This is a genomic window from Micromonospora saelicesensis (assembly GCF_900091575.1).
Classification (GTDB): Bacteria; Actinomycetota; Actinomycetes; order Mycobacteriales; family Micromonosporaceae; genus Micromonospora; species Micromonospora saelicesensis.
Window position 1 is genome coordinate 1,018,082 of the sequence record NZ_FMCR01000001.1, and the last position, 57,671, is coordinate 1,075,752.

General features: G+C 70.7%; 48 protein-coding genes and 2 pseudogenes (2 of these 50 running past the window's edge). 13 read left to right on the top strand and 37 right to left on the bottom strand.

The features are described from left to right. On the top strand, positions 1–304 hold the 3' portion of the coding sequence (locus GA0070561_RS04850) for an HAD family hydrolase (RefSeq protein ID WP_030486293.1). The gene continues 500 nt to the left of window position 1, outside the view; only the last 304 of its 804 coding nucleotides appear in the window; the start codon falls outside the window, past its left edge; the stop codon is at positions 302–304. A 19-nt stretch (positions 305–323) separates the two neighbouring features. On the opposite strand, the gene GA0070561_RS04855 is transcribed toward GA0070561_RS04850, so the two are convergent. Beyond that, on the bottom strand, positions 324–1,070 hold the full coding sequence (locus GA0070561_RS04855) for a Fic family protein (protein ID WP_091395499.1): 747 nt from the start codon (positions 1,068–1,070) through the stop codon (positions 324–326). Positions 1,071–1,383: 313 nt separating this feature from the next. Here GA0070561_RS04855 and acs point away from each other — a divergent pair, with 313 nt between their 5' ends. The 4 genes from acs to GA0070561_RS04875 all read left to right on the top strand — a co-directional run bounded on the left by acs (position 1,384) and on the right by GA0070561_RS04875 (position 10,342). Next, positions 1,384–3,348, top strand: coding sequence for an acetate--CoA ligase (acs, locus tag GA0070561_RS04860; RefSeq protein ID WP_091395502.1), 1,965 nt, complete (start codon positions 1,384–1,386; stop codon positions 3,346–3,348). A 267-nt stretch (positions 3,349–3,615) separates the two neighbouring features. After that, a complete protein-coding gene (locus GA0070561_RS04865; RefSeq protein WP_091397396.1) occupies positions 3,616–6,411 on the top strand; it encodes an immune inhibitor A domain-containing protein in 2,796 nt (931 codons plus the stop codon). Between the two features lie 333 nt (positions 6,412–6,744). After that, positions 6,745–9,198, top strand: coding sequence for an immune inhibitor A domain-containing protein (locus tag GA0070561_RS04870; RefSeq protein ID WP_091395504.1), 2,454 nt, complete (start codon positions 6,745–6,747; stop codon positions 9,196–9,198). A 211-nt stretch (positions 9,199–9,409) separates the two neighbouring features. After that, a complete protein-coding gene (locus GA0070561_RS04875; protein WP_091395507.1) occupies positions 9,410–10,342 on the top strand; it encodes an alpha/beta fold hydrolase in 933 nt (310 codons plus the stop codon). A 4-nt stretch (positions 10,343–10,346) separates the two neighbouring features. On the opposite strand, the gene GA0070561_RS04880 is transcribed toward GA0070561_RS04875, so the two are convergent. Together GA0070561_RS04880 and GA0070561_RS04885 are read right to left on the bottom strand one after the other, a co-directional pair. Beyond that, positions 10,347–10,712, bottom strand: coding sequence for a hypothetical protein (locus GA0070561_RS04880; protein WP_030334177.1), 366 nt, complete (start codon positions 10,710–10,712; stop codon positions 10,347–10,349). After that, on the bottom strand, positions 10,709–13,507 hold the full coding sequence (locus GA0070561_RS04885; protein WP_091397399.1) for an SseB family protein: 2,799 nt from the start codon (positions 13,505–13,507) through the stop codon (positions 10,709–10,711). Before GA0070561_RS04885 ends, GA0070561_RS04880 begins: the two co-directional genes overlap by 4 nt. A 152-nt stretch (positions 13,508–13,659) precedes the next feature. On the opposite strand from GA0070561_RS04885, the gene mycP reads away from it, so the two are divergent. Further along, positions 13,660–14,883 carry a type VII secretion-associated serine protease mycosin gene (mycP, locus tag GA0070561_RS04890; protein ID WP_091395510.1) on the top strand — a complete coding sequence of 408 codons (1,224 nt, stop codon included), beginning with the start codon at positions 13,660–13,662 and terminating at the stop codon, positions 14,881–14,883. 127 nt (positions 14,884–15,010) lie between these two features. Here the strand turns inward: mycP and GA0070561_RS04895 are convergent, their stop codons facing one another. Together GA0070561_RS04895 and GA0070561_RS04900 are read right to left on the bottom strand one after the other, a co-directional pair. Next, complete coding sequence (locus GA0070561_RS04895; RefSeq protein WP_091395513.1) at positions 15,011–15,304, bottom strand: WXG100 family type VII secretion target; 294 nt, start codon at positions 15,302–15,304, stop codon at positions 15,011–15,013. A gap of 21 nt (positions 15,305–15,325) precedes the next feature. Then, positions 15,326–15,646 carry a WXG100 family type VII secretion target gene (locus GA0070561_RS04900; RefSeq protein ID WP_091395516.1) on the bottom strand — a complete coding sequence of 107 codons (321 nt, stop codon included), beginning with the start codon at positions 15,644–15,646 and terminating at the stop codon, positions 15,326–15,328. 290 nt (positions 15,647–15,936) lie between these two features. Between GA0070561_RS04900 and eccE the strand changes: the two genes are divergently transcribed. From eccE to rarD, 4 genes are all read left to right on the top strand, one after another. Continuing rightward, complete coding sequence (eccE, locus tag GA0070561_RS04905; protein ID WP_425255881.1) at positions 15,937–17,898, top strand: type VII secretion protein EccE; 1,962 nt, start codon at positions 15,937–15,939, stop codon at positions 17,896–17,898. A gap of 61 nt (positions 17,899–17,959) precedes the next feature. After that, on the top strand, positions 17,960–18,346 hold the full coding sequence (locus GA0070561_RS04910) for a phage holin family protein (protein WP_091395522.1): 387 nt from the start codon (positions 17,960–17,962) through the stop codon (positions 18,344–18,346). Between the two features lie 128 nt (positions 18,347–18,474). After that, positions 18,475–18,972, top strand: a complete 498-nt coding sequence (locus GA0070561_RS04915; RefSeq protein ID WP_091395525.1) for a GNAT family N-acetyltransferase — start codon at positions 18,475–18,477, stop codon at positions 18,970–18,972. After that, a complete protein-coding gene (gene rarD, locus GA0070561_RS04920; RefSeq protein ID WP_091395528.1) occupies positions 18,969–19,895 on the top strand; it encodes an EamA family transporter RarD in 927 nt (308 codons plus the stop codon). The genes GA0070561_RS04915 and rarD overlap by 4 nt, the downstream gene beginning before the upstream one ends. Positions 19,896–20,013: 118 nt before the next feature. On the opposite strand, the gene GA0070561_RS04925 is transcribed toward rarD, so the two are convergent. Both GA0070561_RS04925 and GA0070561_RS04930 read right to left on the bottom strand, forming a co-directional pair. After that, positions 20,014–20,730 (bottom strand): anti-sigma factor family protein, encoded by a 717-nt coding sequence (locus GA0070561_RS04925; RefSeq protein WP_091395531.1) that lies wholly within the window; start codon positions 20,728–20,730, stop codon positions 20,014–20,016. After that, entirely contained in the window at positions 20,727–21,221 is a 495-nt protein-coding gene (locus GA0070561_RS04930) for a sigma-70 family RNA polymerase sigma factor (RefSeq protein WP_231393341.1), read from the bottom strand. The genes GA0070561_RS04925 and GA0070561_RS04930 overlap by 4 nt, the downstream gene beginning before the upstream one ends. A 249-nt stretch (positions 21,222–21,470) precedes the next feature. Here GA0070561_RS04930 and GA0070561_RS04935 point away from each other — a divergent pair, with 249 nt between their 5' ends. Further along, entirely contained in the window at positions 21,471–23,597 is a 2,127-nt protein-coding gene (locus GA0070561_RS04935; protein ID WP_091395536.1) for a PhoX family protein, read from the top strand. A gap of 102 nt (positions 23,598–23,699) precedes the next feature. On the opposite strand, the gene GA0070561_RS04940 is transcribed toward GA0070561_RS04935, so the two are convergent. Next, the gene (locus tag GA0070561_RS04940) at positions 23,700–24,482 is read right to left on the bottom strand and encodes an IclR family transcriptional regulator (RefSeq protein ID WP_091395539.1); all 783 of its coding nucleotides are present in this window, start codon (positions 24,480–24,482) and stop codon (positions 23,700–23,702) included. Positions 24,483–24,636: 154 nt separating this feature from the next. Here GA0070561_RS04940 and GA0070561_RS04945 point away from each other — a divergent pair, with 154 nt between their 5' ends. Then, on the top strand, positions 24,637–25,866 hold the full coding sequence (locus GA0070561_RS04945; protein WP_091395542.1) for an MFS transporter: 1,230 nt from the start codon (positions 24,637–24,639) through the stop codon (positions 25,864–25,866). Here the strand turns inward: GA0070561_RS04945 and GA0070561_RS04950 are convergent. From GA0070561_RS04950 to paaA, 29 genes and pseudogenes are all read right to left on the bottom strand, one after another. Continuing rightward, positions 25,842–26,927, bottom strand: a complete 1,086-nt coding sequence (locus tag GA0070561_RS04950) for a polyprenyl synthetase family protein (RefSeq protein WP_091395545.1) — start codon at positions 26,925–26,927, stop codon at positions 25,842–25,844. The two genes, GA0070561_RS04945 and GA0070561_RS04950, sit on opposite strands and share 25 nt — an antisense overlap. A 90-nt stretch (positions 26,928–27,017) precedes the next feature. Further along, positions 27,018–28,571 carry an NADH-quinone oxidoreductase subunit NuoN gene (gene nuoN, locus GA0070561_RS04955; RefSeq protein WP_091395547.1) on the bottom strand — a complete coding sequence of 518 codons (1,554 nt, stop codon included), beginning with the start codon at positions 28,569–28,571 and terminating at the stop codon, positions 27,018–27,020. After that, positions 28,568–30,103 (bottom strand): NADH-quinone oxidoreductase subunit M, encoded by a 1,536-nt coding sequence (locus GA0070561_RS04960; RefSeq protein WP_091395550.1) that lies wholly within the window; start codon positions 30,101–30,103, stop codon positions 28,568–28,570. The genes nuoN and GA0070561_RS04960 overlap by 4 nt, the downstream gene beginning before the upstream one ends. Before the next feature lie 64 nt (positions 30,104–30,167). Continuing rightward, a complete protein-coding gene (gene nuoL, locus GA0070561_RS04965; protein WP_091395553.1) occupies positions 30,168–32,093 on the bottom strand; it encodes an NADH-quinone oxidoreductase subunit L in 1,926 nt (641 codons plus the stop codon). A 12-nt stretch (positions 32,094–32,105) separates the two neighbouring features. Continuing rightward, positions 32,106–32,423: an NADH-quinone oxidoreductase subunit NuoK gene (gene nuoK, locus GA0070561_RS04970; RefSeq protein ID WP_091395556.1), complete on the bottom strand. Its 318-nt coding sequence runs from the start codon at positions 32,421–32,423 to the stop codon at positions 32,106–32,108. Continuing rightward, entirely contained in the window at positions 32,423–33,193 is a 771-nt protein-coding gene (locus tag GA0070561_RS04975; protein ID WP_091395559.1) for an NADH-quinone oxidoreductase subunit J, read from the bottom strand. The genes nuoK and GA0070561_RS04975 overlap by 1 nt, the downstream gene beginning before the upstream one ends. Then, positions 33,190–33,831, bottom strand: a complete 642-nt coding sequence (gene nuoI, locus GA0070561_RS04980) for an NADH-quinone oxidoreductase subunit NuoI (RefSeq protein ID WP_091395563.1) — start codon at positions 33,829–33,831, stop codon at positions 33,190–33,192. The genes GA0070561_RS04975 and nuoI overlap by 4 nt, the downstream gene beginning before the upstream one ends. Before the next feature lies 1 nt (position 33,832). Then, positions 33,833–35,185 (bottom strand): NADH-quinone oxidoreductase subunit NuoH, encoded by a 1,353-nt coding sequence (gene nuoH / locus GA0070561_RS04985; RefSeq protein ID WP_091395566.1) that lies wholly within the window; start codon positions 35,183–35,185, stop codon positions 33,833–33,835. Further along, on the bottom strand, positions 35,182–37,689 hold the full coding sequence (locus GA0070561_RS04990; protein ID WP_091395568.1) for an NADH-quinone oxidoreductase subunit G: 2,508 nt from the start codon (positions 37,687–37,689) through the stop codon (positions 35,182–35,184). Before GA0070561_RS04990 ends, nuoH begins: the two co-directional genes overlap by 4 nt. Further along, on the bottom strand, positions 37,689–39,005 hold the full coding sequence (gene nuoF, locus GA0070561_RS04995) for an NADH-quinone oxidoreductase subunit NuoF (RefSeq protein ID WP_091395571.1): 1,317 nt from the start codon (positions 39,003–39,005) through the stop codon (positions 37,689–37,691). Before nuoF ends, GA0070561_RS04990 begins: the two co-directional genes overlap by 1 nt. Next, positions 39,002–40,216 carry an NADH-quinone oxidoreductase subunit NuoE gene (gene nuoE / locus GA0070561_RS34690; protein ID WP_091395574.1) on the bottom strand — a complete coding sequence of 405 codons (1,215 nt, stop codon included), beginning with the start codon at positions 40,214–40,216 and terminating at the stop codon, positions 39,002–39,004. The genes nuoF and nuoE overlap by 4 nt, the downstream gene beginning before the upstream one ends. After that, a complete protein-coding gene (locus GA0070561_RS05005; protein ID WP_091395578.1) occupies positions 40,213–41,538 on the bottom strand; it encodes an NADH-quinone oxidoreductase subunit D in 1,326 nt (441 codons plus the stop codon). The genes nuoE and GA0070561_RS05005 overlap by 4 nt, the downstream gene beginning before the upstream one ends. Next, a complete protein-coding gene (locus GA0070561_RS05010) occupies positions 41,535–42,272 on the bottom strand; it encodes an NADH-quinone oxidoreductase subunit C (RefSeq protein WP_091395581.1) in 738 nt (245 codons plus the stop codon). The genes GA0070561_RS05005 and GA0070561_RS05010 overlap by 4 nt, the downstream gene beginning before the upstream one ends. Continuing rightward, a complete protein-coding gene (locus GA0070561_RS05015; RefSeq protein WP_030486262.1) occupies positions 42,269–42,946 on the bottom strand; it encodes a NuoB/complex I 20 kDa subunit family protein in 678 nt (225 codons plus the stop codon). The genes GA0070561_RS05010 and GA0070561_RS05015 overlap by 4 nt, the downstream gene beginning before the upstream one ends. A gap of 14 nt (positions 42,947–42,960) precedes the next feature. Further along, positions 42,961–43,326, bottom strand: a complete 366-nt coding sequence (locus GA0070561_RS05020) for an NADH-quinone oxidoreductase subunit A (protein ID WP_007454588.1) — start codon at positions 43,324–43,326, stop codon at positions 42,961–42,963. Between the two features lie 135 nt (positions 43,327–43,461). Next, entirely contained in the window at positions 43,462–44,739 is a 1,278-nt protein-coding gene (locus GA0070561_RS05025) for a geranylgeranyl reductase family protein (protein WP_091395584.1), read from the bottom strand. Positions 44,740–44,878: 139 nt separating this feature from the next. Next, entirely contained in the window at positions 44,879–45,103 is a 225-nt protein-coding gene (locus GA0070561_RS05030) for a hypothetical protein (RefSeq protein WP_091395588.1), read from the bottom strand. An 87-nt stretch (positions 45,104–45,190) separates the two neighbouring features. Further along, positions 45,191–45,901 carry a demethylmenaquinone methyltransferase gene (locus tag GA0070561_RS05035; RefSeq protein WP_091395591.1) on the bottom strand — a complete coding sequence of 237 codons (711 nt, stop codon included), beginning with the start codon at positions 45,899–45,901 and terminating at the stop codon, positions 45,191–45,193. 804 nt (positions 45,902–46,705) lie between these two features. Continuing rightward, positions 46,706–47,755, bottom strand: a pseudogene (locus GA0070561_RS34060) (cell wall anchor protein); the annotation flags it as partial. A gap of 201 nt (positions 47,756–47,956) precedes the next feature. Next, on the bottom strand, positions 47,957–49,192 hold the full coding sequence (locus GA0070561_RS05050; RefSeq protein ID WP_141710314.1) for a COG1361 family protein: 1,236 nt from the start codon (positions 49,190–49,192) through the stop codon (positions 47,957–47,959). A gap of 240 nt (positions 49,193–49,432) precedes the next feature. Then, positions 49,433–50,623, bottom strand: a complete 1,191-nt coding sequence (mqnC, locus tag GA0070561_RS05055) for a cyclic dehypoxanthinyl futalosine synthase (RefSeq protein ID WP_091395598.1) — start codon at positions 50,621–50,623, stop codon at positions 49,433–49,435. A 356-nt stretch (positions 50,624–50,979) separates the two neighbouring features. Continuing rightward, a complete protein-coding gene (locus tag GA0070561_RS05060; protein WP_141710315.1) occupies positions 50,980–52,125 on the bottom strand; it encodes a hypothetical protein in 1,146 nt (381 codons plus the stop codon). Continuing rightward, on the bottom strand, positions 52,122–52,694 hold the full coding sequence (locus GA0070561_RS05065; RefSeq protein WP_091395605.1) for an RNA polymerase sigma factor: 573 nt from the start codon (positions 52,692–52,694) through the stop codon (positions 52,122–52,124). Before GA0070561_RS05065 ends, GA0070561_RS05060 begins: the two co-directional genes overlap by 4 nt. A gap of 199 nt (positions 52,695–52,893) precedes the next feature. After that, positions 52,894–53,013 (bottom strand): annotated as a pseudogene (locus GA0070561_RS32935) (IS5/IS1182 family transposase); the annotation flags it as partial. A gap of 163 nt (positions 53,014–53,176) precedes the next feature. Continuing rightward, complete coding sequence (paaE, locus tag GA0070561_RS05070) at positions 53,177–54,286, bottom strand: 1,2-phenylacetyl-CoA epoxidase subunit PaaE (protein WP_091395609.1); 1,110 nt, start codon at positions 54,284–54,286, stop codon at positions 53,177–53,179. Further along, entirely contained in the window at positions 54,283–54,777 is a 495-nt protein-coding gene (gene paaD / locus GA0070561_RS05075) for a 1,2-phenylacetyl-CoA epoxidase subunit PaaD (protein WP_091397402.1), read from the bottom strand. Before paaD ends, paaE begins: the two co-directional genes overlap by 4 nt. Before the next feature lie 23 nt (positions 54,778–54,800). Beyond that, positions 54,801–55,526, bottom strand: a complete 726-nt coding sequence (gene paaC / locus GA0070561_RS05080) for a 1,2-phenylacetyl-CoA epoxidase subunit PaaC (protein ID WP_091395612.1) — start codon at positions 55,524–55,526, stop codon at positions 54,801–54,803. A gap of 124 nt (positions 55,527–55,650) precedes the next feature. After that, positions 55,651–55,935, bottom strand: coding sequence for a 1,2-phenylacetyl-CoA epoxidase subunit PaaB (gene paaB / locus GA0070561_RS05085; protein WP_091395615.1), 285 nt, complete (start codon positions 55,933–55,935; stop codon positions 55,651–55,653). Continuing rightward, on the bottom strand, positions 55,932–57,008 hold the full coding sequence (paaA, locus tag GA0070561_RS05090; protein WP_091395619.1) for a 1,2-phenylacetyl-CoA epoxidase subunit PaaA: 1,077 nt from the start codon (positions 57,006–57,008) through the stop codon (positions 55,932–55,934). The genes paaB and paaA overlap by 4 nt, the downstream gene beginning before the upstream one ends. 371 nt (positions 57,009–57,379) lie before the next feature. On the opposite strand from paaA, the gene GA0070561_RS05095 reads away from it, so the two are divergent. After that, a protein-coding gene (locus tag GA0070561_RS05095) for a serine hydrolase (RefSeq protein WP_091395622.1) crosses the window boundary here: on the top strand, positions 57,380–57,671 show its 5' portion. 698 nt of this gene lie beyond the right edge of the window; the window shows 292 of its 990 coding nt (coding positions 1–292); it begins with the start codon at positions 57,380–57,382; its stop codon lies beyond the right edge, outside the window.

Consider the following 57,671-nt stretch of genomic DNA (forward strand, 5'->3'; position numbering starts at 1 on the left):
CGCCGCCCGGGACTACGACCTGGCTGATTCGTACGCCTACTCCGACTCGTACAGCGATCGCCCTTTGCTGGAGTGCGTCGGCCACCCGAGCGTGGTCAACCCGGACCGGCAGCTACGCAAGCTGGCCTCGGAGAACGCGTGGCCGGTGCTGGAGTTCCGGCACCCGATCCCGCTGGGCCGGCGGCTGCGGGAACGGCCGGCGGTCCCGGTGGCCGCGGCGGCCCTTGGGGTCGGGGTGGGCGTGGCCATCGGCATCGCCTGGTACGGCCGGCACCGTCGCACCCGAGCCGCCACCACCGCCTGACTCCACCCGGCCAACCCGCTCAGGCGGCGGCGAGGATCTCGTCTCCGATGGCGGTGAGTTGATCGGTGCCGACCTCGACGGCGGCCATGTAGTGGCGTAGCCAGGAGCGCAGCCCGTCCGGGGTGCCGGTGGCGAAGGCACCGGCCGCGCCGACGTACTCGGGCTCCCGCTCGCGGTGCCCGACGTCGACGGGGAGCAGGCCACGCGGGTCGAGGCCACTGGCGAGCAGCACCAGCCGGGCGGCCCCGCGGGCCACCACGCCGGACGGCCCGGCGAACGGGCGCAGGTTCAGCAACTCCCCGTGTACGACAGCGGCGAGCACCAGCGGGGAGACCTTCGTGCCGCCGGCGACGAGGCCGGCCAGCCCGTCCAGCCGGGTGGCGACCACCGGGTCGGCGACCGGGCGGCCCAGCTCGGCCTCCGACACCAGGTCCCGGGCGGCGAGCACGTGCAGTTTCGCGAGCGCCTGGCGGGGCGCCTTCGGCCACAGCTCGCTCAGGCCCGGCAGCGCTCCGGCGACCCGCAACGCCCCCTGGAGCACCGGGTCGGTGACGGTGCCGGCCCGGACCGCCTCACGCTCATGCCCGGCCCCCTCAAGGGCCGCGCTGGCCACCGCGGAGCGGAGGCTGACCTCGGCGGCGACCTGTCCACCGTGCCGGCGCAGCGCCCGGTGCCCGAGCGCCTGGTCGAACCGCGCGCGGGCCTGCTCGACGGCGGCGGCGATGTCGGCGAGCGCGAGCAACGGGGCGAGCGGATCGGTGGTCACCCCGCCACGCTAACGACCCGGCCCGGCGCGGCAAGCCGGACCCGCCCGCAACGCGACACGGACCACCCGCCCGGCGCGGCACCTCACCCGGAAAGGTCACCACGGGTTCATTGAAGTTGGGGTGTCCGCCTGCCCGGGACACCGCGATTTCCATGAATCTGTTGATCAAGGCACTCCGCGCAAGGACGGGCCGCCGGGCGCGCGGCGGGGGCCACTCGGCGCGACGCAGCGGGCAGCCGTGGCCGGTCGCAGGCCCCGCGACTACCCTCGTGCCATCGAGACCCAGGTCACCCCGAGGATGAGGAGTCACGGCATGAGCGAGGCATTGGCCAATCTGCTGAACGAGACGCGCCAGTTCCCCCCGCCGGCCGAACTCGCCGCGCACGCCAACGTCACCATCGACGCGTACGCCGAGGCCGAAGCCGACCGGCTGGCCTTCTGGGCGAAGCAGGCCGATCGGCTGGCCTGGTCGAAGAAGTGGGATGAGGTGCTCGACTGGTCGAACCCGCCGTTCGCGAAGTGGTTCGTGGGTGGGCAGCTCAACGTCGCGTACAACTGCCTGGACCGGCACGTCGAGGCGGGCCGGGGCGACAAGGTGGCGATCCACTGGGAGGGCGAGCCGGGCGACACCCGCACCATCACGTACGCGGACCTGCACGAGCTGACCTGCCGGGCGGCGAACGCGCTCACCGACCTGGGGGTGACCGCTGGCGACCGGGTGGCGATCTACCTGCCGATGATCCCGGAGGCGGCGGTGGCCATGTTGGCGTGCGCCCGGATCGGCGCCGCGCACAGTGTGGTCTTCGGTGGCTTCTCCGCCGACTCGTTGAGCAACCGGATCCAGGACGCCAGCGCCAAGGTGGTCATCACCGCGGATGGTGGTTACCGGCGGGGCAAGCCGTCGGCGCTGAAACCCACTGTGGACGAGGCGGTGGCGAACTCCCCGTCGGTGGAGCACGTGCTCGTGGTCCGCCGCACCGGCGAGGACGTGGCATGGTCGGAGAAGGACCACTGGTGGCACGAGACGGTGGAGACCGCGTCCGCCGAGCACACCGCGCAGCCGTTCGACGCCGAGCACCCGCTGTTCATCCTCTACACCAGCGGCACCACGGCCCGCCCGAAGGGCATCCTGCACACCACCGGCGGTTACCTCACCCAGGCGTCGTACACGACGCACGCGGTGTTCGACCTGAAGCCGGAGACGGACGTCTACTGGTGCACGGCCGACATCGGCTGGGTGACCGGGCACTCCTACATCGTGTACGGCCCGCTCTCCAACGGCGCCACCCAGGTGATGTACGAGGGCACCCCGGACACGCCGCACAAGGGCCGGTTCTGGGAGATCATCGACAAGTACGGGGTGAGCATCCTCTACACCGCTCCCACCCTGATCCGGACGATGATGAAGTGGGGCGACGACATCCCGGCGGGCTTCGACCTGTCCTCGCTGCGCCTGTTGGGCAGCGTCGGCGAGCCGATCAACCCGGAGGCCTGGATGTGGTACCGGAAGCACATCGGCCGGGGCGAACTGCCGGTGGTGGACACCTGGTGGCAGACCGAGACCGGCGCCATCATGATCTCGCCGTTGCCCGGGGTGACGGCGGCCAAGCCGGGTTCGGCGATGACGCCGCTGCCGGGCATCGTGGCCGACGTGGTGGACGACCAGGGCCAGTCGGTGCCGAACGGTGGTGGCGGCTACCTGGTGCTGCGCGAGCCGTGGCCGTCGATGCTGCGCACCATCTGGGGTGACGACGACCGGTTCATCGACACGTACTGGTCGCGTTTCCAGGGCATGTACTTCGCCGGCGACGGTGCGAAGAAGGACGACGACGGGCACATCTGGCTGCTCGGCCGGGTGGACGACGTGATGCTGGTGTCCGGGCACAACATCTCGACGACCGAGGTGGAGTCGGCGTTGGTGTCGCACCCGTCGGTGGCCGAGGCTGCGGTCGTCGGCGCGACCGACCCGACCACCGGTCAGGCTATCGTCGCGTTCGCCATTCCGCGGGGCAGCACCGACATCGCCGGTGAGGCGGGCGAGCAGCTCATCGCCGACCTGCGCAACCACGTGTCGAAGACGCTCGGCCCGATCGCCAAGCCGCGACAGATCATGCTGGTGCCGGAGCTGCCGAAGACCCGCTCCGGCAAGATCATGCGCCGGTTGCTGCGGGACGTGGCGGAGAACCGGTCCCTGGGCGACGTGACCACGTTGCAGGACTCCTCGGTGATGGACCTGATCTCCTCGGGGATGAGCGGTACGAAGTCCGACGAGGACTGACGGTAGGCGTACTCATTGGAGGGTGGCGGTCCGCGCGGACCGCCACCCTCCGTCATGTCTTACGGGTTCGGTTCGTGCCGCCTCGCCACTGTCACATCGGTCGGTCGGGGGAGTCGAGAGAAGCTGAACGGGCACAGGCGTAGATCACCTCTGTCCTTTCGGCCGGTTGTGCTTTAGGTTCACGCAGGTTGGAAGAGTTCGACACACATCACATCGATGGTCGGTCACGCCAACGTCCTCCTCCCCATGCCCGAGAAACGGAGCGGCATGAACCACAAACCGCAGTCCAGGGCGCGGCGACGACTACTCGTCGCGCTGCCCGCCATCGCCCTCGCGGCCACATCACTGACCGTGAGTGGCAGCGCGGCGGCCCAGTCGCCGTCCGGCACCCCTCTGGCGGTGATCGGGGCCGACGAGCACTACATCAACTACGCCGAGCCCGAGGTGCAGCCGGACACCACCGGCCGTGAGGTGAAGGGCAAGGGTGGCATCTACACCCCTGCCGCTGAGTCCGCGCGCGCGTTCGACCAGAAGCACGCCCGGGGCAACCCGGTGACCGCACGGCAGCTGGCCAAGGACGAGGCCAAGTCGCTGAAGACGGGTCAGAACCCCCGCAAGTTCAAGAAGGCCCCGACCACCCAGACGGCGAAGCTGCTGACGCTGCTGGTGGAGTTCAACGACAAGGCCAACGACGACTTCACTGGCGTCATGGTCCCCAAGACGGTGTTCGAGGACCGCACCTGCGTCCCCGGCACGGTCCAGAACGGCCCGAAGCACAACAAGATCCCAGACCCGGCGCGGCTGCCCCACGAGGACAACAACTCGATGTGGGTGCCGGACTTCTCGCCGCAGCACTACAACAAGATGCTCTACAGCAAGAAGGGCATCACCGAGCGGGTCCGCACGGACCTGAAGGGCCCGGACGGCAAGAAGGGCATCGACCTGTCCGGTCGCACCATGCACAACATGTACCTGGAGATGTCCAAGAACGCGTACACGGTCGACGGGCAGGCCAGCCCGTGGATCACCGTGCCGCACTCGGAGGGCTGGTACGCGGCCAACCGCTGCTTCCAGGACGAGACCGGCGCGTGGGTTCCCGGCCGTGAGCAGTCGATGAACGGCCACCCGGACAACCCGGCCGGCGCGGGCCGCCTGGCGACCGACGCGATCGACGCGCTCGTCGCCAAGGACCCGAACTTCCCGTGGGCCGACTACGACATCGAGGACCAGGCCGACCGCGACGGTGACGGCAACGTCTTCGAGCCGGACGGCGTGATCGACCACCTCGTGCTGGTGCACGCCGGTCAGGGCAAGTCCCGCGGCGGCGGCGCCGAGGGCGTGTACGCCGTGTGGGCGCACTCCTCCACGGTCGCCGGTGGTTACACCATCCCGGGCACCAACCTGAAGGCGTCGAACTACATCGTGCAGCCGGAGGACGCCGGCGTCGGCGTCTTCGCTCACGAGTTCGGCCACGACCTGGGTCTGCCGGACCTCTACGACACGTCCGGCAACGCCGACTCCGACGTGGACTTCTGGGACCTGATGGCCTCGGGCTCGCACTCTGGTGAGATCTTCCAGGCGCTGCCGACGCACATGGGCATCTGGGACAAGTGGGTGCTCGGTTGGGCCGACCCGCTGACCATCCGCCCCGGGTCGAACCCGCGCGAGGTGAAGCTCGGCCAGACGTCGCGCACCCCGATCGACTCCGAGGACGGCATCAAGGTCGACCTGCCGGACAAGGTGACGACGCTGGCCACCCCGCACAGCGGCACCAAGATGTGGCACAGCAACAACGACCAGGAGTGGGCCGACGTCAAGCTCAGCCGCTCGGTCGACGTGCCGGCGGCGGCCGACTCGAAGTTCTGGATGTGGAACAACTACATCATCGAGGAGGACTGGGACTACGGCTTCGTCGAGCTCTCGACCGACGGCGGTACGACCTGGACCGAGCAGAAGGTGTACGACGAGGGCGGCACGGTGGTCACCACGCCGGACGGCTACCCGGACCCGAACGGCCGCATGAACGACTTCGGCGGCAAGAAGTACGGCCTGACCGGCAGCACCGACGGCTGGCGGCACGACTACGTCGACCTGTCGGCGTACGCCGGCACGACGGTCCAGGTGCGGCTGCGCCTGGCCACCGACGAGGCGTTCGAGGAGCGCAACTGGTTCGTCGACGACTTCTCGGTCACCGGCGGCGGCGCCACCACCTGGAGTGACGACGTCGAGGGCGGCGCCAACGGCTGGACGGCCACCGGCGGCACCTTCGTCGACACCACCGGTGGGGGCTGGAAGGTCTCCAGCGGCACCGAGGTGCACGCCCAGTACTACCTGGCGGAGTGGCGCAACTTCGACGGCTTCGACAAGGGCCTGCAGTACGCCTACGACACCATCTACTCGCACGAGGCGTGGAAGGTCGACCGGATCTCCTACAACGCTCCGGGCATGCTGGTCTGGTACCGGGACACCGCGCTCGGCGACGTCAACCACGTCACCGGGCAGATGACCGCGCTGCCCAGCTACGGCGCGAAGGGTGGGTTGCTCATCGTCGACTCGCACTTCGACCCGTTGCGGCGCACCGGTGAGGCGGCCGTGAAGGACCCGTCGGTGACGGACAACCTGCCGAGCCGCCCGCAGTCGTCGAACGCGGCCTTCACGTTGCAGCGGACGTACCCGTTCACCGAGTGCCTGGAGGCGGCGGACGAGCCGTACAGCGCGTACTGCACGAAGTTCAAGGGGCTGCCGCCGGTGAAGGCGTTCACCGACGCCAAGGGCTGGTACCCGGGCATCGAGATGCGCGATGGCGCTGCCTACGCCCGGGACAACGACGCGTCGGTGGTCCTGCCGTCGCGCGACAACGCGCCGTACACCACCCGGGTCACCAACCCGGACGGCAGCCCGGCGCCGGAGTTCTACGGCGTGACCCTGGGCGGTGGCGCGATCGTGCTGGGCACCGGAAACCCCGGCGACCAGGGCGTGAACTACGGCGTCTCGCTGACGATCAAGAAGGCTGCCGGGGACAACTCGTCGGCCATGATCTACGTGACCCCGGCCAAGAAGTAACGGTTTCACGGTTCGAGAACTGACTGTGGGGCCGGTGGCGGAGACGCTGCCGGCCCCACTGTCGTATGTGCGCTCAGCTTGATCGAAAAATGTCGTTGTATACGTTCGGGTCCGGGGCCTCGCTGGTCAGCGCGGCTGATGAACCGGCGGGGTGTGACGGTGAAAAGCATTCCCAACAAAATCTTGCAACAAATCGACGCGTTCGTCTTCCCACCCGTCCCGCCAGTAACTATGTTCACCAATGGTCCCACTAGTGGGATCGATCTCCCACCGGCCCGTACCCCCGTTGGGCCGGTTCCCTCAAACCGGAGGTACCACGTGCGCAAAGTCGCAGTGGGTCTGCTCGGGCTCTCACTGACGGCGACAGGCCTGGCTTTCGGCCCGTCCGCCTCGGCGGCGCCTCAGCCCAAACTGCCGGCCGCAGCACCGGCCGCTGCCGAACCACAGGCGCTGAAGGATGAACTCCCCGACAAGCTCGAGGAGAAGCGCCGCGCACTGCGTGAGCAGGGGCTCAGCGACGTGCTGAGCGGTCGGAGCAAGCCGATCGAGCGCAACGGAAGCACTGTCGTCAAGGTCGGCGAGGTCGGCAAGGCCGCCGGAGCGGGCGCCAACGCCCGCAGCACCGCTGGCGCGAAGCAGACCAAGGACCAGTACGTCGAGCTCAAGCGCGAGCGGACCGACAAGATCTTCGTGATCCTGGCCGAGTTCGGGGACGAGCGGCACCCGTCCTACCCGGACAAGGACATGAACCCGAACATCGCCGGACCGACGACGTTCCAGGGTCCGCTGCACAACAAGATCCCCGAGCCCAACCGGGCCGTGGACAACTCCACCATCTGGCAGCCGGACTTCAGCCCGGAGCACTTCCGCCAGCTCTACTTCGGCACCAACCCGGGCGACGAGTCGCTCAAGCAGTACTACGAGGCCCAGTCCTCGGGTCGCTACACCGTCGACGGTGAGGTGACCGACTGGGTCAAGGTCCGGTACAACGAGGCCCGCTACGGTCGCTCCGACGACCCGATCCCGGACCCGGAGCCCGGCCAGGAGCCGGACCCGCAGGACGACCGGGCCGTCTGCGCCGACAACGTCTGCCCGAACACCTGGAACCTGATCGCCGACGCCGCCAACCAGTGGGTCGCCGACCAGAAGGCCAAGGGTCGGACGGACGCCCAGATCGCCACCGAGATGAAGTCCTTCGACCAGTGGGACCGGTTCGACTTCGACGGCGACGGCGACTTCAACGAGTCGGACGGCTACATCGACCACTTCCAGATCGTCCACTCCGGCGGCGACCAGGCCGACGGTGACCCGCAGCAGGGTGAGGACGCGATCTGGAGCCACCGCTGGTCGGCGTTCAACAGCTCGCCCGTCGGCCCGCCGAACTTCCCGATCGGCGGCACCCAGATCGGCAACACCGGCGTCTGGATCCGCGACTACACGATCCAGCCGGAAAACGGTGGCCGCAGCGTCTTCTACCACGAGTACGGCCACGACCTGGGCCTGCCGGACGACTACGGCCCGGCGGACAACAGCAACGAGCACTGGACCCTGATGGCCCAGAGCCGGCTCGGCGCCAAGAACGACGTCGGCATCGGCGACCGGGGCGGCGACCTCGGCGCCTGGAACAAGCTCCAGCTCGGCTGGCTCGACTACGAGGTGATCGTGGCGGGACAGAAGCGCTCGCTGGAGCTCGGCCCGCAGGAGTACAACTCGGACAAGGCTCAGGCCGCCGTGGTCGTGCTCCCGCAACGGGAGTACACGTTCAACTACGGCGCGCCTTTCGAGGGCGCCAAGCAGTACTTCTCCGGCAATGAGGACAACCTCGACAGCAAGATGATGAGGACGTTCGACCTCACCGGCAAGTCCGCAGCGGCGATGTCGCTCAAGGGCAAGTACAGCATCGAGGCCGGCTACGACTACCTCTACTTCGAGGCGTCCACCGACGGCGGTAAGACCTGGATCGACCTGGACGGCACCGCCAACGGCACGCCGATCGGCGTCGACGGCGCCGGGCGTCCGGCCCTCGCCGGCACCAGCAAGGGCGCCTGGGCGGACATCAACATCCCGCTGACCTCGGTCGCCGGCAAGGTGGCCCAGGTTCGCCTGCACTACGTCACCGACGGTGGCGTCTCCGAGGGCGGCTTCTTCGGTGACGCGATCACCGTGACCGCCGACGGTCAGACCGTGCTCAGTGACGGCGCCGAGACCGACGCGGGTTGGTCGTTGGAGAAGTTCCAGGTGGTCGGGGCGACCTACACCCGGCTGTTCGACAACTTCTACATCGCCGGCAACCGGTCGTACGTCTCGTACGACAAGTACCTGAAGACCGGCCCGTACTTCTTCGGCTACGCGAACACCCGCCCGGACTGGGTGGACCACTACGCGTACCAGGAGGGCCTGCTCATCTCGTACTGGAACACCCGCTGGTCGGACAACAACACCGCCCCGGTGTCGGCGTCCAACCCGGGTGGTCACCCGGGTGAGGGTCGCAACCTGTACATCGACGCGCACCCGCGCCCGATCTACAACCTGACCGGGGCCCCGTGGCGGGCCCGCGTCCAGGTGTACGACGCACCGTTCAGCCTGAACAAGGCGGACTCGTTCACCCTGCACCTCAACAGCCAGCCGCAGTACATCCGTGGCCAGGCCGCTGAGCCGCTGTTCGACGACACCAAGAAGTACTTCTACGAGGAGCTGCCGAACCACGGCGTCAAGCTCCCCGCGACCGGTGTCAAGATCAAGGTTCTGGAGCAGGACGGCACCTCGATGAAGATCCGGGTCAGCTGACCACTGATCCCGCACCAACCAGCGACGCCCGGGCAGGTCATCTGCCCGGGCGTCGCCCTTTGTGCGCCACCTCCCGGATGTTCCGGACCGAGCTTCTCCACTGACAGCCGACCCGGTGCCCCTGGTCCCGGTCCGGGGCAACCCGGGGCTTTCCCCTGTTCACCGCGACCGCCAGGGTCGCCTGCGGCAACCGGGTCATAGGCTGTCTGCCATGACCGACCAGCGCGGCGGGGCCGTCGACGAGTCCTGTGTCCTCACCGAGGGGCCGTGGACGCACCGTTTCGTCGGCGCCAACGGCAGCCGGTTCCACGTGGTCGAGGGCGGCACCGGGCCGATGGTGCTCTTCCTGCACGGCTTCCCGGAGCACTGGTGGGCCTGGCACCGGATGCTGCCGGCGATCGCCGACGCCGGCTTCCGGGCGGTCGCCGTCGACCTGCGCGGCTACGGCGCCAGCGACAAGCCACCCCGGGGGTACGACGGCTACACCCTCGCCGCCGACATCGCCGGGCTGATCCGCGCGCTCGGTGAACGGTCCGCGACGATCGTCGGCAGCGGCCTCGGCGGCATGGTGGCCTGGACGGTGGCCTCGTTCCACCCGTCCCTGGTTCGCCGGCTCGTCGTGCTGGGGGCACCGCACCCGCTGCGACTGCGCGCCGCCATCTTCGCCGACCCGCGCGGGCAGTTCACCGCCTCCACCCCGGCGTTGAAGTTCCAGCTACCCCGCTACGAGCACGTCCTGACCCGCGATGGCGCAGCGGCCGTCGGCGAGATCATGCGCCGCTGGGGCGGCCCACAGTGGGTGGCCGGGCCGGACTTCGAGGCGTACGCCGAGCGGTGCCGGGAGGCGATGTGCATCCCGCAGGCCGCGTTCTGCGCGCTGGAGGGTTACCGCTGGGCGTTCCGCTCGCTGCTGCGACTGCACGGCTACCGGTTCGTCCGCCTGATGCAGAAGCCGCTGTCCACTCCGACCCTGCAACTGCACGGCGCCCTGGACACCGCATCCCTGCCCCGCACCGCGCTGGGTTCCGGCCGGTACGTCGTCGCCCCGTACGAGTGGCGACTGCTCGACGGGGTAGGGCACTTCCCGCACCTGGAGGCACCGGAGCTGGTGCTCGGCGAAATCCTGCGGTGGGCGAAGACCTGACCGGTCAGACCCGCTGCTCCCGCAGGTCGGTGACCTCGGCGGCCGGCGCCCAACCCTGGTAGACGCCGAAGTCGAAGACCTCCAGCCGCATCGCCTCGGCCACCGGCCAGCGACCACCGGTGTACTCCACCCGCAGCCAGGCGTCGTGCTCGCCGAGCACGATGAACGGCTGCCCCTTCCAGGTGCAGGTGGTCCGCACGTACGCCAGATCCTCGATCTCGCTCGCCGGCAGCACCCGGACGTAGCGGCCCGCGCGGACCTCCTCGAAGCCCTCGCCCGGCTCGGGCTGGTAGAGGCGGATGTCGTCGCCGTCCGGGCTGGCCTGGTATTCCCGGCCCTGCCAACGGGCCACGTAACCGTCGCGCATCACGCCTCCCCGACCCGTCGCCAGGTGACCGAGTCGGTGTCCAGCTCGGCGACCACCCGCTCGCTGCCGTCCGCGCCGATGCGCCAGAGTTGGGCGCCGTGCGGCAACCGTGCGCTGTCCACCTTGAACTCCGCCACCACGTCGCTGCTCTCACCCGGGGCGAAGCCGTTGCCCCGGAACGGCGGACGTTCGATGACCCAGCCCTCCATGGCCCGCATCGCCGGCTCGTTCTGACCGCCGTACGGGATGCGGTAGAGGCTCGGCCGGTGCGCCGGCCAGCGCAGCACGTAGATCTCCTCGGCGTCCGGGGCGAACGGCGAGCCGGGGTAGCTGAGGCCCAGCGCCCCGTGCAGCTGGGCCGGTGTGGTCAGGTGGGACAGTTCACCGGCCCGGTGCACGAACCCGGACACCCGGTCGTACCCACGCTCCAGGTAGTACGCGAGCTGGCTGGGGGCGATCGCCTTCTGCATGACCGTCGGCCGGGTCGGGTCGACCGCCGCGGGGGCGTACCGGGGACGGGCGGCGGGTTCGGCCACGGCCGGCGCTTCCACCTGGTCCACTTCCAGGTCGTCCCCGAGCCCCACCTCGGCGGCCCAGTTGGCCAACGCGACGATCTGCTCGCCGGGCAACTTGGCACCCACCGGCGTGCCCGGGTTGACGGCGAACGACCAGTCCTCGTCGGGCCAGCGCCTGATCAGTTGGGCGAACTTCACCCGGACCGTGTCGACGTCCCCCTCGACATGGTCGGCGAGGCGCTCCGACGACGTGTAGACCACCACGTACGTCTCACCGTCGAGCTGCCCGGTACGCCAGACGAAGCCGGGATCCCCGGGGCGGCTTCCGCGCACCGAGTCCGGTGCCGCCGGCAGTAGCACCCGGGCCAGCAGCAGGGTGGACAGGAACGTGTCGGTGCTGCCCGAGCCGGCGGCGCTGAGCAGGTCCTCCTCGACCGTGTTGGCCGGCTCGAACTCGATCGGCGGTGGCTCGTCGGCCGGCGGGTGCGGCACGTCGTCCGCGATCACGCTCGCGCCGCTGCCCTCGCCGGCGACCTGGTCCGTACCGGCCGGGCCGGCCGCCGAAACAGCACCGTCGGCGCGGTCGTCACGCAGCGGGGGGTCGACGCGGCCGTCGATTCGTGGGTCGCCCAGGCCACCGCCGCCGGCGCCGACCTCGGTCGGAATCACGGGATGCGGGGCGGACGGGCTCGGGGCGGGCTGACCGGCGCTGAACGATGCGGGCCCGGATGGGCTGGAACCGAAGGACGACGGACCGAACAGGCCCGGATCGGAGGGCGTCGAGCCGAACGGCGGCGGGGCGGCCTCGGCGGGGCTGGGCCGCCGGGGCGCGTCGACCGGCGCGCTGCTCTCGACCGGGTCGGTGAGGTCGCGGGACTCGATGATGGTGCCCTCGATGACGATGGGCGTGAAGCCGCGGCGCGGCGCGGGCGGCCCGGAGACCGGTTCCGCGACGGACACCGGTAGCTCCTCCGCCGGCTCGAACCGGCCCGGCCGGTCCTGGGGAATCGCCTGCGTCTCCTCCGCCGACGGCCGCCCAGGCGCGCCGGCCAGGGGAGGCTCACCGGTCATCCGGAACGCGCGGGTGGGCTCCTCGGCCAGCGGGTTGTGCCGGCGTGGCGGCAGCGGCTGGGTGATCTCCTCGCCGGATGGCGGCGCGTCCATCCCGCGGGACGCGCCGAGGCCGCCCTCCGGCCGTCGTATCGGCTGGGTGGCTGCCGGGTCCGCCGCCATCGGAAAGGCCCGCGTCGCAGTCTCGTCGGCCGGCGCGTCGGCCGGTCGGCGGCGAGGGAAGGGCTGGCTGCCTCGCCCGAACCGGGTCGGAGGGGCCGCCCGGTCACCGGGGCGTCCACCGCTCGGGGCCGGGTCGCGGGCCGGGGTGGGGTCGAAGAAGGAACGCCGAGGCGCGGCCTGGGGGCCACCGTTGCCGCTACCCGGGGCGGGGCCGTCGACGTCGCCCGGCCGGGTCGCTGCCGGCCAGCCCACGCCCGGCCCGGCCTGGTCGGTGGTGGGGCCGGCGGTCGCCAACGGGGTGAAACGGGACGGCCGGCCGGTGCGGGGCAGCGCTCCGTTGCCCGGCGCGGGCCGGGGCGGCTCGGTCGGGTGCCGCTGACCGGCGGCGGGCAGGTCCTCCCCGCCCCCTCGGCGCGGCGGCTCAGCGGGGACGGGTGGCCGGGGCGCCGGACCCGGCACCGGCGGGGCACCCACCCGGGGGGCCGGGCTCCGCGCGGGCCTTCGGGGTGCGAGCGGAGCATTCTCGGGCCCGGACGAGGCCGCCCCCGTCACCGGAGGCGGTCCAGCGGCTGGCGCGGCGTCCCGCGGCGGCATGCCGGGCCGGGTGCGGGCCAACGTCTCGGCCCGCTCCAGGCGAGCGCGGGCACCCATGGCACGGCCGGGCAGTCGCACGTCGCCTCGGGAGAGCTGCGACACGAACCAGGCCGGCAGGTAACCCTCGACCGGCAGACCCGGATTGACGGCGAGCCACCACTCGTGGTTGGGCCAGCTGGCCGCGAGATCGGCGAAGGGGATGCGTCGGTTGCCGCCGGCGTGATCGCCGAGGCAGGCCTGCAGGGCGGCGGCGGAGGTGAAGGCCAGGACGTGGGTCCGGCCGCCGGTGGTCCAGGTGCCCCATCCGGCGGGTGGCTGGCCGGGCTGCGTCGGCGCGGAGACCGGCAGCAGCACATCGGTGCGGGACAGGAGCCGGAAGTAGAGCTCCTGGTCGTTGGCGCGCAGCGCGTCGCGCATCGCCACCTCGGCCTCCGTGGCCGGCTCCCATGCGGTCACGGCCACCTCCCCTTCCGAGAACAGGCCACAGGTATCGCGTACAACCTACAAGGTGGTACCAAGATCACAATGGCAGGCCGGCGGCGGCCTGCCAGGGCGCGGAGGAGGGGATAACATCCCGTTCCGGAGCCGACACGATACGGAGGGTGTCGATGTCCCGATCGATCACGCGCCCGGTCCTCGCAGGTCTGGCCGTCAGCCTGTTGACCGTACCGGCCCTTCCGACCGTCGCCGCCACCGCCGGGCTCCGGGCGGCACCAGCCTGCGCGACAGCACTCGCCCCCGTCCGGCCGGTCGCGGCCAAGCCCTGGCCACAGCAACGGTACGACCCCGCACGGCTCGCGCCGCTGGCCACCGGCGCCGGGGTGACCGTCGCGGTGGTCGACTCCGGGGTCGACCGGGTGCACCCGCAGCTGGCTGGGCGGGTGCTGGCCGGCGCCGACCTGCTCGACCCCGGCGGGGACGGCGGTCGGGACTGCGCCGGGCACGGCACCGGTGTGGCGAGCATCATCGTCGCGGCACCCCGCTCCGACGTCGCCTTCCGCGGCCTGGCACCGGGTGCCCGGATCCTGCCGGTGCGGGTGAGTGAGCAGCAGGTGGTGCAGGGGCGGGAGTCGGGGCGCACGGTCAGCGCCGACGAGTTCGCCCGGGCCATCCGGTGGGCCGTCGACCATGACGCCGACGTGGTGAACCTGTCCGTGGTGCTGTACGCGGACGACCCGGAGGTCCGTTCGGCCGTGCGGTACGCGGTCGACCGGGATGTGGTGCTGGTGGCCGCCGCCGGCAACCTGCACGGCAGCGGGGACCCCAGACCGTTCCCCGCCGGCTACGACGGGGTGCTCGGCGTGGGCGCGATCGGGGCGGACGGCGGGCGGGCGACGTTCTCGCAGACCGGCCCGTACGTCGACCTCGTGGCCCCGGGCAGCGAGGTGCTGACCGCCGCACCCGGTGCCGGCCATCATCGGGTCGAGGGCACCAGTTACGCGGCGCCCTTCGTGGCTGCCACCGCCGCGTTGCTGCGGGAATACCGGCCGGAGCTGACCGCCGCCCAGGTGGCGGAGCGGATCATCGCCACCGCCGATCCAGCTCCGGGCGCGGGCCGGGGCGGCGCGTACGGCGCTGGAGTGTTGAACCCCTACCGGGCGGTCACCGAGACCAGCGGCGGCGGTGCGGGTGGCGCTCGGCCGGTCGCCGCGCTCGCCGATGATCGGGCCGACCCGGCGCAGCTCGCCCACCAGGCCCGCCGGGCCGCCGCACGGGACCGAGCCCTGCTGGTCGGCGCGGTGGCCGGCATCACGGCGGTCACCGTGGCGCTGCTCGCCCTGGTGGTGCCCCGGGGCGCCCGTCGACGCTGGCGCCCGGCCGACCCGGCCTGAGCCCGCCCACGCACGATCTGGGCCCGCCCGCACACGGCCTGAGCCCGCCCGCGCACGGTCCTGACCGCCGACCGGCTGCGGGCGGGGCGCTGACCCGGACACGGTCAGCGCTCCCGGCCCACGTCGCTCACTGGAACAGCCCGGTGTTCTTCTTCTCGGTGTCCAGGTAGTCGGTGGCGGAGTCGTTCACCGCCAACCTGATGTCACGCAGCATCCCCTGCAGGTCCTGCGAGGCCGAACGCCACTTCGCCTGCCGCTGCTCGTAGGCCTGCCGGGCCTCGCCCGTCCAGCTCGCCACCAGCGGGGCGGCGTCGCGTTCGAGTTGGCCGAGCTGCGCGTCGAGGGTGTTCAACGCCTTCTGAATGTCAGCGCCGGCCTGCTGCAGCGCGGCGAAGTTGACGACCAGCACACCATGGTCCATCGGATTCCCTCCCCAGCGGGATCAGAGCGGCAGTTGGATGCCGCCGCGGTTGGTGCCGGCCACCCGGCTGGCCACCTCGTCGTCGGACGCGTGGTACTGCCGACCGGCGGTGCGGATCGCACCGGCGGTTTCGCGCAGCGCGCGGTGCAGCGCCGCCTGGTCCTGTGACCACTGCTGCTTGACCTGCTCGAACGACCGCCCACCAGCGCCACGCCAAGCCTGCTGCAACACCTCCAGCTCGGCCAGCAGGCCGGTCAGCATGGACTGCAACGACTGGTCCACCTGCTCGAACTTCGCGGCAGTCTGCTGCATCACCGCTGCTTCTGCCTTGGTTTGGGACATCCGGACGTCACCTCGTCTCTCGGATCGCACCTGGCCGTCGACGCGCCCACCCCGGGGCGACGCGTCGTCGCTTGGCCCGGTCGTCGAGCACTGAGACACGGGTCAGCGACTGACTTCGTGGCTGACGGTAGCGACCTCGTAGCGGTTCTGCTACCCCACCGGCTTCCCCTGTGGACAACCGAGGCGGCCATCGGTCGCTTACGATGTGCCGCAGCCACGTCGCGGCGCGTGACGGGCCGCCGCAGGGCGGCCGGCCGCCCGACCCGGTCCCCACTGGTCGAGGAGGCACGGTGCCGGCGATCACCACCGGAGGGCCGCACCCGCCGATCCCGGTCGGCTCCGAGGCAGCTGCCTCCCCACGGGTGGGCGGGCCGGGCCGGCCCACCGACCGCGGCCCGCTGTCGGTCGATCAACGCACCCCCCGTCGCCGGTCGCCGGTGGCCCGCTGGGTCGCACACGGCCGTCGTGCGGCTGCCGGAGCGCGAGCCGGCCAACTGGTCACCGCACAGGTCGCGGCGGCGCTCGTGCTCGTCGCCCTCGGCCGACCCGCGCCGGTCGTCGCGGCGGCCGTACTGGTGGCCGTGCTGCTGGTGGCGGCCGCCTGGGTGCCGGTGCGGGGGCGGTGGCTGTTCGAGTGGCTGGGCACCGCCATCGGGCACCTCACCCGCCGGCGGGCGTTGACCGGGCCGGCCGACGCAGCCGAACTGCTCGACCTGGTCGCCCCGGGCACGGTGGTCCGCTCGACCGAGTTGACCGGCGGGCCGGCGGCCGTCCTGGAGGACACCACCGGCATGGTCGCGCTCCTGGAACTCGGCGACCCCGGCGACCTGCTGGGCGACGTGTCCCAGGCGATCCCCGCCCCGGCCGCGTTGCTCCCCCCGACCGGGCCGGACCAGCCCCCGCTGCTGGTCCAACTGCTGCTCGCCGGTGCGCCGGCGCCGGTGCCGAGCGCAGGTGGCACGGTCGGCACGTCGTACCGGCAGCTCACCGACGGACGGCTCGCCGGGCGCGAGCGGGCGGTGGTGGCGGTCCGGGTGCTGCGGGTGAACGGTTGGTCCGAGGAGGACCTGCGCCGGGTACTCGCCGGCACGGTTCGTCGGATCGTCCGCCGGCTCGGGCCGTTGGCCGCGCGGCCGCTCGGGGTGCCGGCGGCGCTGCGCGTCCTGGGCGAGTTGGCCCACCACGACGGCGAACCGGTCCGCGAATCCTGGCCGGCGATCCGGTCCGGCGCTCTCGTCCAGGCCACCTTCCGTCTGCTCCACCGGCCCGACGCCGGCACCGCGGCTGGACGCCGGCTGGTGCCCCGCCTGCTCGCGCTGCCGGCGACGGCCACGACAGTGTCGATCTGCTCCGGCCCGTCGCCGACGGTGTCGACGTCGTCGGGTCCGCCGGCGGCCGGCGGAGTGCCGACCGAGCTGACCGTACGCCTGGCCGCCGGGACGGCCGCCGAGTTGGCGGCGGCCACCGAGGCGCTGGTCCGCCTGGTCACCGACCTGGGCGGCAAGCTGCGACGACTCGACGGCGCCCACCTGAGCGGGCTGGCCGCCACGCTGCCGCTGGCGCTGACGACACCCGGGGCGCAGCCCCGCCCACCGGCGCCCGGAGCGCGACCCGGCCCGGCGGTCGACGACTGGGAGCTGTCAGTGGGCGACGCGGGAATGATGGTCGGCACCAACCGGCACGGCCGAGCCGTCACCGTGCGACTGTTCCGGCCGGAGAGCACCCGCGTGCTGCTGGTCGGCGGGGTGCGAGCAGCCCAGTTGGTGGCCCTGCGCGCCCTGGCACTCGGCGCCCTGGTGGTGGTGCAGACCGCCCGGCCACGCGCCTGGGAGCCGTTCATCAGAGGGGTTGGCGCGCCGGGCGGCACGATCCCGTTGCTCCCTCCCGGTCGGGCGGTCGCCGACGGGGTGGGCACCGCGCTGCGTCCGTTGCTGCTGATCGTCGACGCCGGGCCGGTGGCGGCCGAGGCCGCGCCGGGCCCGCCGTGGCGGGCCACCCTGGTGGTACGCGACGAGCTGACCCCGGCCGACGTGGACGCGTTGAGCCGCGCCGATCTGGCGTTGCTCCAGCCACTGACCTCCGCCGAGGCCACTCTGGCCGGAGCCGCGCTGGGGCTGGGCGGCTCGGCCGAGTGGCTGACCCGGATCCGGGAGGACATGGTGGCCGTGGTCAACCGTCGGGCGCTGCGCTGGGCACTGCTCTCCCCCACTCCGATCGAGGCGCAACTGATCGGACCGCCGACGCGCGGCTGATCCACCGGGACGGCCAGCCGGCGGGTTACGTCGGTGCGGTGTCCGTGGCACGATCCCCGCCATGGGTTTTCTGAAAGGTCTGCTGATTCGGCTGGCCAGCACAGCTCTGGCTTTCTGGCTGGCCACGCTCCTCATCCCGGGCATCTCCCTGGATTCGAACTCGGCCACCGAGACGGTGACCACGCTGCTCCTGGTGGCGGTGATCTTCGGCGTGGTCAACGCGGTTCTCCAGCCGATCATCAAGACCGTCGGTTGTGGCTTCTACCTGCTGACCCTGGGACTCATCGCCCTGGTGGTGAACGGGCTGCTCTTCCTGCTCACCAGCTGGATCGCCGACCAGGCCGGGCTGCCGTTCTCGGTGGACGGTTTCTGGCCGGCAGCCGTGCTCGGCGCCCTCTTCGTGAGCATCGTGACCTGGATCCTCGGCGCCGTCCTCGACCGGGACTGACCGCGGACCAGCCAGCACCGACCCGGTCCGTCCGGGGCTCCGACCTCGGCCGGGGCCCCGGTCGGCCGATGACCAGAGTTCGGGAATTTGGCGGCCGGACCGCCCATCCCGGCGGTTAGCGTCGCGGCATGTTCTCGCTGACCTGTTCCGACGGCCACCTGCTCAGCACCGATCCGGCGCGGATCGACCTGGACCTGGTGCACCACTGGTTGTCCACGGACGCGTACTGGGCGCTCGGACGAGACCGGGAGACCACCGAGCGGTCGTTCGCCGGCTCACTGCCGTTCGGCATCTACCGGCCGGAGGACGGCCGCCAGGTCGCGGTGGCCCGGGTCGTCACGGACGGCGCCACCTTCGCCTGGCTCTGCGACGTGTACGTCGACCGCGCCGCCCGGGGTCGCGGGCTGGGCGGGTGGCTGGCCCGCGCGGTCCGCGACCACCTGGACGAGCTGGGCGTACGCCGGATCCTGCTCTGCACCAACGACGCCCACCAGGTGTACGCGGGGGTGGGCTTCACCCCGCTGGACGCGCCGCAACGATGGATGCAGCTGGACCGGCGACCCCCGGTGACCCCGATCACCGGAAAGGAACAAAGCAGCACTACGCCCCTTACGGTGGAAGCGTGACGCCACTCCGTCTGGGATACCTCTACGGCCTCGGCGCGTACCTGCTCTGGGGTTTCTTTCCGCTCTACCTGAAGCTGCTGCGACCCGCCGGCCCGCTGGAGATCCTGGCCCACCGGATCGTCTGGTCGGTGCTCTTCGTGGCCCTGCTGCTGGCGGCGCTGCGCAACGTCGGCTTCCTGCGGGCGCTGCTGCGCCGCCCCTGGGCGGTGGCGGGGATCGTCGCCGCCGCCGCGCTGATCGCTGTCAACTGGGGCACCTACATCTACGGGGTCAACTCCGACCGGGTGGTGGAGACCGCTCTCGGCTATTTCATCAACCCGCTGGTAGTGGTGCTGCTCGGTGTGACGGTGCTGCGGGAGCGGCTACGCCCGGCGCAGTGGGTGGCGCTGGGGATCGGCGCGTCGGCGGTCGCGGTGCTCACCGTGGACTACGGCCGGCTGCCCTGGCTGGCGTTGACCCTGGCGTTCAGCTTCGCCGGCTACGGCCTGGTGAAGAAGCGGCTCGGGCTGCCGGCGGCGGAAGGGCTCTTCGTCGAGTCGGCGGTGCTGGCGTTGCCGGCGCTGGGGTACCTGGGCTGGCTGACGGCGAAGGCCGACCTGACCTTCGGGCACGTATCGGCCGGGCACACCGCACTGCTGGTGCTGGCCGGCGCGGCCACGGCGATTCCGCTGCTGCTGTTCGCCGGGGCGGCCAACCGACTGCCCCTGAGCAGCCTCGGCATGGTCCAGTACCTGGCGCCGATCCTTCAGCTCGGCTGCGGGGTGCTGATCTTCCACGAGCCGATGCCGCCGGCCCGGCTGGCCGGCTTCGCGCTGGTCTGGCTGGCGCTGATCGTCTTCACCGCCGACGCCGTCCGAACCTCCCGCCGCACCCGCCACCCCCACCAACCGACCAACGTCCCCACCCCCCTCCCCACCCCCTGACCCCCTGACCCCCTGACCCCCTGACCCCGCGATCTTGCAGTTTCGGTCGTCGATATGCCTGCCATGCCCCTTATGGAAGGGCAGAAAGTGCAAGATCGCGGAGGGCCGGGGGGGTGGGTTAGGGGACGGCGTAGGTCAGGAGGGGCGTGCCGTCGGCTTTCTGCAGCTCCACGCTTACCAGTTCGGCGTCGGTGAACCTCGTCGCGCCGGTGAAGCTGAGGTCGTCGCCGGGAGCCGCCAGCCAGGAGCCGATCTGCTCGGTGGCGCCGTTCGGACCACGCGCCACCAGCCGGAACGGGTACGCCTTGCCGTAGCTCGTCCGCGCGTCGTACCCGCAACGCATGGTCACCTCGGTGCCCCACTTGGTGCCGGTCAGCCCGAGGTCGGCGTGCACCGGCCCGGCGGCAGCCACCGGTCGCATGGCCACCATCGACACCTGCGGTGCCGGGTTGCCCTGCGCGCCGGGCGGCCGGGACTGGTCGACCGGTCGAGGCAGCGCCACGGCGGTGCCCACACCGACCAGCAGCGCCAGCCCGGCGGCGGCCAGTGTGGTCAGTGCGTACCGTCGCCGGTCCGCGGCGCGTTCCCGACGACGGCGCTGGCGGGCCTCGTCGAGCAGCGCGGGCACCCGGGGCGGGGCCGGCGGCGGCAGGATCTGCTCCAAGCCCGCCGGGTCGAGGCGCCCGAGCAACCCGGGCAGGACGGCGATCTCGGCGACCGCCTCCCGACACGAGGCGCAGCCGCCCAGGTGCCGCTCGTAGGCCGCCCGTTCGGCGGGGGCCAGGGCGCCCAGCACGTACGCGCCGTCGTCGTACGCGAACTCGCACCGGGTCATCCCGTCACCCCCATCTCGGCCAGGACCAACCGTAGAGACCGCAGCGCGTAGTGGGTGCGGGATTTCACGGTCCCTGGCGGTACGCCCAGGCGGGACGCCGCCTCGGCCACCGACCGCCCCTGGTAGAAGCACTCGACCAGCACCTCCCGGTGGGTCGGGCTGAGCCGGTTCAGCGCCTCGGCGACGGTCCACGCCTCCACCGCCCGTTCGGCCTCGTCGATCGCCTCGGGCGGTTCGGGCAGATCGTCGGTGAACACCTCGCCGACCCGGGTGGACCGCCGCCGCCAGGCGTCGATGGCCAGGTTGCGGGCGGTGGTGAACAGCCAGGACCGCACCGATCCGCGCGTCGGGTCGAGTGACTCCGGATGTCGCCAGGCCCGCAGCAGCGTCTCCTGCACCAGGTCCTCGGCCCGCTGCCGGTCCCCGTTGACCAGCCGCAGGGCATGGGCGTACAGCGCCTCCGCGTGCTCGTCGTGCAGCGCGCGCAGCAGTTGGGCGTCGTGGTCGCTGATGGCGGTCTCCTCGCTTCCGGCGCGCGGTCCGGCGGTGCGTTCGCTCGGGAATACGTGCGGTCACGCCGATCGGTTCAGCACGAGGTCAGACCGGTTGCGTGCCGGTTGCCACCGACGAAGGTGTTCATGCCTGGTTCACATCGCGGCTGACGAGCGCTCACCACGTCCTCCTAGCGTCCGGCTGGTACGCCGCCTGTCGTGCCACCGACTTCTCTGGAGGCCTCCCCCATGAGCGACCGTCCCCGGCTGCTCCCCCTGTTGAACGGCACCCGTCATGGCACCCGTGATGCCATGACCTGTCTGTACCGCTGCGGAAACGCGTGTGACCACCCGGTCCCGAACACCTCCGACAACGCGTACTTCGGTGACGTGGTGAACGCCGAGGTGTCGCGGCGTGGCGTGGTCCGGGCCGGCGCGGTCGGCGCGCTGGTGCTCGGCTTCGGCGGCGCGGCAGCCGGCGCGCTCGCCGGGGCGGCCCCGGCCATGGCGGCCCCGACCGCCCCGGATGTTCCGGAGAACGTCGGGTTCGGTCGTCCCAGCACCGGTGTCGGCAGCGGCGCGCTGACCTTCAAGCCGATCCCACCGAACAAGCTGGACACCCTGGTCGTACCGAACGGGTACGACCACGCCGTGGTGATCAAGTGGGGTGACCCGGTGCTGCCGGGCGCGCCGGAGTTCGACCTGCACCACCAGACCGCCGCCGCGCAGTCCAGGCAGTTCGGTTACAACAACGACTTCGTGGGCGTGCTGCCGCTGGACAAGCAGGGCAAGCGGGCGCTGCTCGTGGTCAACCACGAGTACACCAACGAGGACCTGATGTTCCCGGGCTTCCCCGGCCTGGACGGCCTCTCCGTGGAGCAGCTGCGCACCGCCATGGCCGCGCACGGCATGTCAGTGGTGGAGCTTGAGCGGGTCGCGGGAACCGGGCAGTGGAAGCCGGTCGGCAAGGGCCCGCGGCCGTACAACCGGCGGGTCACCGCACTGAGCACCAAGTTCGACCTGACCGGCCCGGCCGCCGGCTCGGCCTGGTTGAAGACCGCCGCCGACCCCAGGGGCCGCACTGTCGTCGGCACGCTGAACAACTGCGCCGGTGGCGTGACCCCGTGGGGCACTGTGCTCTCCGGCGAGGAGAACTTCAACCAGTACTTCGTGGGGGCCGACGCGGTCCCGGCCGAGCTGAAGCCGAAGCTGGACCGGTACGGCATCAGCACCGCCGCCCGCTACCCCAGCGGCAGCCGCAAGTGGGAGCGCGCGGACGAGCGCTTCGACCTGGCGAAGCACCCCAACGAGGCACACCGGTTCGGCTGGGTCGTCGAGATCGACCCGTTCGACCCGGAGAGCCGCCCTCGCAAGCACACCGCGATGGGCCGGTTCAAGCACGAGGGCGCCAACGTGATCGTCGCGAAGGACGGCCACGTGGTCGCGTACATGGGCGACGACGAGCGGTTCGACTACCTCTACAAGTTCGTCTCGGACAAGAAGTTCATGAAGGGCAACTCCTGGGCTGCCCGCAAGCACAACCTGACCCTGCTGGAGTCCGGCACGCTCTACGTGGCGAAGCTCGACCAGACCAGCGCCGCCGAGATCGACGGCTCGGGCAAGCTGCCTGCCGACGGCGCGTTCAACGGTCGGGGTCGCTGGATCAGGCTGGTCAGCGGCAACCGGTCGTTCGTCGACGGGATGACCGCCGCGGACGTGCTCACCTTCACCCGGCTCGCCGGTGACAAGGTCGGCGCGACCAAGATGGACCGCCCCGAGGACGTCGAGCCGAGCCTGCTCACCGGCAAGGTGTACGTGGCGCTGACCAACAACACCAACCGGGGCGTCGGCAGCAACCCGAAGGCGGACGAGGCCAACCCGCGCAACGCCAACAAGCACGGGCAGATCCTGGAGCTGGTCGAGGACCGCAACGACAACACCTCGGAGACCTTCGGCTGGTCGCTGCCGATCGTCTGCGGCGACCCGACCGACCCGTCGACCTTCTTCGCCGGGTACGACAAGGCCAAGGTCTCTCCGATCTCCTGCCCGGACAACGTCGCCTTCGACGCCACCGGCAATCTCTGGATCTCCACCGACGGCAATGCGCTGGGCAGCAATGACGGCCTGTTCGCCACCGCCGTGGAGGGACCGGAGCGGGGTCACCTCAAGCAGTTCCTGACCGTGCCGCTCGGCGCGGAGACCTGCGGCCCGTTCATCACCGGCGACAACCGCTCGGTCTTCGTCGCCGTGCAGCACCCGGGCGAGATCACCGGGGCCTCGGTGGAGAACCCGGCCTCGAACTGGCCGGACGGTGACTACGCCAAGCCGGGCGTGGTGGTCACCTGGCGCCTCGACGGCGGCCCGGTGGGCAGCTGACGTCGCACCCGCGGCCGAGCGGCCGCTGACGTTGCTCCGGCGGTCCGGCGCTGGACCGCCCCGAGAGGCCCTCTCCCAGCCCGGGAGAGGGCCTCTCGGCGGTCAGTTGTCGGTGGCGATGCCGTCGGCGACGCCGCGGGCCACGGTGAGCAGCTTGGCGCGTACCACCCGGGCGGAGGTCATCATCTCGCTGGCCGGCAACGCGCAGGCCAGCACGACGCGGCGTTCCATGTCCTTGTCCGGCGCGACAAGCACCGCGGCGCAGGCCACCCCCTGGCGGAACTGCCCCATCTCCAGTTGCATGCCGCGCCGGTCACCCGCGGCCAGATCGGCCTCGAAACTCTCGGTGGTGGTCAGCGTGGCGGTGGTGAACGGGCGCATGCCGTACTCGCGCAGATAGCGGTAGCGCTGATCGGTCGTGAGGGTGGCGAGCAGCGACTTGCCGAGTGCTGTCGCGTGCGCCCCCTCGTCGAAGCCGGGGACCAGATCCTCCAGGTAGGGCGAGCGGTGCCCCTCGGCGACCGCGGTGAGGGCCACCTGACCGCCGACGAACCGACCGAGGTAGTGGCTGTAGCCGGTGTCCAGGGCGGCCCGCCGCAGCGTCTCACCGACCGCCGGCGGGCCCCGGAACGCCGTCACCAGCTCCCGGTACCGGTCGGCCACCTCCAACCCCACGATGTACGTGCCGTCCTCGCGACGGATCACGTAGCCCTCGTAGGCGAGGGTGCGGACCAGGTGGTAGGTGGTGGCCACGGTCAGCTCACAGCGCCGGGCGATCTGCTTGACGGTCAGGCCCTTCGGGGCGCGACCGACCGACTCCAGCACCCGTAGCGCTCGGGACACGCTGCGAATCAGGTCCGAAGGTTCTGCCAAGGGGTCGCGCACAACCACCTCCGCCGCCGGGGACTTACACCATATGAAAAACAGGCCCGGTGCGAAATGCCTGTTCGGGTCGAGGATGCCAGATCACCATCCACAGCTTGTGCCCCGCCGGTCACCAGGAGTGCGGTGAGCGGGGCTCACGTAGGTTTGCCGAACGATGACCGACACCTCCAATACCCCCGATCCGGCCGTTGCCCAACCCCGCCCGGTGCGGGCCAGCGCCGGCGCAGTCGTCACCACAGTGGCCTGCGTACTCCCCGTCTTCCTGCTCGGTGGTCTCGCCGTGCAGATGGGCACGGACCTCGGCTTCTCGCCGGCCGGCCTGGGCCTGGCCGTCTCCGTCTACTTCGGGGTCAGCGCACTGGCCTCGGTGCCCTCCGGGCGGTTGGTCGAGCGGTACGGGCCGGCAGTGGTGGCCCGCTGCGGCATCCTGCTGGCCGCCGGCTCGATGCTGGCCGTGGCCGCCTTCGCCCGGTCGTACCCGGTGCTGGTCGGCCTGCTGGCGCTCAGCGCCGCCGCGAACGCGCTCGGCCAGTTGGCCAGCAACGCCGCGCTGGCCCAGCACGTGCCGGCCCGGCGGCAGGGGCTGTCGTTCGGTGTCAAGCAGGCCGCCATCCCGGTCTCCACCCTGCTGGCCGGGGTGGCGGTGCCCACCATCGCGCTCACCGCCGGCTGGCGCTGGGCGTTCGTGGCCGCCGCCGTGGCCGCGCTGACGACGCTGGCCGCCGTACCCCGGCAGTTGCCCGGCCCGGCCCGGCGGCCCGGCGCCGGGCGCGCCGGGCGGGCGACGGCGGCGCTGGTGGTGATCGGCGCGGCGGCGACGTTGGCCTCGGGCGCGGCCAACTCGTTGGGCACCTTCCTGGTGGACTCCGCCGCGGCCCGGGGGCTGTCGCCGGGCCTCGCCGGCCTCACCCTGACCCTGGGTAGCGCGGTCTGCGTGGCGGCTCGGGTGGGCGCCGGCTGGTTGGCCGACCGCCGCGAGACCGGCCACGTCGCCCTCATCGCCGCGATGCTGCTCGTCGGCGCGGTCGGGCTGGGCCTGCTGGCGTTGACCGGCTCGGTGCCGTTGGTGGTCGGCGTGGTGCTCGGCTTCGGCCTGGGCTGGGCCTGGCCCGGCCTGATGAACTTCGCGGTGGTCCGACTCCACCCGCAGTCACCGGCCGCCGCCACCTCGATCACACAGACCGGGGTGTACGCGGGCGGCTGTCTCGGCCCGCTGAGCCTGGGCCCACTCGCCGCCCACCTCGGTTACCCGGCGATGTGGACCATCGCGGCCGTGGCGATGCTGCTCGCCGCCGCCCTCATGCTCGTCGGCAGCCGACTGGTGACCCGCGCCGCCGCCGCAGCGGGCCGGGACGTGGATCAGCTGGTGCGGTCGGCGATGTAGTCGCAGAGCGACTCGAGCGCGCTGCGGGACGGGCCGGGCGGCAGCGGGGCGAGCTGCGCGCGGGCCTCCTCGGCGTAGCTGCGCACGGTCTCCCGGGCCCGCTTGAGCGCCGGGCTCTCCCGGAGCAGCCCCAACGCCTCGGCGTGCAGCGCGTCGTCGGTCAACGGGCCGGTCGCCAGGATCTCCCGCAGCCGCACCGACGACGCGTCGGAGTCGTCCGCCTCGCGGGCGTAGAGCACCGGCAGCGTCGGGACACCCTCGCGCAGGTCCGTGCCGGGCGTCTTGCCCGACTGCACCGACTCGGAGGCGATGTCCAGCAGGTCGTCGGAGAGTTGGAAGGCGACGCCGATCGTCTCGCCGTACCCGGCGAGGGCCTCCACGTGCTCCGGGGCGGCACCACCGAACATGCCGCCGAACCGGGCGGACGTGGCGATCAGCGAGCCGGTCTTCTCGGCGATCACGTGCAGGTAGTGGGCCACCGGGTCGTCGTCGGCGCGCGGCCCGACCGTCTCCGCGATCTGGCCGTGCACCAGCCGGGCGAAGGTGCGCGCCTGCAACCGGACCGCCTCGGGGCCCAGGTCGGCGGCGATGTCCGCCGCGCGGGCGAAGAGGTAGTCGCCGACCAGGATGGCGACCGAGTTGGTCCACCGGGAATTCGCGCTCGGCGCGCCTCGACGGACGGCGGCCTCGTCCATCACGTCGTCGTGGTAGAGGGTGGCGAGGTGCGTGAGCTCCATCACCACGGCGGCCGGGACAACCTGCGCACCGGTCGGGTCACCGAACTGGGCGCCGAGCGCCACCAGCAACGGCCGGAACCGCTTCCCGCCGGCCTCGACGAGGTGCCGGGCGGCCTCGGTGACGAACGGGTCGGCGCTGGCCACGCTGGCCCGCAACTCGACCTCGACCGTGTCCAGAAGACCCAGCACGGACGCCTCGACACGAGGATCGGCGAGGTTGAGGCCAAGCGCGCCGAACTGACTCGTGCTCGCCCGACCCCGACGACCGCCGGAGCCGGAGGCACCTGAACGCTCGCCCGCCGGTTTCACCACGCTATCAACCATGCCACACCCGTTCGACCTGCTCCGGCCCGGGGATACGCACCGGGGGCCGGCACGTGAACACGCGCCGACCCCCGGTGATCGATCCTTCGGTCATCGAACGAATTCGGCGGCTCCGGCAGCCAGATCGAGCAGCGGCGCCGGGGCGACGCCCAACACCAGGGTCGCCAGCACGCCGATCATCAGCGCTGCGGAGGTGAGCCCACCGGGCACCATGACGGTCGGGGTGGACTCGCCCGGCTCGGAGAGCCACATCATCACCACGACCCGCAGGTACGGGAACGCGAGGATCATGCTGGTCAGCACACCGGCGATCACCAGCCAGGCCTGGCCACCCTCCAGCGCCGGCCCGAAGATGGCGAACTTGCTGGTGAAGCCGCTGGTCAGCGGGATACCGGCGAAGGCCAGCAGGATGAACGTGAACAGCGCGGCGAAGAACGGCGACCGCCGGCCCAGCCCGGCCCAGCGGGACAGGTGGGTGGCCTCGCCGTCGTCGTCCCGTACCAGCGTCACCACGGCGAACGCGGCCAGCACCGAGAAGCCGTACGCGACCAGGTAGAACATCGTGCCGGCCAGCCCGTCGCGGCTCGGTGCCAACACACCGACCAGCAGGTAGCCGGCGTTGGCGATCGAGGAGTACGCGAGCAGCCGCTTGATGTCGGTCTGGGTGACCGCGAGCACCGCACCCACCAGCATGGTCAGCACCGCCACCGCGCCGAGGACCGGCGTGAAGTCCCAGTTGGCGTCGGCGAACGCGACCTGGAAGACGCGCAGCAGGGCACCGAACGCGGCGACCTTGGTGCAGGCCGCCATGAACCCGGTGACCGGGGTCGGAGCGCCCTGGTAGACGTCCGGGGTCCAGACGTGGAACGGGGCCGCCGCGGCCTTGAAGAGCAGACCGATGGCGAGCAGCGCCATGCCAGCGAAGAGCAGCACCGGGCTGGCCGGCGACTCGCCCACCGCCGCGTGGATGGTGGCGAAGTCGACGCCGGCCGAGCGGCCCGGGATGCCGGCGGTGAAGCCGTAGATCAGGGCCACGCCGAACAGGAAGAACGCCGAGGCGTAGGCGCCGAGCAGGAAGTACTTCATCGCCGCCTCCTGGCTCAGCAGGCGCCGGCGACGGGCCAGCGCGCAGAGCAGGTAGAGCGGCAGGGAGAAGACCTCGAGTGCGATGAACATGGTCAGCAGGTCGTTCGCCGCCACGAAGATCAGCATGCCGCCGATCGCGAACGTGGTCAGCGGGTAGACCTCGGTGAGACCGTTGCGCCCCTCGGCCTGCCGCCGGTCGTCGGCCGACTCCGCGGTCACCGCGGCCTGGGCGACGAACGCCCCGCCCCGCTCGACCGAGCGGTCACCGATCAGCAGCAGCGCCATCGCCGCCAGCACCAGGATCGCGCCCTGGAGGAAGAGCGTCGGCCCGTCGATCGCGAGCGCCTGGCCCGCGGTGATGATCCGCTCATCGGCGCTGAGGACCACCATGGTCAGTGCCGCGAGCACCGCGAGCAGCGCCAGCGTCAACTGCACGACGTGCCGCCAGCGACGAGGCACCAGGGCCTCGACCAGCACGCCGAGCAACGCCGTGCCCAGCATGATCAGGATCGGAGAGATCGCCGCGTAGTCGATCGACGGCAGCTTCAACTCGGTCACTTTGCCGCCTCCTGGACGGTGCCGCCCACGGACGGCGCCGGGTCGGTTCTGCCGATGTCGTCCATGGTCGCCTGGACGGCGGGGTTGATCACGTCAGTGACCGGCTTGGGGAAGAAGCCGAGCAGCACGATCAGCGCGATCAGCGGGGCGACCACGACCTTCTCGCGCAGGTTGAGGTCCCGGCGCATGCCGTCGACCTCGGTCAGCGCCGGGTTGAGGGTGCCCTGGGTGGTGCGCTGCACCATCCACAGCACGTACGCGGCGGCCAGGATGATGCCGAGCGTGGCGATGACCGCGACCGGCTTGTTCACAGTGAAGGTGCCGATCAGCACCAGGAACTCGGAGATGAACGGCGCCGTGCCGGGCAGCGCGAGCGAGGCGAGACCGGCAAAGAAGAGCACACCGGCGAGCACCGGGACGAGCTTGCCGGCGCCACCGAAGTCGCTGATCAGCGACGAACCACGCCGGGAGATCAGCATGCCCACCACCAGGAAGAGCAGGCCGGTGGCCAGCCCGTGGTTGAGCATGTAGAGCACCGCGCCGGTGCCAGCCTGGGTGGTGAAGGCGAAGATGCCCACGCCGATGAAGCCGAAGTGCGCGATCGAGGTGTACGACACCAGCCGCTTGAGGTCGTTCTGGCCGACCGCCAGCAGCGCGGCGTAGACGATGCCGATCACGCCCAGGGCCAGCGCCCACGGTGCGAACCACTTCGACGCCTCGGGGAACAGCGGCAGGCAGTAGCGCAGGATGCCGAAGGTGCCGACCTTGTCCAGCACGCCGACGAGCAACGCCGCCGCGCCCGCCGGGGCGGCGCCACCGGCATCGGGCAACCAGGTGTGGAACGGGAAGAACGGCGCCTTGATGGCGAACGCGAGGAAGAAGCCGAGGAACAGCCACCGCTCGGTGCCGGTGCTGATGTCGACCTGCGAGAGCGCCTGCCAGTCGAAGGTCTTTCCGCCGACCACCCACAGGCCGATCACCGCGGCCAGCATGAACAGACCGCCGACGAGCGAGTAGAGGAAGAACTTCACCGCCGCGTACTGCCGCTGGTGACCGCCGTAGCTGCCGATGAGGAAGTACATCGGCACCAGCATGACCTCGAAGAACACGTAGAACAGGAAGACGTCGGCGGCCGCGAAGACGCCGATCATCGTGCACTCGAGGACCAGCAGCAGTGCGAAGTAGACGGGCACCGACCGCTTCGACGACTCGGCGTCGTGCCACGACGCCAGGATCACCAGCGGCACCAGCACCGCGATCAGCATCAGCATCACCAGCGCGATGCCGTCGGCGGCGAAGGTGAAGCTGACCCCCCAGTTCGGAATCCAGGAGTACGACTCGCGGAACTGGAACCGGTCACCGCCGGCGTTGAAGCTGACCCACATCACCACCGAGAGCACCAGCACGAGCAGCGACCAGGCGAACGCCACCTGCTTGGCCAGCTCCGGGCGGTGGCGCGGCAGGAAGGCCACCACCAGGGCGCCCACCAGCGGCGCCACGGTGAGCACCGAGAGGAACGGGAAGTTGGACATTATGCGGCCTTACCTCCGTCGTCACTGCGTGGTCCGCCGGCGGGGGCGGCAGGAAAGAGGTCGATCACGCCAACCACCCCGCCTGCACCGCCAGGAACGCCGCCATCACCAGCAGCGCGCCGGCCAGGATCGAGGTGGCGTACGAGCGGACAAAGCCGGTCTGCATCCGACGGAGGCGACCCGAGCCCCCGCCGACCGCGGCGGCGAGCCCGTTGACGAGCCCGTCGATGCCCCGGTTGTCGAGGTACACCAGCGCCCGGGTGAGGAAGATGCCCGGCTTCTCGAAGACCGCCTCGTTGACCGTGTCGGTGTAGAGGTTGCGCCGGGCGGCGGTGACCAGCACCCCGGCCGGCTGCGGTGCGGTGGCCGTGCCGGCCCGGAACAGGAACCAGGCGAGCCCGGCACCGAGCACGGTGACCAGCAGCGACAGGATGGTGATCACGGTGTGCGAGAGGACAGCCGCGTGCTCCGCGTGCTCGCCGCCCAGCCCGGCGGTCTCCGTCAGCCAGTCCGGAACGGACGTGGCGAGCAGGAAGCCGGCGCCGACCGACCCGACCGCCAGCAGGATCAGCGGGATGGTCATCAGCTTCGGCGACTCGTGCGGGTGCTCGATGTCCTCGGTCCACCGCTGCGGCCCGTGGAACGTGAGCACGAACAGCCGCGTCATGTAGAACGCGGTGAGCCCAGCGCCGAGCAGTGCCGCACCGCCGAAGAGCCAGGCGGTCCAGTCCTCCCGCTCGAAGGCGGCCACGATGATCGGCTCCTTGGAGAAGAAGCCGGAGAAGGGAAACATGCCGATGATGGCCAGCCAGCCCATCATGAAGGTCAACCAGGTGATCTTCATGTACTTGGACAGCCCACCGAAGCGGCGGATGTCGACCTGGTCCTTCATTCCGTGCATGACCGAGCCGGCGCCCAGGAACATGTTGGCCTTGAAGAAGCCGTGCGCCAGCAGGTGCACGATGGCCAGCGCGTACGCCGCGCCGCCGAGGCCGACGCCGAGGAACATGTAGCCGATCTGGCTCACCGTCGACCAGGCGAGCACCCGCTTGATGTCGTCCTTGGCCGCACCGATGATGCAGCCGATCAGCAGGGTGAGCGCGCCGACGCTGACCACCACGAGTTGCAGCGTCGAGTTGGCCGAGAAGATCGGGTTGGACCGGGCGATCAGGTAGACGCCCGCGGTGACCATGGTGGCGGCGTGGATGAGCGCCGACACCGGGGTCGGACCCTCCATCGCGTCCGGCAACCACGCCTGGAGCGGGAACTGGCCGGACTTACCGGCCGCCCCGAGCAGCAGCAACAGGCCGAGGACCAGCACTGTGGTGCCGGTCAGCGCGCCGACACCGTTGAACACCTCGTCGTACTGGGTGGTGCCCAGGGTGGCGAACATGATGAAGATGCCGATGGCCAGGCCGGCGTCGCCGACCCGGTTCATCAGGAACGCCTTCTTGCCGGCGGTGGCCGCGCTCGGCCGCTCGGTCCAGAAGGAGATCAGCAGGTACGACGCCAGACCGACGCCCTCCCAGCCGAAGTACAGCATCACGTAGTTGTTGCCGAGCACCAGCAGCAGCATCGCCGCGACGAACAGGTTGAAGTACGCGAAGAACCGACGACGGCCCGCGTCGTGCGACATGTACTCCACCGCGTACAGGTGGATCAGGAAGCCCACCCCGGTGATCAGCAGTACGAAGACCGCGGCCAGCGGGTCGAAGAGCAGGCCGAAGTCGACGCGCAGATCACCGACAGCGATGAAGTCCCAGAGGCTCAGCTCGACCGACTTGTTCTCCAGGCCACGCAGCTGGAAGAAGAAGCTCAGGCCGAGCACGAACGCGGCGCCGATGGCGGCGACGCCCAACCAGTGCCCCCAGCGGTCGGCCCGGCGGCCGAGCAGCAGCAGGATGGCCGCGCTGACCAGCGGGATCGCCACCAGCAGCCAGACGCCCCCAAGCAGCCCCGTGGCCTGGGCGTATTCCACAGTCTCTTCCACCGGTGGACCCCTCTAGTACTTGAGCAGGTTGGCGTCGTCGACACTCGCCGAGCGTCGCGTCCGGAAGATGGACATGATGATCGCGAGCCCGACCACGACCTCGGCCGCCGCCACCACCATCACGAAGAACGCCATGATCTGGCCGTTGAGGTCACCGTTGATCCGGCTGAAGGTGACCAGCGTCAGGTTGGCCGCGTTGAGCATCAGCTCCACGCACATGAACAGCACGATCGCGTTGCGCCGGACCAGCACCCCGGCGGCGCCGATGGTGAACAGCACCGCGGCGAGCACGAGGTAGTAGGTCGGCTCGACCGAGAAGAACGATTCCATTACTTGTCCGTCCCCTTCAGCGAGGTCTCCTCGGCGGTCAGCTCGCGCTGCGGAAGAATCGCCGGGGTGCTGCGGTCGGTCAGGCGGCCGTCGGGCAGCCGGGCCGGGGTGGCCACCGAGGAGGAGGTCGCGAAGACGCCGGGGCCCGGTTTCGGGCCGGGGTAGTTGCCCGGGGCGAAGCGTGCCTTCATTGTCGACACCTGGTCGATCTTGTCCTGCTTACGCCGCTCGACGTGGGCCAGCACCATGGCACCGACCGCCGCGGTGATCAGCAGCGCCGAGGTCAGCTCGAACGCGAAGACGTACTTGGTGAACAGCAGCCGGGCGATGCCCTGCACGTTCCCCTCGGCGTTGACCTGCTCGAGACCGGCCGTGCTGGTCCGGTCCAGTGCCTGGTAGAGCCCCGTGCCGACCAGGCCGGCGAAGCCCAGGCCGAGCACGATCGCGGCGACCCGCTGGCCGCGCAGCGTCTCGATCAGCGAGTCCGTGGAGTCCCGACCGACCAGCATCAGCACGAAGAGGAAGAGCATCATGATCGCGCCGGTGTAGACGATGATCTGCACCATGCCGATGAACGGACCGGCCTGGAGGACGTAGAACACGCCCAGGCAGAGCATGGTCAGCACCAGCCACAGCGCCGAGTGCACGGCGTTGCGCGCGGCCACCATCCCGATCCCGCCGATCAGCGCGAGCGGGGCGAGGATCCAGAAGGTGACCGCCTCGCCGGTGGAGACCGAACCCGCCGCGGCGAGCACCGTAGACGTGGTCATGCTTCCTCTCCCTTGCCGGCCGCCACGCGCTGGGCGGCCTGCTCGGCGCCCGGGAACGTCACGCCGGGGTGCTCCTCGACCTTGTAGCGGCCAGGGCCCATCGGGGACGTTTCCGCACCGGCGGAGGTGCCCGGGTTGTCCAGCGCGCCGACGTAGTAGTCCTTCTCGCTGTCACCCAGCCGCATCGGGTGCGGAGGCTGCTCCATGCCCTCCAGCAACGGCGCGAGCAACTGCTCCTTGGTGAAGATCAGGTCCTGCCGGTTGTCCCGGGCCAACTCGTACTCGTTGCTCATGGTGAGCGACCGGGTCGGGCAGGCCTCGATGCACAGCCCGCAGAAGATGCAGCGGGCGTAGTTGATCTGGTAGATGCTGGCGTACCGCTCACCCGGCGAGAAGCGCTGCTCGTCGGTGTTGTCGCCACCCTCGACGTAGATCGCGTCCGCCGGGCAGGCCCAGGCGCACAGCTCGCAGCCGATGCACTTCTCCAGGCCGTCCGGGTGCCGGTTGAGGATGTGCCGCCCGTGGTAGCGCGGCGCCGACACCGGCGGCTTGAACGGGTAGTCGGTCGTAACGACCTTCCTGAACATGTGCGAGAAGGTGACACCGAATCCCTTGAACGTTCCGGTGATCGCGCCCACGTCACACCTCCCTGGAGTCCGAGCCGGCAACGATGTTGGCCGGCTCCCGCTCGGCGACCACGCGCGTGATGCGCGGGCTCGGTGGTACCTGAAGATCCATCGGTGGCAGCGGGAAGCTCCCGTGCGGCCGGTTGTCGACCTGTTCCTGCGTCGTCGGCTTCGGCTTCGGGCGCCGGCTGGGCCAGAAGATCGTGGCGAGCAGCAGGATGCCGGCCGGGATGCCGACGGCGATCACCTTGCCGCGGGTGTCCCAGTCCTCGATGGAGCGCAGGCCCGACAGGACCAGGATCCAGACCAGGTTGATCGGCAGGAGCACCTTCCAACCGAGCCGCATGAACTGGTCGTACCGCAGCCGGGGCAGCGTGCCACGCAACCACACGAAGACGAAGACCAGGGCGATCACCTTGCCGAAGAACCAGAGCATCGGCCACCAACCGGAGTTGGCGCCCTCCCAGATGGTGATCGGCCAGGGCGCACGCCATCCGCCCAGGAACAGCGTGGTGGTGACCGCGGACATCGTCACCATCGCGACGTACTCGCTGAGCATGAAGAGCGCGAACTTCAGCGAGCTGTACTCGGTCATGAAGCCGGCGACCAGCTCGGACTCGGCCTCGGGCAGGTCGAACGGCGCCCGGTTGGTCTCACCCACAGTGGCGATGAAGAAGATGATGAAGCTCGGCAGCAGCAGGATCGCGTACCAGCCCGGTGCCGGGATGGTCTGGCCGAAGACGGTCAGCTGCGTGCCGTCGCCCTGAGCGGCGACGATCCCGCTGGTGCTCATCGTGCCGGCGGTCATAAAGACCGCCACGATGCTGAGCCCCATGGCGACCTCGTAGGAGATCATCTGGGCGCTCGACCGGAGACCACCCAGCAGCGGGTACGTCGAGCCGGAGGCCCAGCCACCCAGCACGATGCCGTAGACGCCCATCGAGGAGCAGGCGAGCAGCAGCAGCACCGCCACCGGCACATCGGTGACCTGCAACGGCGTGTGGTGACCGAAGATGCTCACCATCGGGCCGAACGGCACCACCGACAGGGCGGTGACCGCGCAGATCACCGAGATGGTCGGGGCGAAGAAGTAGACGACCTTGTCGGCCGCCTTCGGCAGGATGTCCTCCTTGAAGGCCATCTTCAGGCCGTCGGCGAGGGTCTGCAGCAGGCCGAACGGGCCGACCTGGTTGGGGCCGGGCCGCACCTGCATGTAACCGACCACGCGCCGTTCGAACCAGACGCCGAGCAGGGTGGCCAGCAGACCGAAGGCGAACGCGAAGACAATCTTGCCGAGAACCAGCCACCAGGGATCCCGGCCGAAGTCGGCCAGCGTCGGATCCTGGGCCAGGTAGATCGGACTCACTGGTTACCCCCGGAGTTGAGGAGCGGACCCGGGAGACCGGTCTCGTCGGCCGCCACGCGTCCGGCCGGGATGGCCGTACTCGGTGCGGGGACGGAGATCCGGACGACCGCGCCGGACGTCGCCCCGAGGCTGCGCCGCACGGTCGAGCCGGGTGAGTTGGTCGGCAGCCAGACCACGCCGTCCGGCATCTCGGTGAGTTCCGCCGGCAGGGTCAGCGCCCCTCGGTCGGTGCCGACCGTGACCGCGTCACCGTCGACCACACCGAGCGCCTCGGCGGTGCCCTTACCCAGCCGGACCACCGGCGGACGGGCGGTCCCGGCGAGGTTCTCGTCGCCCTCGGTCAGGGTGCCGAGGTCCACCAGCTGGTGCCAGGTGGCCAGCACGGCCTCCCCGGCGTTCGGCTGCGGCACCCGGCCCGGTGCGACCGACGGCGCGGCCGGCCGGGACATCCGCGTCGCCGGCAGCGTGCCCAGCTCGCGGCGCACGCTCAGCACGTCGGCCGTGCCGAGGCGTACGTCGAGCAGCGCGGCCAGCGCGTCGAGCACCCGGCCGTCGGTCATCGCGGCGGTGTTCAGCACCGCCTCGAACGGGCGCAGCCGGCCCTCCCAGTCCAGGAAGCTTCCGGCCTTCTCGGCCACCGGGGCGACCGGCAGCACCACGTTCGCCCGCCGGGTCACCGCGCTGGCGCGCAGCTCGAGGCTGACCAGGAACGGCACCGCGTCCAGGGCGGACTCGGCCAGTCGCGGGTCGGCCAGGTCGGCCGGGTCGACACCGCCGACGACCAGTGCGCCGAGCTGCCCGTTGGCGGCCGCGGTCAGGATGCCGTCGGTGTCCCGCCCGGCCTGGCTCGGGATCACCCCGGCCGGGATGTCCCACGCCTCACCCAGCTCGGCCCGGGCGGCCGGCTCGGTGACCAGGCGTCCACCGGGGAGCAGGTTGGGCAGGCAGCCCGCGTCGACCGCGCCGCGGTCACCCGCGCGCCGCGGCACCCAGGCCAGCTTCGCGCCGGTACGCCGGGCCACGTCGGCCGCGGCGGAGAGTCCACCCGGCACGGTGGCCAGTCGCTCGCCGACGATCAGGATCGCGCCCGGTGCGCTCAGCGCCTCGCTGACAGTGGCGTGCTCGGCGAGCACGCTGGCCTCCTCGCCCGGCACCACCCGGGCCAGCTTGGCACCGAGCTTCTCCAGGCCGCGGGTGGCGAAGGGTGCCAGCGCGTACACCGTCAGGGTCTTCTTCAGGTACGCCTTGCGCAGCCGAAGGAAGAGGATCGGGCACTCCTCCTCGGGCTCCAGGCCCACCAGCACCACCGCCGGCGCGTTCTCCACGTCGGTGTAGGTGACGTCGGTGACCCCGGCGACCGAGCTGGCCAGGAAGTCGGCCTCCTCGCGGGAGACCGGGCGGGCCCGGAAGTCGATGTCGTTGGTGTTCAACGCGACCCGGGCGAACTTGGCGTAGGCGTACGCGTCCTCGACGGTCAGCCGACCGCCGGTGAGCACCGCAGTGCCCTGCCCGCTCTCCCGAGCGATGTGCAGCCCCTCGGCGGCGACGGTGAGCGCCTCACTCCAGGACGCCTCGCGCAGCTCACCGGTGTGCTCGTCGCGGACCAGCGGAGTGGTCAGCCGGTCGGCGGCACGGGTGTACTGGAAGCCCCAGCGACCCTTGTCGCAGTTCCACTCCTCGTTCACCGCCGGCTCGTCGCCGGCCAGCCGGCGCAGCACCTTGCCACGCCGCCAGTCGGTGCGCTGCCCACAGCCGGCCGAGCAGTGCTCGCAGACGCTCGGGCTGGAGACCAGGTCGAACGGGCGGGCGCGGAAACGGTACTGGGCACCGGTCAGCGCACCCACCGGGCAGATCTGGACGGTGTTGCCGGAGAAGTAGGAGTTGAACGGGACATCCCCGGCGTCGCCCTCCTCGCCGTAGGCGTCGTCCCGGTAGATGTTGATTTCCTCGGCGGACGACCGGCCCATCAGGTCGATGAACTTGTCGCCGGCGATCTCCTCGGAGAACCGGGTGCACCGCTGGCAGAGCACGCAACGCTCGCGGTCCAGCAGCACCTGGCTGCTGATCGCCATCGGCTTCTCGTACTCCCGCTTGTGCTCGTGGAAGCGCGAGTCGGTGCGGCCGGTGGACATCGCCTGGTTCTGGAGCGGGCACTCGCCGCCCTTGTCACACATCGGGCAGTCCAGCGGGTGGTTGAGCAGCAGCAGCTCCATCACCCCCTCCTGCGCCTTCTTGGCCACCGGGGAGGTGATCTGGGTACGCACGACCATGCCGTCGGCGACGGTCTGGGTGCAGGAGGCCACCGGCTTGCGCTGGCCCTCCACCTCGACCAGGCACTGCCGGCACGCGCCGGCCGGGGCCAGCAGCGGGTGGTCGCAGAACCGGGGGATCTCGGTGCCCATCTGCTCGGCGACCCGGATCAGCAGCGTCCCCTTGGGGGCGGTGACCTCGACGCCGTCGATGGTGAGGGTGACGGTCTCGGTCTGCTTGGCTACGTCGGTCATCAGTGCGCCCCTACCAGGGTCTTCTCCGACAGCTTGGGTGCGGTCCGACCCTCGATGTAGTCGAGGTAGTCCTGCTTGAAGTACTGCAGCGAGGAGGTCACCGAGCTGGTCGCGCCGTCACCCAGACCGCAGAACGAGCGGCCGAGGATGTTGTCGCAGGTGTCCAGCAGGGTGTCCAGGTCTTCGTGGGTGCCCTGGCCGGCGAGGATCCGCCGGTAGACCCGGACCATCCAGTAGTTGCCCTCACGGCACGGGGTGCACTTGCCGCACGACTCGTGGTGGTAGAACTCCAGCCACCGGTACGTCGCGTAGACCGGGCAGTCCTGGTCGGAGAAGATCTGGGTGGCCGTGGTGCCGAGGATCGAGCCGGCCGCCGCCACCCCCTCGAAGTCCAGTGGCACGTCCAGGTGCTCGGCGGCGAGCAGCGGGGTGGACGAGCCGCCCGGGGTCCAGAACCGCAGGTTGTGGCCGGGCTGCATGCCACCGGCCAGTTCCAGCAGCTCGCGCAGCGTGACACCCATCGAGCACTCGTACTGGCCCGGGTTGGCGACCCGGCCGGAGAGCGAGTAGATCATCGGCCCGGAGGACTTCTCGGTGCCCATGCTCTTCCACCAGTCGGCCCCACCGAGCACGATCGGCGGCACGCTGGCGATGGTGCCGACGTTGTTCACCACCGTCGGGCTCGCGTACAGGCCGTGGGTGGCCGGGAACGGCGGGCGCAGCCGGGGCTGACCCCGGAACCCCTCCAGCGAGTCCAGCAGCGCCGTCTCCTCGCCGCAGATGTACGCCCCGGCGCCGGAGTGCACCACCAGCTCCAGGTCGTAGCCACTGCGCAGGATGTTCCGGCCCAGGTAACCCTTGTCGTACGCCTCCTGGACCGCGTTGCGCAGCCGACGCGCGGCGTGCACCGCCTCGCCCCGGATGTAGATGTAGGCGCGGGCGGCCCGGATCGCGTACGACGCGATGATGACGCCCTCGACCAGCGCGTGCGGGTCGTGGGTCATCAGCGGCAGGTCCTTGCAGGTGCCCGGCTCGCCCTCGTCGGCGTTGACCACCAGGTAGTGCGGCTTACCGTCGCCCTGGGGGATGAAGCCCCACTTGAGGCCGGTGGGGAAGCCGGCGCCGCCTCGGCCCCGCAGCCCGGAGTCCTTGATCAGCTGGATCAGGTCGTCCGGGTGGGCCTTGAGCGCCTTGCGCAGCGCGGCGTAGCCGTCCAGCTGCTCGTACGTGCCGATCTGCCAGGCGTCCGGCGACAGCCAGCGCTTGGTCAGCACCGGCGTCAGCTTGGCCAGCGTCTCCGGGCGGGGAGTGGTCACTTCTGGGCCCCCGTTTCGTTCGCGTCCGCCGGTCCGGCGCCGTCGGCGTCCGTCCCAGCCTTCGCTTCGGTGAGGTTGCGCTCCTGCGCCCCGGCCTCGTCGCCGGCGGGCTTGCCGTCGCCGGCCGGCGCGTTGGCCGCCACGCCGGCGGCCTCGGCCGCCCGCGCGTCGCCAGCCTGGGGCGCGGTACCGGTGCGGTCCGCCGGGACCTTCGTGCCGGGGGCGTCCGACGCTGCCGAGTTCACGTCCGGCACTGTCGCGTCCGGCTGCCGGGTCTCGGCGGTACGCACCTGCGGCGACTTGTCGTCCGGTGCCTTGACGTCCCGGGTGGTGCTGCCACTGGCCTCTGCCGGCTTCGCCGGCCCGGTGGCGTCTGCCGGCTTCGCCGGCCCGGCGACCCCGGCCGCCCCGGTCGGAGCGGACGCCCCGTCGCCACCCTTGACCGGCGCCGCGCTGGCCTCGACGGGCGCCGGCTTGGCGGCCTCCGCCTTCGCCTTCGCCTCGGCGGCGGCCTTGTCGGCCTCGGCCTTGCTGCGGATCGGGGTGTTCGGGTCGAAGCCCGGCACCGAGACGCCGTGCTGCTGGGCCAGCCGCAGCCCGCGCAGGGTGGGCTCGCCCGGCCCGCCGTCGGCGACCGCACCGTCGCGCTCGTCGGCGAAACCGGCGAGCTGCACCGCCATCTCCTTGAGCGTGCAGAGCCGCGCACCCCGGGTCGGCATCGGCCGACCGCCGGCCCGCAGCTCGTCGACCACACCGACAGCGGTGGAGGCGTCCACGCCGTCGAAGAAGTCGTAGTTGACGGTCATCACCGGGCCGTAGTCGCACGCCGCCAGGCACTCGGCGTGCTCCAGCGTGATCGTGCCGTCCGCTGTGGTCTCGTCGTGCCCGACGCCCAGGTGCTCGGCGAGGGTGTCGTAGACCTCCTGGCCGCCGAGCACGTTGCACATGGTGTTGGTGCAGACGCTGACCAGGAAGTCACCGGTCGGCTTGCGCTTGTACATCGTGTAGAAGGTCGCCACCGCGCCGACCTGGGCCTTGTTCAGCCCCAGCACCTCGGCGCAGAACGCGACCCCGGCCGGGGAGACGTACCCCTCTTCGGCCTGCACCAGGTGCAGCAACGGCAGCAACGCCGAGCGGGACCGGTCCGCCGGGTAACGGGCGATGATCTCACGCGCCCGCTCCCGGGTCTCGTCAGTGAAAGTCGTCGTCATCGGTCACACCCACCCATCACCGGGTCCAACGAGGCGCCGCCGGCGATCACGTCGGCGATCAGACCGCCCTCGGCCATCGCCGGGAGGGCCTGCAGGTTGACGAAGCTCGGCTCCCGGTAGTGCACCCGGTAGGGCCGGGTGCCACCGTCGGAGACCGCGTGGACGCCCAGCTCGCCGCGGGGCGCCTCGATGGCGACGTACACCTGGCCGGGCGGGACCCGGAAGCCCTCGGTCACCAGCTTGAAGTGGTGGATCAGCGACTCCATCGACTGACCCATGATCTTCGCGACGTGCTCCAGCGAGTTGCCCATGCCGTCCACACCGATGGCGAGCTGCGCCGGCCAGGCGATCTTGCGGTCGGCGACCATCACCGGGCCCGGACGGAGCCGGTCCAGCGCCTGCTCGACCAGCTTCATCGACTCCCGGATCTCGGCGAGCCGGACCTGGTAGCGACCCCACACGTCGCCGTCGGGGTGGGTCGGCACGTCGAACTCGTACGTCTCGTAGCCGCAGTACGGCATGGTCTTGCGCAGGTCCCAGGCGAGGCCGGCGGAGCGCAGCACCGGGCCGGTGATGCCGAGGGCCACGCAGCCGGTGACGTCCAGCACCGCGACGTTCTTCGTCCGCTCGGTCCAGATCGGCTGGCCGGAGAGAAGGTCCTCGTACTCCTTGAGCTTCTTCGGCATCATCTTGAGGAACTCGCGGATCTTGACGATCGCCTCGTCCGGCACGTCCTGCGCCACACCGCCCGGCCGCACGTACGCGTGGTTCATCCGCAGGCCGGTGATGGTCTCGAAGATGTCGAGGATGTACTCCCGCTCGCGGAAGCCGTACAGCATGATCGAGATCGCGCCCAGCTCCATGCCGGTGGTGGCCAACCAGACCAGGTGCGACGAGATCCGGTTGAGCTCCATCATCAGCACGCGGATCGTGGTGGCCCGCTCGGTGATGTCGTCGGTGATGCCGAGCAGCTTCTCGACCGCGAGGGCGTACGCCGTCTCGTTGAAGATCGGGGCGAGGTAGTCCATCCGGGTCACGAACGTCGAACCCTGGACCCAGTTGCGGTATTCGAGGTTCTTCTCGATGCCGGTGTGCAGGTAGCCGACGACCGAGCGGGCCTCGCGGACCGTCTCGCCCTCCAGCTCCAGGATCAGCCGCAGCACCCCGTGCGTGGACGGGTGCTGCGGACCCATGTTGACGACGATCCGCTCATCGTTGATCGGGTCGGTGCCCGAGACGATCGTGTCCCAGTCCCCACCGGTGACGGTGAAGACCCGACCCTCGTCGGTCTCGCGCTCGCTGGCGTAGTTCGACGTCGTCACTGGTACGACCTCCGCTCGTTCGGCGGCTGGATCTCCGCGCCCTTGTACTCGACGGGCACACCGCCGAGCGGGTAGTCCTTGCGCTGCGGGTGGCCCTCCCAGTCGTCCGGCATGAGGATCCGGGTCAGGTTGGGGTGGCCGTCGAAGACGATGCCGAACATGTCGTACGCCTCGCGCTCCTGCCAGTCCGCTGTCGGGTAGATGGCGGTCACGCTGGGCAGGTGCGGGGCTTCGACGGAGACCGCGGCCTCCAGCCGGACCCGCCGCCGGTACGTCATCGAGGTGAGCAGGTAGACCACGTGCAACCGGCGCTCGTCGGCGCCCAGGTAGTCCGCACCGGACACCGAGGAGCACAGCTCGAACCGCAGCGCCAGGTCGTCCCGCATCACCTGGCAGACCTCGGCGATCCGCTCCGGGCGTACGTGCAGGGTCAGCTCACCCCGGTCGACCACGACCTTCTCGATGGCGTCGTTGAAGGCCGGGTACGCCTCCTCCAGCGCGTCGCGGACCTCGTCGAAGTAGCCCCCGTACGGCCGGGACGCCTCCTCGATGGGCTGGCGCTGGCGGACCAGGCCGCCGTAGCCGGACACGTCGCCGGTGCCCTGGTTGCCGAACATCCCGCGACCCGCTGGGCTGGCCGGCGGGTACTCAGCCGGGGCGGTGCTGCTGGCGCCGACCGGCGTCACCGGGACCGGCACTCCGCCGTCGTTTGGCTTGTCGGTGGGTGACGTCATTTCGGGCCTGCCTGCGGGTGGAGGTGGTTCTGAGCGTTCATCCAGTTCTCGATGCGCAGCTGCTCCTCGCGGCCCTCGCGGACCGCCCGGGTCCACTCGGCGCGCCGGGCCTTGTCGCTGCGGTACGAGGAGGGCATCGAGCCGTAGGGCACGACCGGAACGTCGCCGCGCTCCTGGCGGGCAGCCAGCATCTTGCGGCCGTTGGGGCCCAGCGGCTCATACATGATCTTCTCGCGGAGCTTGAGGATCGCGTCGATGAGCATCTCCGGCCGGGGCGGGCAGCCGGGCAGGTACATGTCGACCGGCACCACGTGGTCGACGCCCTGCACGATCGCGTAGTTGTTGAACATGCCGCCGCTGCTGGCGCAGACGCCCATCGAGAGCACCCAGCGCGGCTCGGCCATCTGGTCGTAGATCTGGCGCAGCACCGGAGCCATCTTCTGACTCACCCGGCCGGCCACGATCATCAGGTCGGCCTGCCGGGGCGACGCCCGGAAGACCTCCATGCCCCAGCGGCCCATGTCGTAGTGCGGACCACCGGCGGCCATCATCTCGATGGCGCAGCAGGCCAGGCCGAAGGTGGCGCCCCACACGGACGACTTCCGAGACCAGTTGACCAGCTTCTCCACCGAGGTGAGCAGGACGCCGGCGGGAAGCTTCTCCTCGATGCCCATCTGACGTTCCTTCCTCAGTCCCAGTCCAGGCCGCCGCGCCGCCACACGTAGGCGTACGCAACGAAGACCGCGACGATGAACAGGACCATCTCCACGAAGCCGAAGATCGGCAGAGCGTCGAACGAGACCGCCCAGGGGTAGAGGAAGATGATCTCGATGTCGAAGACGATGAAGAGCATCGCCGTCAGGTAGAACTTGATCGGGAACCGCCCGCCGCCGACCGGCTGCGGGCTGGGCTCGATGCCGCACTCGTAAGCCTCGAGTTTGGCCTTGTTGTAGCGACGGGGACCGGCGAAGCGGGCGGCGCCAACGGAAAACAGCGAGAACGCCGCGGCGAGGGCGAACAGCCCGATGATCGGTGCGTAAGGCGAGAGCGACATCGTTTTCTCCTGCTCGTCCTTCCCTGCCCTCGGTGCTTGACGAAAATCACACTATTCACGTCCCTCGCAGTGGCAGTCGGCGGGGGTCGATCTTTGTCGGCATCGGCGCCGTGACCAGCGCCGATGCCGTCCTACTTATACGGCTGGGGCGGCCTTCGTCATCGCGTTGATGACCCGGTCCATCGCGTCCCCGCCGCGCGGGTCGGTCAGGTTGGCCAACAGCTTGAGCACGAAACGCATCAGCGTCGGGTGCGGCATGCCGTGTTTGGTGGCGATCCGCATGATCTCGGGGCGGCCGATCAGTTTCACGAAGATCCCGCCCAGCCGGTAGTAGCCGCCGAGCCGGGCCTTCAGCTCGTTCGGGTACGCCAGCAGCGCGCGCTCGCGTTCCGGGCCCGCTGGCCGGGCGAGGGCCTGGAGCATGACCTCCGCGGCCAGTTCGCCGGACTCCATCGCGTACGCGATGCCCTCGCCGTTGAACGGGTTGACCATGCCGCCCGAGTCGCCGACCAGCAGCACGCCCCGGGTGTAGTGCGGCACCCTGTTGAAGCCCATCGGCAGCGCGGCACCGAGGATCGGGCCGTCGGCGTTGGTCTCGTCGGTCATCCCCCAGTCTTCCGGGGTGTTGGCGAGCCAGTCGGTGAGCAGCCGGCGGTAGTTGGTCTTGCCGAACGCCGAGGACGAGTTGAGCACGCCGAGCCCGACGTTGACCCGCCCGTCACCGAGGCCGAAGATCCAGCCGTACCCGGGCAGCAGGTTGTCGCCGCTGTCCTTGCTGCGCAGCTCCAGCCAGGACTCCAGGTAGTTGTCCTCGTGCTTGGCCGGCGAGCGGTAGTAGCGGCGGACGGCCACGCCGATCGGCCGGTCCTCCCGCTTGGCCAGCCCGAGCGCAAGCGGGAACCGGCCCGAGACGCCGTCGGCCGCGACGACCAGCGGCGCGTGGAAGGTGGTGGGCTCCTTGCCCGGCCCGACCTCCGCCTCGACGCCGGTGACGCGGCCATCGCCGTCGAGCACCGGGCCCAGCACGTTGACGCTGGTCCGCAGTTTCGCGCCGGCGGCCACCGCCCGCTGGGCGAGCAGGTCGTCGAAGTCCAGGCGCGTGCGCACCAGACCGTAGTTGGGGAAGCTGGCCAGCTCCGGCCAGTCCAGTTCGAGGCGCACCCCGCCGCCGATGACCCGCAGGCCGCGGTTGTGCAGCCAGCCCGCCTCGGGCGAGGTGTCCACACCCATCCGGATGAGCTGGCGCACCGCGCGCGGGGTCAACCCGTCGCCGCAGACCTTCTCCCGGGGGAACTCGGTCTTCTCCAACAACAGCACCCGTACGCCGTGCCGGGCCAGGTGGTACGCAGTCGCTGACCCACCGGGACCGGCGCCCACGACAATGACGTCGGCGTCGTGTTCCACCGCGGTCATTCGCGCCTCCTCCCGCACGCTCGTGAAATGCTTCACAAGCCAGACGGGACGAGTGTATGACCGGCGTCATACCAGCGCAGGATCAGGGGTACCTAACTCGCCGATGTGACAGCTAACCACCGTCCACAGCGGTCAGGTGTCAGGCCGGACTGGAGGCGTCGAGGCCCGCGTCGACCCGAATTGTCTCCGGTAAATGCTCGCGGAGCGCCCCACCCGCTGCCCGGTCCAGTGCCGCCAACACCTCGGCGACCACCTGCCGGACCTCCACCGGGTCGGCCCCGGCCAACTCGCGCAACTGGGAGATGAGTTCGGCCGCGTCGTCGTCGGTGGCGGCCACCGGGTCCGCCGGGTCTGCTCCGGTCATGCGATCGAGCGTACGGGGCAAAGTGGACTAAAGTCCGACATTAACGGAACTTGAATAATGTCCGTACCGGGTGGTGCGGAACGTTCGCTACTCGCGGATCCCCCGGTGCAGGGCCACCACGCCACCGGTCAGGTTGCGCCACGCCACGCGCCCCCACCCGGCCGCGGCCACCCGGCCGGCCAGCGCGGACTGCGCCGGCCAGGCCCGGACCGACTCGGCGAGATAGACGTACGCCTCGGGGTTGCTCGACACCGTGCGGGCCACCGCCGGCAGCGACCGCATCAGGTACGACAGGTAGACCGTCCGGAAGACCGGGTTGACCGGGGTGCTGAACTCGCAGACCACCAGCCGGCCGCCCGGCCGGGTCACCCGGGCCAGCTCACGCAACGCCGCGTCGGTGTCGTTGACGTTGCGAAGCGCAAAGGAGATGGTCACCGCGTCGAAGCTGGCGTCGGCGAACGGCAGCCGCAGCGCGTCTCCCGCCAGCAGCGGCACCTCGGGTCGGGCCCGCTTGCCGGTGTGCAGCATGCCGAGTGACAGGTCGACCCCGACCGCGTACGCCCCGGACTGGGCCAGCTCGCGCGTCGAGACACCGGTGCCCGCGCCCACGTCCAGCACCCGCTCGCCCGGCCGCAGCCCGAGCGCCGCTCGGGTGGACCGGCGCCAGGAGCGATCCTGGCCCAGCGAGATCACCGTGTTGGTCAGGTCGTAACGCTCTGCCACGCCGTCGAACATCGCGGCGACCTCGTGCGGCTGCTTGTCCAGACTGGCGCGCTGGCCCTGCGGGGTACGGCTCACCCCCTCACTCTGCCAGCCGCCCGCCAACCGACGTGCGCTGGGTGGGGCCGCACGCACCCCGTACGCGAAGGGGCGGGGTGGTCGCCCACCCCGCCCTCGCGTCGTGCCCGCGTCATGACACCTCGGTCAGAACGCCTGTCGCCATCGCACCCGTCACGGTCGCGCCTCGCCTGCGCGCCGCTGGTCAGGGCACCGGTGTCAGTCGGTCGACTTCTCGTCGGTCGGCGAGACCAGGACCACCTTGCGGCGACGGGTGAGCACCAGCAGCGCCCCACCGACCAGCAGGATGATCACGCCGATGCCACCGATCAGGCCGACCTGCACACCGGTCACCGGCAGGCCGCCACCGCCCGGGCCACCACCGGCGGAACCACCACCGGTACCCGGCGAGACGGTCGTACCCGGCGTCGTCGTACCGCTCGGGATCGGCGTCGGAGTGGCCGTGGCGGTCGGGGTGACCGTCGCGGTCGGGTTGACCGTCGGCGTCGCGGTCGGGATGACCGTCGCGGTCGGCGTGACCGTCGGCGTCTCCGTTGCGGTCGTGGTCGGGGTCGGCGTAACCGTGGGCGTCTCCGTCGGAGTGATCGTCGGGGTCGGCGTCTCCGTCGGCGTAGGCGTCTCCGTCGGAGTGACCGTCGGCGTCGGGGTCGGCGTCTCCGTCGGCGTAGGCGTCTCCGTCGGAGTGACCGTCGGGGTCGGCGTAGGCGTCTCCGTCGGGGTTGGCGTCTCCGTCGGAGTGACCGTCGGCGTCGGCGTCGGCGACTCGGTCGGGGTGACCGTCGGGGTCGGCGTCGGCGACTCGGTCGGAGTGACCGTCGGCGTCGGCGTCGGCGACTCGGTCGGGGTGGCCGTCGGCGTGGGCGTCGGGTCGACGGCCAGGTCGACGAAGACGTCGAAGATCGCCTGGTTGTCACCCTCGTCGATCTCGGTGAAGGCCTTCCGCTGGGCGGTGCTCGCCCGCCGCGGCTGCTCCTCGGGCTTGCCGGCTGCTGCGTCCAGGCCGTGCGCCACCAGCTCGCCGACCCGCAGCACCGGCTCGGTGACGTCCTTGCCGACGGTCACCTTGATGTCCGCCGTGTAGTAGTCACCGGGCCGGATCACCGCACCGTCGTCCTGGCAGAGCGCCTGAGCGACGCCGAAGGTCTGCGTGGTGCACGTGTCCGGCAGGGTGTCGAAGGTGACGCCCGCCGGCAGGGTGAGCACGTAGGCGAGGCCGGTGGCCTTGCGGCTGCCGTCGTTGTAGACCGCCCAGTCGACCGGCACCGTCTCGCCAGGCCGCACCGGCCGAAGGTCGGGGTCGTCACCGTTGACGCCGTTCACGACGACGTTCGCGTTGACGTCCTGCACCCAACTGGTCAGGTCGTACCCGGGCTCGGTGACGGTGATGTCGTGCTCGACCTTGTTGTCTTCCTCGTTGGGGTCCTCGGTCGCCGAGCGGAGAGTGACCACCAGGGTGCCGGCTGCGCCCTTACCACCGGTGGAGAAGATCGGGATACCGAAGTCCTCGCTGGTGCCGGCCGCCAGGTCGCCGAGACGGCAGGTGAACTTCTTGCCGTTCACCCGGCAGCCGTCGGGCACCACGACCCGGACCTTGTTCGTCTTCAGCTTGCTGGTGTCCACAGTGTAACTGACACCCTTGGCGTCTTCCTTGCTCCGGGTGTTGTCGACCGAGAACTTGAACGGCTTGCTCTTGGCCTCGGTGACACCCTTGGCCAGGTTGTAGCTGAGTGGCACCAGAGCCAGATCGGCCTCCTCGGCCGCCAGCACCGGAGCGGCCACGGCGGCGATGCCGCCGGCCGCGAGCAGCGCCACGACACTGGCGCGCACCAGCGTCGATCGGTGGAACGCTGTCATCAGTCCCCCGGGGGTAGGGAAGAAAGAATGGTTGCGGAACGAGCGGACGCTATCGGAGGCTGATCTTCCCCGCCAGCAGGCGGAGCCGTTTTCATCCGTCCGGTCCGAGCTGGGCAGACAGTACGGGCGGGATGGTCACCCATCCCGCCCGTACTGCCGTGCGTTATATGAACGACCCTCATGGGTCGATGGAGGACCTCCTCAGCCGGCCGTACGCTCGTCGCCCGGCGTTACCAGCACCACCCGACGCCGACGCGCGACCAGCACCATCACACCACCGGTGATCAGCACCGCCGCACCGATTCCGCCGATCAGACCCGCCTGCACACCGGTGACGGGCAGGCCGCCGCCGGAGCCACCCTGGCCACCCTGGCCGGGGTTGTCGCCGGGGTTGTCGCCGCCGCCGGAGCCAGCCTTGGCGGCCACGATGACCGCAAAGTCGTCCCGGTCGTCCGACGGGTCCACGTCGGTGACACGCTCAGCCGCCGCCACCGCCTTGACGTTCTTGATCGCACTCCGGCGGGCCGCTGCGGGCACCGGGGTACCGACCGGGGCCACGCCGAGCGCCTTGGCGGCCAGCGAGCCGTCCGGCAGCGCGGCCGGAGCCGTCACGCCCGCCGCCACCGCGATCGGGAAGGTGATCAGCGCTCCGACGGCCTCGCCGAACAGGAATTCCTTGTCGGTGCAGGTCGCGGTGCGCTTGTCGGCGGAGTACTCGCAGGCCTCGTACTGCTCGGTGAAGGTGACGTCCTTCGGCAGTTGCACAGTGAACTCGAGACCCTTGGCGATCCTGTCGCCCTGGTTGACGATCTCGCCGACGAAGACGGCATTGTCGCCCGCGTACAGCGGAGCCTGTTCCGTCATCACGCCGTCGACCAGGCGGAGCGCGGTCTTGACGTCGGTCGCGATCACGCCCACGTCGACGCCGCTCTCGTTGCTGATGTCGATGCGAGCGGTGGCCGAGTTGTTGCCCGGTGTGGTGTCGCTCGGCGACTCGATGGTCACCGTGATCGGCGCAGAGTACGGCTCGTCGACTGCCACCGTCCGCTTGATCAGCACAATCGGCAGCTCAACGGTCTCCCCTGGCCCGGGGATGTCCTCCGGCGCCACGACACAGGTCCACAGCACGGGTTTGCTGGAGCCCTCGCCGCTACAGTCGCCGCCGGCCGGGAAGACCGCCATCGTGTCCCAATCGATCTGCGACGTGTCGGCCTTGACCACCAGTGCGCTCGGCGTGCCCGGGCCACTGTTGGTGACCTTGGCGAACGCCGTCTTGACCTGCTGTCCCTCGGCGACCTTCGTGCCGACGACGGCCTTGATCGAGAGGTCGGCACCGTCGGGTGCGGCAGTGGCTGGCGCGGCAGCCATCACGCACAGGCCGCCAGCAAGCAGCGCGACCGCGCCGAGCCGCGCCAACGGCCGGTTACGAAAAATCATGGAAGGCCCCCGCAGGCTAGAGAAAAGGTACGGGCGGGGACGTTAGCGGGCCTCGATCACTCCCGCCAGCCCCGACCTGGGCGAAGCCGGCCGGGATGCCGCGAGTGACTAGATTATTGTCCGGATTGATGGCGGTTGTTGTACCGGATCGACAGCGGCCGCCGGCACAAGATTCACCGAATCGACACCCGTGGGTGACCGTTCAGCTGGCGGGTCGTCGGATATCGCGGAGTCGAGCGGTCAGTGCGCGTCCACCAGCGGCAGGGACTTCCCCGCGCCACCGCCGGGCAGCGCGATCGAGGAGAAGTGCGACACCACCCGCTCGTCGGTCGGGTCGTCGGCCGGCGTGTGGTGCACGGCGAGCCGGTTGTAGAGGGTGTCGCGCTGCGCGGGGATCCGGTCCGCGGAGCGGATCATGCCGATCAGCTCGTGCAGGTTGGAGCGGTGCCGGGCACCGGCGGAGGAGATGACGTTCTCCTCCAGCATGATCGAGCCGAGGTCGTCCACGCCCATGTGCAACGAGAGCTGCCCGACGTCCTTGCCGGTGGTCAACCAGGACGCCTGCAGGTGCGGCACCGTCTCGAAGAAGAGGCGGGCCACCGCGACCAGGCGCAGGTATTCCAAGGTGGTCGCCTGGGTGCGGCCCTTCAGGTGGTTGTTCTCCGGCTGGTACGTCCACGGGATGAAGGACCGGAAACCGCGGGTGCGGTCCTGCACGTCACGGATCATGCGCAGGTGCTCGATCCGCTCGGCGTGTGTCTCGCCGGTGCCCATCATCATGGTGGCGGTCGACTCGATGCCCTGCCGGTGGGCCAGCTCCATGACCTCCAGCCAACGCTCGCCCGACTCCTTGAGGGGGGCGATCGCCTTGCGGGGTCGCTCGGGCAGCATCTCCGCGCCGGCGCCGGCGATCGAGTCCAGGCCGGCGGTCTTGATCCGGGCGATGGCCTCGTCCAGGCTCACCCCGGAGACCTTGGCCATGTGCAGGATCTCGCTGGGGCCGATCGAGTGGATGACCAGCTGCGGGTACGCCTGCTTGACCGAGGAGAACAGCTCCTCGTAGTACTCCACGCCGTAGTCCGGGTGGTGCCCGCCCTGGAGCATCACCTGGGTGGCGCCCAGCTCGACCGCCTCGCCGCACCGGCGCAGGATCTCCTCGGTCGGGTGGGTCCACCCTTCCTTGTGCTTGGGCGCCCGGTAGAACGCGCAGAACTTGCACGCCGTCACGCAGACGTTCGTGTAGTTGATGTTGCGGTCGATCAGGTAGGTGACGACGTTGTCCGGGTAGCGCCGCCGACGCACCGCGTCCGCCGCCTCGCCCAACGCGTGGAAGGGCGCCTCGGTGTAGAGCAGCAGCGCCTCCTCGGGCGTGATCCGCCCGCCGTCCGCGCCGCGCTGCAGGATGTCGTCGATCTCCCGGCTCACCGTCACGCCCCCGAGCCTACGCCGACGACGCGCCCCTACCGGGAGGGGTGCTCATGGCTGTGATTCGCTCCGCACATCCTTGATCGGGCTGGTACCGGGATCTCGACGAGGTCGAGCTGCGCCCTTTCCGCGATCTTGCACTTGCTGTGACGGCATAGGGGGCGTTCCGCGCATCTCGGCGACCGAAACTGCAAGATCGACGCGGGCGGGGCGATCCCGCTTCCCGCGCCGAGATTGGCGCCCCTCGGCCGTGCGGACAACCAGAAGACGGTGCGGGCCGCCTGGAGGCGGCCCGCACCGTTACCGAACGCCGGGCGCGTTACGCCCGTCTGCCGGAATGCTGGCGGGTGGGAGTTCCCGGCCTACAGGTCGGCCTTCGTCACGCGGGAGGATTCGTACGTCGTGGAGGACTGGGGGAGGCCCGGCACGGTGGAGACCTCCTTGACCAGCATGCCGGTCTTGGCGTCGATGGTCAGCACCTCGCTGACCCCGCCGCCGAACACCTCGGGGCCAGCGGTGATCGTCAGCGTGGCCTTGCCGTGGGTGGTCGAGTTCTTGACGCTGACCGCGGAGATGGTGGACAGCAGACGCAACACACCAGCCCGGACCTGCGTGTTGCCGTCGCCAGCGGACAGCGCTTGGGTGCTGAACGTCCACAGGGCGTTGTCGAAGTGCCGCTGAACGGCCTGGGGGCTGTACGGCTTCGGCTCGGCGTTGCCGCCCTTCTGCTTGATAATCACCTGGGCCGCCGCCTGCTGCTTGTCCCACACCGCCTTCTGCGCTGCGGGGTCGAGGCCCACCAGCGGATCCTTGGCCGCCTTGAGCATCTGGGTCCGGCCGTCGGCCGGGCTGATGTCCGCCGCGGCGACGGCTGCCTTGAGGAGCGGAGCGTAGCCGCCGTCCGTCATCTGGTCCTGATGACGGGCGATCGCACGCTTGATGTCCTGCACGCTGTTGCCCGTATAGATCGCGTGACCGTCGGTGTACAGTGTGTAGACGACCTGCATGGTCTTGGTGCCGTGGACCTGCGTCGCCTTCACCAGCCACGCGTCGCCCGCCGACGGGGTGACCGTCGTGATGGACCCGGCCAGGGTCATCAGCGGTGCGCGCTCGGCGGACCCGTCGACGGTGGTCGAAGCCGAGGTGGCGGCCGACGAATCCTTGCCGGCCTCCAAGCCCCCGGTCGCCGGCGAGTTGAGCACCACAGCGACGACTGCCGCCGCGGCGGCAACCCCCACCCCGGCGCCGATGCCCAGTCGGCCCGCGATACCGATCCGGCGGCGGCGCTGAATCGCCGGGCTGGATTCGTGGTCCCGCGTGGTTGTCGTCGTTTCCATGGTTGAAGTCGCCTCCATAGTCGTGCCCTCCGCTGATATCGCGCCCTGCAGCCGCACGGTTCCGGGGTCGGCCATAGCCGCCCGCAGCACCGCCCGCGCCCGCTGATACGCCTCCGGGCGCAGTGGTTCTGCGCTGCCCAACGCACCGACCAGATCGAGCTCGTCTGTCATCGGTGTCTCTCCTTCGCGCTGTTGCGGTCCTTCAGAAGCGCGGATACTCCCGGCGCGTCGCGCAATGCCGTCCTGGCCTGGCTCAGCAGCCGCCGCGCGGTGCCGGCCGGTATGCCGAGTGCCCGCGCGGCGTCGGCTGCGGTCAGGTCCTCCCAGGCGACGAGCCTCAGGACCTCCCGCTCTTCGGGTTTGAGCCGCGTCAGGGCCGACCGGAGCACCGCCCGGGCGTCCACGCCGAGGTCCACCGCCGACCACGGATCCCATCCAGTAGCCACGTCCGGTACGTCCGCGACCAGGTCCTCGGCCGGCCGGGACCGCCAGTAGCGCCGCAAGCGATTCAATGCCACCCCGTACAGCCACGGCCGCGCATCGTTGTACGACCGGTCGTACAACCGCCGCGACTCGAACGCCGCAACCCAAACCTCGCCCAGGAGGTCCTCAGCCGCATCCCGCCCCGCCCGGCGAACGAGGTACGAACCGACAGCGGCCTCATGACGCTCGACCACCTCCACGAAGGCGTCGACATCGCCATCCAGCGACCGGCCTATCAAATCCGCATCCGAAGCCATGGCCCTCCTCGGCAAAGTCGGCGCTTCAACCTGTCATTGCCGATCAGGCGGGAAAGTGTTCAGGCGCCGAGGTCCGAGGGCGAGCGGTGTCGTCGCCGCACCTGCTCCGCGGATTGGCCGTCGAAGTCGCTTTCAGGTCGCCCCGCCCCGCGTCGCTTTGACGCCCGAAAGGACTGCCCTGGGTGCTCCGAACCGCTCGGGAACTGGTCAAATGCCTTGGCAGCGCAGCGGCGGGGACGGCGTTCAGGTCGTGGGCCGCGCCGGGCAGCGCGGCCGAAGCCCAGACGAGACGCCCGGCGGTGTCGGCGATGACCTGGACGCAGGTGGGCCAGGGCGAGCAGGGCCTGGCGGCCCGGGTTCAGCCGCTGACCTGCAAGATCAGGTTGGAAAAGGCTCAACGGTTGGGCGCAGTGGATCCGCGTCCGGAGCGATCAGCCACCTCAGGCGCTCCGGACGAAGCTCCTGGACGGGGTCTGAGTGGGTCAGGCGTCGTAGTCGACGGTGAGCCTGTCGGTGGTGGGGCTGGACTGGCAGGTCAGCACGTAGCCGGCGGCCAGTTCGTCGGGCTCCAGCGCGTAGTTCCGGGCCATCGTGACCGCGCCGTCGACGACCTTCGCCTTGCAGGTCGAGCAGACACCACCCTTGCAGGCGTACGGCAGCTCGCCCCGGACCTTCAGCGCGGCGTCCAGCACCCGTTCCTCGCGACCCATGGTGAAGCTCGACGACCGGCCGTCCAGCACGATGGTCACCTCGGCCCCGGCGCCCGCCTGGTCGACGGGTCGGCGCACCGGCTCCGGCGGCGTGTCGACGTGGAACAGCTCGGTGTGCACCGCCGACTCGGGCAGCCCGCGTGCGGTCAGCACGTCCCGGACGTCGACCACCATGCCGTACGGGCCGCAGAGGAACCACTCCTCGATCAGGTCGCCCGGCACGATGGTGCCCAGCAACCGGCCGAGCCGCTCGGCGTCGATCCGACCGGAGAGCAGCGGCGACTCGCCCTGTTCCCGGGAGAGGACGTGCACCAGGTGCAGCCGGGTGGGGTAACGGTCCTTCAGGTCGGCCAACTCCTCGGCGAACATCACCGTGTTCGCCGTGCGGTTGCCGTACACCAGGGTGAAGGTGCTGGCCGGCTCGACGGCCAGGGCGGTCGCGACCAGCCCGAGCACCGGGGTGATCCCGGAGCCGGCGACGACCGCGCCGTAGTGCCGCGCGCGATCCGGCGCGAACGCCGTGGTGAAGGTGCCCAGCGGCGGCAGCACCTCGACGGTGTCGCCGCCGCGCAGCGCCCCGCAGGCGAACGCCGAGAAGGCGCCGCCGGGGATCTCCCGCACCCCGATCCGCAACCGGCCGTGCCGGGCCAGGTCGTCGGGAGTGGAGCAGATCGAGTACGACCGGCGCACGTCCGTGCCGTCCTCCGCAGCTCGCCGCACGGTGAGGTGCTGGCCGGCGCGGAACGCGAAAGTCTCCCGCAGGTCCTCGGGTACGGCGAAGGTCACCGCCACTGAGTCGTCGGTGAGCCGGTCGACGGCGGCGACGGACAACGGGTGGAAGACCGGCCGGCGGCGAACCGGGCGGGTGATGGTGACAGTCACAGTGCCTTCAGGTGGTCGAAGGGTTCGGAGCAGGAACGGCACCGCCACAGCGCCTTGCACGCGGTGGAACCGAACCGGCTGACCTGCTCGGTCTCCGGCGAACCGCACTGCGGGCAGCGGACCGCGAGCGTCAGCGACACGACGCCGGCGGTGCGCACCGGGGCCGGCGGGGCGATCCCGGCGGCGGCGAGCTTGGCCCGCCCACCCTCGGAGATCCAGTCGGTGCTCCACGGTGGGCTGTAGACGGTCCGGACCTCCGCGTCCGGGTGGCCGGCAGCGGTGAGCGCGCGGCGGATGTCCGCCCGGATCACATCCATCGCCGGGCAGCCGGTGTAGGTCGGGGTGATGGTGACGGTGACCCGGCCACTGGCCGGATCCTCCTCGACCGCCCGCAGGATGCCCAGCTCGTCGATGGTGATGACCCGGATCTCCGGGTCCACGACGCTCGCGGCGGCCTCCCGTGCGCTCGCCCCGCCGGTGCCGTTCGCGATCGTGGGGCTCGCGCTCCTCGCGCTCACCACTTCGCTCCGGGGTGGGCGCGGTGCAGCACCTGCATCTCGGCGAGCAGGTAGGCCAGGTGCTCGGTGTGCACACCGGCCCGCCCACCGGCCGGGGCCCAGGCACTGTCCGGCTGGGTGAGCGTCGCCTCGGCCAGCACCGGGCCGACGACCTCGTCGAACGCCGGCCGCACTGTGGCCGGGTCGACCGGCGCCGCCGGGTCCGCGGCGAACAACTCGTGGGTGTACGGCCACACCTGGTCGACGGCCGCCTGCATCCGACGATGCGACTCCTCGGTGCCGTCACCGAGCCGCTTCACCCACAGCGCGCCATGGTCCAGGTGGTACGTCGACTCCTTGCGCGCCTTCGCGCCGATCGCGGCCAACCGCTCGTCCGCGCAGCCGGCCAACGCCGTGTACAACGGCAGTTGGTACGCCGCCAGGAAGAACAGCTTCGCCATCGTCACCGCGAAGTCGTCGTTGGGCAGCTCGACCAGTAGCGCGTTGCGGAACTCGCGGTCGTCACGCAGGTACGCCAGCGCGTCCTCGTCACGGCCGGCGCCCTCCAGCTCGCCCGCGTACGACAGCAGCAGGCGTGCCGCGCCGAGCTGGTCGAGGGCGATGTTGGCCAGCGCGATGTCCTCTTCCATCTCCGGCGCGCGGGTGGTCCACTCGGCCAGCCGCTGGGCCGCGATCAACGCGTCGTCAGCGAGGGCGAGGGTGAAGTCGAAGGGTCCGTTCACGGCGTCACCTCGCTGCGCTGGCTGGTTCGTTCGCTCCGCTCGCTCCGCGCAACCACTTCGCTTCGCTCGGCGGCGGCGCGAAGCGCCCCGCTGGTGAGCTGGCTGGTTCGCTCGCTCCGCTCGCTCACAGGTGGGCCACCCCGTCCGGCACCTCGTAGAAGGTGGGATGGCGGTAGACCTTGTCGGCGGCCGGGTCGAAGAAGGCATCCTTCTCGTCCGGGCTGGACGCGGTGATCGCACCGGCCGGCACCACCCAGATCGACACGCCCTCCTGGCGACGGGTGTAGAGGTCGCGGGCGTTGCGCAGGGCAAGCTCCGCGTCGGGGGCGTGCAGGCTGCCGACGTGCGTGTGCGACAGCCCGCGGCGGGCCCGCACGAAGACCTCCCAGAGCGGGGTGTGTTGCGTCATGCTGCGACCGTCTCCTTCTGTCCCGCCCGCTTCGCGGCGTATGCCGCGGCGGCCTCGCGTACCCAGGTGCCGTCGGCGTGCGCGGCCCGGCGGTGGGCCATCCGCTCCCGGTTGCACGGCCCATTGCCCGAGATCACCTGCATCAGCTCGTCATAGTCCGGCTGGGTGTAGTCGTACGCCTGCCGCTCGTCGTTCCAGCGCAGGTCCGCGTCGGGGATGCGCAGCCCGAGGATCTCGGCCTGCTGAACGCACATGTCGACGAAGCGTTGGCGCAGATCGTCGTTCGAGAAGCGCTTGATCTTCCAGGCCATCGACTGGGCGGAGTGCGTGGAGTCGCCGTCCGGCGGACCGAACATGGCCAGCGACGGGTACCACCAACGGTCCACCGCGTCCTGGGCCATCGCCTGCTGCGCGGGGGTGCCGTGCGCCAGGGTGTGCAGGATCTCGTAGCCCTGCCGCTGGTGGAACGACTCCTCCTTGCAGACCCGGATCATCGCGCGGGCGTACGGGCCGTACGAGCAGCGGCAGAGCGGGACCTGGTTGACGATCGCCGCGCCGTCCACCAACCACCCGATGGCGCCCATGTCGGCCCAGCTCAGGGTGGGGTAGTTGAAGATCGAGCTGTACTTCTGGCGGCCTTCGAGCAGCAGTTGGACCAGCTCGTCGCGGCTGATGCCGAGGGTCTCGGCGGCGGCGTAGAGGTAGAGGCCGTGACCCGCCTCGTCCTGCACCTTGGCCAGCAGGATCGCCTTGCGCTTGAGCGACGGCGCCCGACTGATCCAGTTGCCCTCCGGCTGCATGCCGATGATCTCGGAGTGGGCGTGCTGGGCGATCTGCCGGATCAGCGTCCGCCGGTACGCGTCGGGCATCCAGTCGCGGGGCTCGATCTTCTGCTCGGCGTCGACGACCTCGGCGAAGTACGCCGCCAGGTCCTCGTCCGGCGCGGGCCCGCCACGCCGCCCGCGCGCCGCCGCCGCCCGCAGCTCGGCCTCGGCGGCCTCGACCTCGCCCAGCAGGCCGCCGGGCGCCTCGTCGGTGGCGCCGTCCGGGGCGGAGAAGTCGTTGCCATACATGAGGCTAAGTGTTACAGCTTGCGCCACGTTGCACCAGGGGGTGTAACAGGAATCCGCGCATCCCATCTGTGAGCGGATGAGTGCTTTGCGTTACTTGGACACCGTCATCTCGCCGTGACCTAGGCCACGAAACAAAGGTGAATGCCTGCAAAAACCTCATACCGGCCCCATATCCCGCCTTTATCGCAGGTTGCCTAGTGTCGAACCCTGGCGGTCTGCCGGTCCGGACGTAGACTTCTGCCGGACAACCGATCGGCTGCCGACATCGACATCTCCACAGAGGCCACCTCCCCCGGCCTCGGCGATCGCACCCGATCCGTCCCGACGACAAGCCGGTCCCCCCGGCCCTGACACCTGGAGTTCACCCACTCATGCGATCTCGCGTGACCCTGGTGCTCGCCATCACGGCGGTCGTGCTCGGCGGCGTCCTACTGGTCCCCACCGCGTACGCCCGACTCGCCAGCGACGACAGCGGCGGAGGCGGCGGAGGCGGTACGTCGAGCGTCGCCGCGCCCGCGCCCACCCCACCGCCGCCGCCCACCCTGGCCGCCGGCCCGGTGTCGGTGAGCTTCAAGGGTGAGTTCTTCTCGTGGGCTCTGCTGGACCGGAAGACGGGCAAGATCTCCGGGTCACCGAACATGACAGCGACCAGCTCCACCGAAT

Bases quoted from the DNA above. Each gene is read 5' to 3' on its own strand.
- paaB (WP_091395615.1), bottom strand. From the start codon at position 55,935: ATGACGCAACACACCCCGCTCTGGGAGGTCTTCGTGCGGGCCCGCCGC.
- acs (WP_091395502.1), top strand. From the start codon at position 1,384: ATGAGCGAGGCATTGGCCAATCTGCTGAACGAGACGCGCCAGTTCCCC.
- GA0070561_RS05010 (WP_091395581.1), bottom strand. From the start codon at position 42,272: ATGACGTCACCCACCGACAAGCCAAACGACGGCGGAGTGCCGGTCCCG.
- GA0070561_RS05020 (WP_007454588.1), bottom strand. From the start codon at position 43,326: ATGTCGCTCTCGCCTTACGCACCGATCATCGGGCTGTTCGCCCTCGCC.
- mycP (WP_091395510.1), top strand. From the start codon at position 13,660: ATGTCCCGATCGATCACGCGCCCGGTCCTCGCAGGTCTGGCCGTCAGC.
- GA0070561_RS05050 (WP_141710314.1), bottom strand. From the start codon at position 49,192: ATGATTTTTCGTAACCGGCCGTTGGCGCGGCTCGGCGCGGTCGCGCTG.
- GA0070561_RS04935 (WP_091395536.1), top strand. From the start codon at position 21,471: ATGAGCGACCGTCCCCGGCTGCTCCCCCTGTTGAACGGCACCCGTCAT.
- GA0070561_RS04975 (WP_091395559.1), bottom strand. From the start codon at position 33,193: ATGACCACGTCTACGGTGCTCGCCGCGGCGGGTTCGGTCTCCACCGGC.
- GA0070561_RS04925 (WP_091395531.1), bottom strand. From the start codon at position 20,730: ATGACCCGGTGCGAGTTCGCGTACGACGACGGCGCGTACGTGCTGGGC.
- GA0070561_RS05015 (WP_030486262.1), bottom strand. From the start codon at position 42,946: ATGGGCATCGAGGAGAAGCTTCCCGCCGGCGTCCTGCTCACCTCGGTG.
- GA0070561_RS04915 (WP_091395525.1), top strand. From the start codon at position 18,475: ATGTTCTCGCTGACCTGTTCCGACGGCCACCTGCTCAGCACCGATCCG.
- GA0070561_RS04875 (WP_091395507.1), top strand. From the start codon at position 9,410: ATGACCGACCAGCGCGGCGGGGCCGTCGACGAGTCCTGTGTCCTCACC.
- GA0070561_RS04960 (WP_091395550.1), bottom strand. From the start codon at position 30,103: ATGTCCAACTTCCCGTTCCTCTCGGTGCTCACCGTGGCGCCGCTGGTG.
- GA0070561_RS04895 (WP_091395513.1), bottom strand. From the start codon at position 15,304: ATGGACCATGGTGTGCTGGTCGTCAACTTCGCCGCGCTGCAGCAGGCC.
- GA0070561_RS04910 (WP_091395522.1), top strand. From the start codon at position 17,960: ATGGGTTTTCTGAAAGGTCTGCTGATTCGGCTGGCCAGCACAGCTCTG.
- nuoE (WP_091395574.1), bottom strand. From the start codon at position 40,216: ATGACGACGACTTTCACTGACGAGACCCGGGAGCGGGCGCGTGAGATC.
- GA0070561_RS04900 (WP_091395516.1), bottom strand. From the start codon at position 15,646: ATGTCCCAAACCAAGGCAGAAGCAGCGGTGATGCAGCAGACTGCCGCG.
- GA0070561_RS05030 (WP_091395588.1), bottom strand. From the start codon at position 45,103: ATGACCGGAGCAGACCCGGCGGACCCGGTGGCCGCCACCGACGACGAC.
- GA0070561_RS04865 (WP_091397396.1), top strand. From the start codon at position 3,616: ATGAACCACAAACCGCAGTCCAGGGCGCGGCGACGACTACTCGTCGCG.
- GA0070561_RS05025 (WP_091395584.1), bottom strand. From the start codon at position 44,739: ATGACCGCGGTGGAACACGACGCCGACGTCATTGTCGTGGGCGCCGGT.
- GA0070561_RS04945 (WP_091395542.1), top strand. From the start codon at position 24,637: ATGACCGACACCTCCAATACCCCCGATCCGGCCGTTGCCCAACCCCGC.
- GA0070561_RS04950 (WP_091395545.1), bottom strand. From the start codon at position 26,927: ATGGTTGATAGCGTGGTGAAACCGGCGGGCGAGCGTTCAGGTGCCTCC.
- nuoK (WP_091395556.1), bottom strand. From the start codon at position 32,423: ATGGAATCGTTCTTCTCGGTCGAGCCGACCTACTACCTCGTGCTCGCC.
- GA0070561_RS05065 (WP_091395605.1), bottom strand. From the start codon at position 52,694: ATGGCTTCGGATGCGGATTTGATAGGCCGGTCGCTGGATGGCGATGTC.
- GA0070561_RS04990 (WP_091395568.1), bottom strand. From the start codon at position 37,689: ATGACCGACGTAGCCAAGCAGACCGAGACCGTCACCCTCACCATCGAC.
- paaA (WP_091395619.1), bottom strand. From the start codon at position 57,008: ATGTATGGCAACGACTTCTCCGCCCCGGACGGCGCCACCGACGAGGCG.
- GA0070561_RS05060 (WP_141710315.1), bottom strand. From the start codon at position 52,125: ATGACAGACGAGCTCGATCTGGTCGGTGCGTTGGGCAGCGCAGAACCA.